The organism is Sulfitobacter sp. G21635-S1 (genome assembly GCF_027213915.1).
Taxonomy (GTDB): Bacteria; Pseudomonadota; Alphaproteobacteria; order Rhodobacterales; family Rhodobacteraceae; genus Sulfitobacter.
Window position 1 is genome coordinate 1 of the sequence record NZ_JAPWGV010000019.1, and the last position, 54,689, is coordinate 54,689.

Annotated in this window: 61 protein-coding genes and 1 tRNA gene (1 of these 62 running past the window's edge); 41 read left to right on the forward strand and 21 right to left on the reverse strand. The window is 60.8% G+C overall.

The window, feature by feature from the left end:
* Positions 1 to 73: 73 nt before the first annotated feature.
* Entirely contained in the window at positions 74 to 2,581 is a 2,508-nt protein-coding gene (locus O4H53_RS17305; RefSeq protein WP_269365785.1) for a toll/interleukin-1 receptor domain-containing protein, read from the reverse strand.
* An 81-nt stretch (positions 2,582 to 2,662) separates the two neighbouring features.
* On the reverse strand, positions 2,663 to 4,030 hold the full coding sequence (locus tag O4H53_RS17310) for a cytochrome P450 (RefSeq protein WP_269365787.1): 1,368 nt from the start codon (positions 4,028 to 4,030) through the stop codon (positions 2,663 to 2,665).
* 156 nt (positions 4,031 to 4,186) lie between these two features.
* On the opposite strand from O4H53_RS17310, the gene O4H53_RS17315 reads away from it, so the two are divergent.
* From O4H53_RS17315 to O4H53_RS17325, 3 genes are all read left to right on the forward strand, one after another.
* Complete coding sequence (locus O4H53_RS17315) at positions 4,187 to 4,744, forward strand: hypothetical protein (RefSeq protein ID WP_269365789.1); 558 nt, start codon at positions 4,187 to 4,189, stop codon at positions 4,742 to 4,744.
* 118 nt (positions 4,745 to 4,862) lie between these two features.
* Positions 4,863 to 6,038 carry an elongation factor Tu gene (gene tuf / locus O4H53_RS17320; RefSeq protein ID WP_269365791.1) on the forward strand — a complete coding sequence of 392 codons (1,176 nt, stop codon included), beginning with the start codon at positions 4,863 to 4,865 and terminating at the stop codon, positions 6,036 to 6,038.
* A gap of 209 nt (positions 6,039 to 6,247) precedes the next feature.
* On the forward strand, positions 6,248 to 6,910 hold the full coding sequence (locus tag O4H53_RS17325; protein ID WP_269365792.1) for a CatB-related O-acetyltransferase: 663 nt from the start codon (positions 6,248 to 6,250) through the stop codon (positions 6,908 to 6,910).
* A 93-nt stretch (positions 6,911 to 7,003) separates the two neighbouring features.
* On the opposite strand, the gene O4H53_RS17330 is transcribed toward O4H53_RS17325, so the two are convergent.
* Positions 7,004 to 7,501: a ferritin-like domain-containing protein gene (locus O4H53_RS17330; protein ID WP_269365793.1), complete on the reverse strand. Its 498-nt coding sequence runs from the start codon at positions 7,499 to 7,501 to the stop codon at positions 7,004 to 7,006.
* A 154-nt stretch (positions 7,502 to 7,655) separates the two neighbouring features.
* Here O4H53_RS17330 and O4H53_RS17335 point away from each other — a divergent pair.
* The 6 genes from O4H53_RS17335 to rplA all read left to right on the forward strand — a co-directional run bounded on the left by O4H53_RS17335 (position 7,656) and on the right by rplA (position 10,989).
* Positions 7,656 to 7,731, forward strand: a tRNA-Trp gene (locus O4H53_RS17335).
* A gap of 211 nt (positions 7,732 to 7,942) precedes the next feature.
* Entirely contained in the window at positions 7,943 to 8,692 is a 750-nt protein-coding gene (locus O4H53_RS17340) for a hypothetical protein (RefSeq protein ID WP_269365795.1), read from the forward strand.
* 101 nt (positions 8,693 to 8,793) lie between these two features.
* Positions 8,794 to 8,991 carry a preprotein translocase subunit SecE gene (gene secE / locus O4H53_RS17345; RefSeq protein ID WP_269365797.1) on the forward strand — a complete coding sequence of 66 codons (198 nt, stop codon included), beginning with the start codon at positions 8,794 to 8,796 and terminating at the stop codon, positions 8,989 to 8,991.
* Positions 8,992 to 9,207: 216 nt separating this feature from the next.
* Positions 9,208 to 9,741 carry a transcription termination/antitermination protein NusG gene (gene nusG / locus O4H53_RS17350; RefSeq protein ID WP_269365798.1) on the forward strand — a complete coding sequence of 178 codons (534 nt, stop codon included), beginning with the start codon at positions 9,208 to 9,210 and terminating at the stop codon, positions 9,739 to 9,741.
* Between the two features lie 116 nt (positions 9,742 to 9,857).
* Positions 9,858 to 10,283, forward strand: a complete 426-nt coding sequence (gene rplK / locus O4H53_RS17355; RefSeq protein ID WP_114273627.1) for a 50S ribosomal protein L11 — start codon at positions 9,858 to 9,860, stop codon at positions 10,281 to 10,283.
* Position 10,284: 1 nt separating this feature from the next.
* Positions 10,285 to 10,989 carry a 50S ribosomal protein L1 gene (gene rplA / locus O4H53_RS17360; protein ID WP_269365800.1) on the forward strand — a complete coding sequence of 235 codons (705 nt, stop codon included), beginning with the start codon at positions 10,285 to 10,287 and terminating at the stop codon, positions 10,987 to 10,989.
* A gap of 44 nt (positions 10,990 to 11,033) precedes the next feature.
* On the opposite strand, the gene O4H53_RS17365 is transcribed toward rplA, so the two are convergent.
* A complete protein-coding gene (locus O4H53_RS17365; protein ID WP_269365801.1) occupies positions 11,034 to 11,180 on the reverse strand; it encodes a hypothetical protein in 147 nt (48 codons plus the stop codon).
* A 44-nt stretch (positions 11,181 to 11,224) separates the two neighbouring features.
* On the opposite strand from O4H53_RS17365, the gene O4H53_RS17370 reads away from it, so the two are divergent.
* The 6 genes from O4H53_RS17370 (at position 11,225) to O4H53_RS17395 (ending at position 23,276) form a co-directional block, all read left to right on the forward strand.
* Positions 11,225 to 12,166: a glycosyltransferase family 2 protein gene (locus O4H53_RS17370; protein ID WP_269365803.1), complete on the forward strand. Its 942-nt coding sequence runs from the start codon at positions 11,225 to 11,227 to the stop codon at positions 12,164 to 12,166.
* A gap of 361 nt (positions 12,167 to 12,527) precedes the next feature.
* Positions 12,528 to 13,040, forward strand: a complete 513-nt coding sequence (gene rplJ, locus O4H53_RS17375) for a 50S ribosomal protein L10 (protein WP_114273624.1) — start codon at positions 12,528 to 12,530, stop codon at positions 13,038 to 13,040.
* Positions 13,041 to 13,114: 74 nt separating this feature from the next.
* Positions 13,115 to 13,489, forward strand: coding sequence for a 50S ribosomal protein L7/L12 (gene rplL / locus O4H53_RS17380; RefSeq protein ID WP_067294893.1), 375 nt, complete (start codon positions 13,115 to 13,117; stop codon positions 13,487 to 13,489).
* 283 nt (positions 13,490 to 13,772) lie between these two features.
* Complete coding sequence (gene rpoB / locus O4H53_RS17385) at positions 13,773 to 17,912, forward strand: DNA-directed RNA polymerase subunit beta (RefSeq protein ID WP_269365806.1); 4,140 nt, start codon at positions 13,773 to 13,775, stop codon at positions 17,910 to 17,912.
* Between the two features lie 106 nt (positions 17,913 to 18,018).
* Positions 18,019 to 22,263: a DNA-directed RNA polymerase subunit beta' gene (gene rpoC / locus O4H53_RS17390; RefSeq protein ID WP_269365808.1), complete on the forward strand. Its 4,245-nt coding sequence runs from the start codon at positions 18,019 to 18,021 to the stop codon at positions 22,261 to 22,263.
* A gap of 146 nt (positions 22,264 to 22,409) precedes the next feature.
* Positions 22,410 to 23,276 (forward strand): DMT family transporter, encoded by an 867-nt coding sequence (locus O4H53_RS17395; RefSeq protein ID WP_269365810.1) that lies wholly within the window; start codon positions 22,410 to 22,412, stop codon positions 23,274 to 23,276.
* On the opposite strand, the gene O4H53_RS17400 is transcribed toward O4H53_RS17395, so the two are convergent.
* On the reverse strand, positions 23,265 to 24,071 hold the full coding sequence (locus tag O4H53_RS17400) for a putative rhamnosyl transferase (protein ID WP_269365812.1): 807 nt from the start codon (positions 24,069 to 24,071) through the stop codon (positions 23,265 to 23,267). The two genes, O4H53_RS17395 and O4H53_RS17400, sit on opposite strands and share 12 nt — an antisense overlap.
* A 368-nt stretch (positions 24,072 to 24,439) precedes the next feature.
* Between O4H53_RS17400 and rpsL the strand changes: the two genes are divergently transcribed.
* The 4 genes from rpsL (at position 24,440) to tuf (O4H53_RS17420) (ending at position 28,853) form a co-directional block, all read left to right on the forward strand.
* Positions 24,440 to 24,811 carry a 30S ribosomal protein S12 gene (rpsL, locus tag O4H53_RS17405; RefSeq protein ID WP_025063456.1) on the forward strand — a complete coding sequence of 124 codons (372 nt, stop codon included), beginning with the start codon at positions 24,440 to 24,442 and terminating at the stop codon, positions 24,809 to 24,811.
* A 97-nt stretch (positions 24,812 to 24,908) separates the two neighbouring features.
* Positions 24,909 to 25,379, forward strand: a complete 471-nt coding sequence (rpsG, locus tag O4H53_RS17410; RefSeq protein WP_067294877.1) for a 30S ribosomal protein S7 — start codon at positions 24,909 to 24,911, stop codon at positions 25,377 to 25,379.
* Positions 25,380 to 25,456: 77 nt separating this feature from the next.
* Complete coding sequence (gene fusA, locus O4H53_RS17415) at positions 25,457 to 27,583, forward strand: elongation factor G (protein WP_269365817.1); 2,127 nt, start codon at positions 25,457 to 25,459, stop codon at positions 27,581 to 27,583.
* Positions 27,584 to 27,677: 94 nt separating this feature from the next.
* Positions 27,678 to 28,853 (forward strand): elongation factor Tu, encoded by a 1,176-nt coding sequence (gene tuf / locus O4H53_RS17420; RefSeq protein WP_269365791.1) that lies wholly within the window; start codon positions 27,678 to 27,680, stop codon positions 28,851 to 28,853.
* A gap of 186 nt (positions 28,854 to 29,039) precedes the next feature.
* Here the strand turns inward: tuf (O4H53_RS17420) and O4H53_RS17425 are convergent, their stop codons facing one another.
* The 13 genes from O4H53_RS17425 to O4H53_RS17485 all read right to left on the reverse strand — a co-directional run bounded on the left by O4H53_RS17425 (position 29,040) and on the right by O4H53_RS17485 (position 36,982).
* Positions 29,040 to 29,216, reverse strand: a complete 177-nt coding sequence (locus O4H53_RS17425; RefSeq protein ID WP_269365818.1) for a hypothetical protein — start codon at positions 29,214 to 29,216, stop codon at positions 29,040 to 29,042.
* Between the two features lie 193 nt (positions 29,217 to 29,409).
* The gene (locus O4H53_RS27200; protein WP_443069615.1) at positions 29,410 to 29,652 is read right to left on the reverse strand and encodes a Fic family protein; all 243 of its coding nucleotides are present in this window, start codon (positions 29,650 to 29,652) and stop codon (positions 29,410 to 29,412) included.
* Positions 29,653 to 30,071: 419 nt separating this feature from the next.
* Positions 30,072 to 30,485 carry a 50S ribosomal protein L16 gene (gene rplP, locus O4H53_RS17435; RefSeq protein WP_067296658.1) on the reverse strand — a complete coding sequence of 138 codons (414 nt, stop codon included), beginning with the start codon at positions 30,483 to 30,485 and terminating at the stop codon, positions 30,072 to 30,074.
* Between the two features lie 11 nt (positions 30,486 to 30,496).
* Positions 30,497 to 31,204 carry a 30S ribosomal protein S3 gene (gene rpsC / locus O4H53_RS17440; protein WP_067296660.1) on the reverse strand — a complete coding sequence of 236 codons (708 nt, stop codon included), beginning with the start codon at positions 31,202 to 31,204 and terminating at the stop codon, positions 30,497 to 30,499.
* Positions 31,204 to 31,584 (reverse strand): 50S ribosomal protein L22, encoded by a 381-nt coding sequence (gene rplV / locus O4H53_RS17445; protein WP_025054725.1) that lies wholly within the window; start codon positions 31,582 to 31,584, stop codon positions 31,204 to 31,206. The genes rpsC and rplV overlap by 1 nt, the downstream gene beginning before the upstream one ends.
* Before the next feature lie 3 nt (positions 31,585 to 31,587).
* Positions 31,588 to 31,866, reverse strand: coding sequence for a 30S ribosomal protein S19 (gene rpsS / locus O4H53_RS17450; protein WP_067296663.1), 279 nt, complete (start codon positions 31,864 to 31,866; stop codon positions 31,588 to 31,590).
* Between the two features lie 3 nt (positions 31,867 to 31,869).
* Entirely contained in the window at positions 31,870 to 32,712 is an 843-nt protein-coding gene (gene rplB / locus O4H53_RS17455; protein WP_067296666.1) for a 50S ribosomal protein L2, read from the reverse strand.
* Between the two features lie 272 nt (positions 32,713 to 32,984).
* Positions 32,985 to 33,836 carry a delta-class carbonic anhydrase gene (locus O4H53_RS17460; RefSeq protein WP_269365825.1) on the reverse strand — a complete coding sequence of 284 codons (852 nt, stop codon included), beginning with the start codon at positions 33,834 to 33,836 and terminating at the stop codon, positions 32,985 to 32,987.
* A gap of 258 nt (positions 33,837 to 34,094) precedes the next feature.
* The gene (locus O4H53_RS17465; protein WP_067296670.1) at positions 34,095 to 34,391 is read right to left on the reverse strand and encodes a 50S ribosomal protein L23; all 297 of its coding nucleotides are present in this window, start codon (positions 34,389 to 34,391) and stop codon (positions 34,095 to 34,097) included.
* Positions 34,388 to 35,005, reverse strand: a complete 618-nt coding sequence (gene rplD, locus O4H53_RS17470; RefSeq protein WP_067296672.1) for a 50S ribosomal protein L4 — start codon at positions 35,003 to 35,005, stop codon at positions 34,388 to 34,390. The genes O4H53_RS17465 and rplD overlap by 4 nt, the downstream gene beginning before the upstream one ends.
* Entirely contained in the window at positions 35,002 to 35,874 is an 873-nt protein-coding gene (gene rplC / locus O4H53_RS17475; protein WP_269365828.1) for a 50S ribosomal protein L3, read from the reverse strand. The genes rplD and rplC overlap by 4 nt, the downstream gene beginning before the upstream one ends.
* A gap of 13 nt (positions 35,875 to 35,887) precedes the next feature.
* Positions 35,888 to 36,205: a 30S ribosomal protein S10 gene (rpsJ, locus tag O4H53_RS17480; protein ID WP_005849850.1), complete on the reverse strand. Its 318-nt coding sequence runs from the start codon at positions 36,203 to 36,205 to the stop codon at positions 35,888 to 35,890.
* 210 nt (positions 36,206 to 36,415) lie between these two features.
* Positions 36,416 to 36,982, reverse strand: a complete 567-nt coding sequence (locus O4H53_RS17485; RefSeq protein WP_269365835.1) for a hypothetical protein — start codon at positions 36,980 to 36,982, stop codon at positions 36,416 to 36,418.
* Between the two features lie 190 nt (positions 36,983 to 37,172).
* On the opposite strand from O4H53_RS17485, the gene O4H53_RS17490 reads away from it, so the two are divergent.
* Positions 37,173 to 38,291: a hypothetical protein gene (locus O4H53_RS17490; protein WP_269365837.1), complete on the forward strand. Its 1,119-nt coding sequence runs from the start codon at positions 37,173 to 37,175 to the stop codon at positions 38,289 to 38,291.
* A 97-nt stretch (positions 38,292 to 38,388) separates the two neighbouring features.
* On the opposite strand, the gene O4H53_RS17495 is transcribed toward O4H53_RS17490, so the two are convergent.
* A complete protein-coding gene (locus O4H53_RS17495; RefSeq protein WP_269365838.1) occupies positions 38,389 to 39,009 on the reverse strand; it encodes a 2OG-Fe(II) oxygenase family protein in 621 nt (206 codons plus the stop codon).
* A 204-nt stretch (positions 39,010 to 39,213) separates the two neighbouring features.
* Here O4H53_RS17495 and rpmC point away from each other — a divergent pair, with 204 nt between their 5' ends.
* The 11 genes from rpmC to rpmD all read left to right on the forward strand — a co-directional run bounded on the left by rpmC (position 39,214) and on the right by rpmD (position 43,539).
* A complete protein-coding gene (gene rpmC, locus O4H53_RS17500) occupies positions 39,214 to 39,420 on the forward strand; it encodes a 50S ribosomal protein L29 (RefSeq protein ID WP_269365840.1) in 207 nt (68 codons plus the stop codon).
* A gap of 11 nt (positions 39,421 to 39,431) precedes the next feature.
* On the forward strand, positions 39,432 to 39,671 hold the full coding sequence (gene rpsQ / locus O4H53_RS17505; protein WP_269365841.1) for a 30S ribosomal protein S17: 240 nt from the start codon (positions 39,432 to 39,434) through the stop codon (positions 39,669 to 39,671).
* Positions 39,672 to 39,740: 69 nt separating this feature from the next.
* Positions 39,741 to 40,109, forward strand: a complete 369-nt coding sequence (gene rplN, locus O4H53_RS17510) for a 50S ribosomal protein L14 (RefSeq protein WP_067296687.1) — start codon at positions 39,741 to 39,743, stop codon at positions 40,107 to 40,109.
* Positions 40,109 to 40,420 (forward strand): 50S ribosomal protein L24, encoded by a 312-nt coding sequence (rplX, locus tag O4H53_RS17515; RefSeq protein ID WP_067296689.1) that lies wholly within the window; start codon positions 40,109 to 40,111, stop codon positions 40,418 to 40,420. Before rplN ends, rplX begins: the two co-directional genes overlap by 1 nt.
* On the forward strand, positions 40,413 to 40,976 hold the full coding sequence (gene rplE, locus O4H53_RS17520; protein WP_269365843.1) for a 50S ribosomal protein L5: 564 nt from the start codon (positions 40,413 to 40,415) through the stop codon (positions 40,974 to 40,976). The genes rplX and rplE overlap by 8 nt, the downstream gene beginning before the upstream one ends.
* 19 nt (positions 40,977 to 40,995) lie before the next feature.
* Entirely contained in the window at positions 40,996 to 41,301 is a 306-nt protein-coding gene (gene rpsN, locus O4H53_RS17525; RefSeq protein WP_114273610.1) for a 30S ribosomal protein S14, read from the forward strand.
* A 12-nt stretch (positions 41,302 to 41,313) separates the two neighbouring features.
* Positions 41,314 to 41,706, forward strand: a complete 393-nt coding sequence (rpsH, locus tag O4H53_RS17530) for a 30S ribosomal protein S8 (protein ID WP_067296696.1) — start codon at positions 41,314 to 41,316, stop codon at positions 41,704 to 41,706.
* Between the two features lie 10 nt (positions 41,707 to 41,716).
* Entirely contained in the window at positions 41,717 to 42,250 is a 534-nt protein-coding gene (rplF, locus tag O4H53_RS17535) for a 50S ribosomal protein L6 (protein ID WP_269365847.1), read from the forward strand.
* Positions 42,251 to 42,261: 11 nt separating this feature from the next.
* Positions 42,262 to 42,621 (forward strand): 50S ribosomal protein L18, encoded by a 360-nt coding sequence (rplR, locus tag O4H53_RS17540; RefSeq protein ID WP_114273608.1) that lies wholly within the window; start codon positions 42,262 to 42,264, stop codon positions 42,619 to 42,621.
* A gap of 144 nt (positions 42,622 to 42,765) precedes the next feature.
* Entirely contained in the window at positions 42,766 to 43,347 is a 582-nt protein-coding gene (gene rpsE / locus O4H53_RS17545; protein WP_114273607.1) for a 30S ribosomal protein S5, read from the forward strand.
* Between the two features lie 3 nt (positions 43,348 to 43,350).
* Positions 43,351 to 43,539, forward strand: coding sequence for a 50S ribosomal protein L30 (gene rpmD / locus O4H53_RS17550; RefSeq protein ID WP_114273606.1), 189 nt, complete (start codon positions 43,351 to 43,353; stop codon positions 43,537 to 43,539).
* A 93-nt stretch (positions 43,540 to 43,632) separates the two neighbouring features.
* On the opposite strand, the gene O4H53_RS17555 is transcribed toward rpmD, so the two are convergent.
* Positions 43,633 to 45,084: an aldehyde dehydrogenase family protein gene (locus O4H53_RS17555; RefSeq protein WP_269365850.1), complete on the reverse strand. Its 1,452-nt coding sequence runs from the start codon at positions 45,082 to 45,084 to the stop codon at positions 43,633 to 43,635.
* A 66-nt stretch (positions 45,085 to 45,150) separates the two neighbouring features.
* Positions 45,151 to 46,041, reverse strand: coding sequence for a LysR family transcriptional regulator (locus tag O4H53_RS17560; protein ID WP_269365852.1), 891 nt, complete (start codon positions 46,039 to 46,041; stop codon positions 45,151 to 45,153).
* A 102-nt stretch (positions 46,042 to 46,143) separates the two neighbouring features.
* On the opposite strand from O4H53_RS17560, the gene O4H53_RS17565 reads away from it, so the two are divergent.
* The 10 genes from O4H53_RS17565 to O4H53_RS17610 all read left to right on the forward strand — a co-directional run.
* The gene (locus O4H53_RS17565) at positions 46,144 to 46,767 is read left to right on the forward strand and encodes a class I SAM-dependent methyltransferase (RefSeq protein ID WP_269365853.1); all 624 of its coding nucleotides are present in this window, start codon (positions 46,144 to 46,146) and stop codon (positions 46,765 to 46,767) included.
* 161 nt (positions 46,768 to 46,928) lie between these two features.
* A complete protein-coding gene (gene rplO, locus O4H53_RS17570; protein WP_269365855.1) occupies positions 46,929 to 47,408 on the forward strand; it encodes a 50S ribosomal protein L15 in 480 nt (159 codons plus the stop codon).
* A gap of 122 nt (positions 47,409 to 47,530) precedes the next feature.
* Positions 47,531 to 48,904: a preprotein translocase subunit SecY gene (gene secY, locus O4H53_RS17575; protein WP_269365857.1), complete on the forward strand. Its 1,374-nt coding sequence runs from the start codon at positions 47,531 to 47,533 to the stop codon at positions 48,902 to 48,904.
* Positions 48,901 to 49,479 (forward strand): adenylate kinase, encoded by a 579-nt coding sequence (locus O4H53_RS17580; RefSeq protein WP_269365858.1) that lies wholly within the window; start codon positions 48,901 to 48,903, stop codon positions 49,477 to 49,479. The genes secY and O4H53_RS17580 overlap by 4 nt, the downstream gene beginning before the upstream one ends.
* Positions 49,480 to 49,655: 176 nt before the next feature.
* Positions 49,656 to 50,711: a Hint domain-containing protein gene (locus O4H53_RS17585; protein WP_269365860.1), complete on the forward strand. Its 1,056-nt coding sequence runs from the start codon at positions 49,656 to 49,658 to the stop codon at positions 50,709 to 50,711.
* Between the two features lie 282 nt (positions 50,712 to 50,993).
* Entirely contained in the window at positions 50,994 to 51,362 is a 369-nt protein-coding gene (gene rpsM / locus O4H53_RS17590; protein ID WP_067296723.1) for a 30S ribosomal protein S13, read from the forward strand.
* A gap of 15 nt (positions 51,363 to 51,377) precedes the next feature.
* Positions 51,378 to 51,767, forward strand: coding sequence for a 30S ribosomal protein S11 (rpsK, locus tag O4H53_RS17595; protein ID WP_067296725.1), 390 nt, complete (start codon positions 51,378 to 51,380; stop codon positions 51,765 to 51,767).
* Between the two features lie 113 nt (positions 51,768 to 51,880).
* Complete coding sequence (locus tag O4H53_RS17600; RefSeq protein ID WP_067296727.1) at positions 51,881 to 52,897, forward strand: DNA-directed RNA polymerase subunit alpha; 1,017 nt, start codon at positions 51,881 to 51,883, stop codon at positions 52,895 to 52,897.
* 194 nt (positions 52,898 to 53,091) lie between these two features.
* A complete protein-coding gene (gene rplQ / locus O4H53_RS17605; protein ID WP_269365864.1) occupies positions 53,092 to 53,508 on the forward strand; it encodes a 50S ribosomal protein L17 in 417 nt (138 codons plus the stop codon).
* 133 nt (positions 53,509 to 53,641) lie between these two features.
* Positions 53,642 to 54,689: the 5' portion of a trypsin-like peptidase domain-containing protein gene (locus tag O4H53_RS17610; RefSeq protein WP_269365865.1), read on the forward strand. Its footprint extends 329 nt past the window's final position; only the first 1,048 of its 1,377 coding nucleotides appear in the window; the start codon lies at positions 53,642 to 53,644; the stop codon falls past the right edge of the window.

Here is a 54,689-nt window from a genome sequence, read left to right on the forward strand (position 1 = left end):
TCCTGCGCTCTCTTGCCTGGAACTGAGCAATTTTGGACTGAAACGGGTGGGCGACAATGAATGTCAACACGACCTAGAACGCCGCCTCGACCTCTTTCATCAGCGGATGGGTCAGCCCGATCTTGCGAAACGTGTCAAAATCCTGCTGGACGACTTCTTCCCATGGATCGCCGTCGATCTCTGCGCCCCGCCCGGCAAGAAAGATTTCTTTCGCAGCGTCCGTTTCATCCTGAAACATCAGCGCATAGGCCAGATGGGCGGCAACGCGGCGGTTGTCGGGTGCTGCCTCAAGCGCCTCCCGTGCCAGGGTTTCCGCCTTGTCCAGCCGTGAAAACAGCACATCCCCGAAAGAGACAATCGCTGCCTGTCTGGCAAAGAGATCACCGGCCACCCGCAGGTCATCGGCCAGATCGCTGTCTTGCGGAAAGGCCGCCACAAGGTTGCGCGCATGATCCAGCATCTCGCGATAGCCTTCCAGGGCGGCGTCATAGTCTTTGCTTTCTTCCTGAAGGGCGGCAATTTCATACAGGCTGCCCGTAACGGCGCGCCGGGTGCCGGGATCGCCGGGCAGCAGCTCTGCCGCGCGCCTGCGCCAGTCCAGCGCCTTTTCGTGATTTTGCCGGGCGCTGTCCGGATCATCCGTCTGGTTGGCATGGGTTCCCAGGCTGAAGAACACCATGCCAAGGTCGCTGGCATATGCCGGATTGTCAGGTTGTTCTGACGCCAGCGTGGCAAAGATTTCGCCCGCCGCCTCAAACTGCGTTTTTGCGGCAACGGGCTCGTCCATGAGTTCGGCAAGCTGTGCCAGGCGCATTTCGACCTTGCCCAGTTCATATTGCCACTGCAGGTCGATGGGCGAGATCAGAACGAGGCGCTGAATCGTGCGACGCCCCTGCTCAAAATAGGCTTTTGCCGCCGCGTATTCTCCGGCCTTCTGGTCCGCCGTTCCCGCATCGAACAGGCTGACCGCCAGATCGTGCTGCCAGCCCTCATTCAGAGGGTTGCTTTGCGCCAGGGCCCGCGCCAGGTCGAGGCGCTTTTCGAGATAGGTCCGGCTTTGATCGGCATCGCCCTCAGCGCGTGCAATAGCCGCCAGAGCCTCCAGCAGGACTGCGGTTTCATGTTTGAACGCGGCATTCTCAGGGGCCAGCCCAACCAGGGTTTCGCGTATTTCGAGCGCCTGTTCCAGCAGGTCCCGGGCCGCAGCGGGCGTGTCGCGTGCCTGAGCAAGGCTGGCCAGCGAACTAAGGCTGTCGGCATATGCGCTCTGCCAGTCCGGATTTGCGGGTTCCCGCCTTAGCAATGCGGCGCGCAGGTCGTGGGCTTGCGTGAACAGGACCTCCGCCGCACTCAGGTCATTCTCGTTCAATGCGCGTTGGCCCAGCTTGTCCAGGATCGCCGCAGTACCCGCCCCATGGCGGCCCAGCGAGGGGTCCACATCGTCCAGCGTCAGGGACAGATCAAGTGCCGTTTCGTAGTGCTCCCGCGCTTCCGCAGGGTTTCCTTTGGCCATTGCAAGGTCACCCAGCCGCTCTGTCGTGACCGCGAGGGCATGCTGGCGACCCGTGTGATCGGGTGTTTCCGCAAGCAGTGCCATCTGTTTGTCCCGCGCCCCCAGATAGGCTTTGCGCGAAGATCTGAGGTCGCCGGAGTGGAAGAGCGTGTCGCCGACACGGGTCTGCGTCATGGCCGCAGTTGCCCGCAAGGCGCGGTCCCCGGGAAAGTTCTGCATCAGGTCGCCGTGCAGATCCTGGGCCTGCACCAGAATCCTGCGCCTGGTGTCTGCGGGGAGAGTGGCAGAGGAGAATTCCTGCGCCAGTTCCGATAGCAAGGTGCCAGAGGCTTCAGTGGCGCTGCGCAGGGCGGCTTCGGCCATGCGTTCGCCGTCGCGCGCCGCATTGCGCTGGGTCCAGCCCACAATGCCCAGGATGCCGACAACAATCAGGGCCGCGACCGCGCCAAGGGCTGTTCTGCGTTGGCGCCGGGCCGTGGCCCTGCGGCTTTCCAGGATAAAGCGACGCTGTTCGGCCGTCGGTTGCGGCGCGTCTCCTGGTTGCTCTGCCAGCCAATCCTCGGCGGCGTGCAGTGCCGGCCCGCGCAGGGCCTGCGTGCCGGGCCGCGCCGCCGCAGTCCAGCGATGGGCCAGGGTGGCAAGGCGTGTATGTTCCCTGATCCAGCCGATATCGGTGGCCATGGCCGATCTGATGTTGTCCACCGCAATGGCAAGATCATCGTGGTCGGTTGCATGGACGTAGTTCAATCGCGCCAGTGCTGTCGGCACCGTGCCATCAACGTGATCCACCACCACGGGGATGATGCGCTTGTTCAGGCTGTCGGCGAGGTCAAACTGCCATGCGCAATCTTCGGAGGCTGCGGACCGGGGGCTGAGGGCAAAGAGGAATATATCGCTGCTGCGGATCAATTCTTCCAGGTGCCTGCGCGATTCCGGCGCGTCCGGGCTGTCTTCGGTGCCATGAAAGACCGTGAGACCGGGCTCATCCGCAAGGGAAGCGCAGAGTGTTTCCACCTTTTCCCGGTCATCGGGGGAATAGGAAATGAAAAGTCTCGTCTCTTCCGACATTTTGCCTGTGCCCGGTTACCCGGGCGCATCTTGCGCCCTGGCCCGGGCGAAAGCCAGCAGTGATCCTGAAACGCGGGCCGCTCAGGTCTTTGCCGGTGCGTTCGCTGGTTTCGCCGTCATCCAGACGCCCCCCTCCGGGCGCAGGGTCAGGATCATCACCGGCTTCGGTTCCCTTCCCGCGACGGGGGTGAATTCGAACCGCGACAGCAGGGTCGCCAGAATGATCACCGCCTCTTGCAGGGCAAAGGAGGCACCGATGCAGATGCGCGGCCCGTCCCCGAAGGGCAGATAGGCATAGCGGTCGATTGCCTTGCGATCGGCAAAGCGTTCGGGGTCGAAACGGTCGGGGTCTTCCCACAGCAGCTCGTTGCGGCCCAGGGCATAGATCGGAATCATCACCGTATCGCCCGGGCGGATCTCCCGGCCGCAAAGCGTATCGCTTTTCTGTGCGGTGCGCGAAATGATCCCGGCAGCGGGGTAAAGGCGCAGGGTTTCGTCGATGATCATGCGGATGTAGGGCAGGTTTTCCACGTCGTCGCCAGTGCAGGCGCGGCCCTGCAGCACCGCCTGCACCTCCTGTCGGGCGCGTTCCTGCACCTGCGGATCGAAGCCCAGCAGGTACATGGCCCAGGACAGGGTGAGCGCCGTCGTTTCATGCCCGGCCACGATGAAGGTCAGCAGGTTGTCGCGCAGCTCGGAGGTGGACATCTGTCGCTTCGTCTTGGGGTCGACGCCCTCCAGCAACAGGTCCAGCAGATCCGGCACGCCCTGATGGCCCCGTTTCGCGCGGGCCTCGATGGCGCTGTCGGCCATGGATTTCATTTCCTTCAGCGCGGCACCGGACATGATGCGCCCCGGGCGCGGCACCCAGTCGGGGAAACCCAAGACGTCGAACAGGCTGATCTTGCCCGCTTCGGCGATGTAATCGTCGATCGCACCATGTACCTTGTCGCGGTCAAAGGTATCGCCGCCAGAAAAGGTCACATCGCCGATCACGTCGAATGTGGTTGTGACCATCTCGTCCAGCATGTTGACGGCGCGGGGTCCTGCCGCCTCGATCCGGGCCACCGTGCGTTCGGCGGCAGCGGTCATGATCGGCGAAAGGTTCATCACATTGCGATGGGAAAACACCGGCGCGGCCGCGCGCCGTTGCCAGCGCCAATGGGCACCTTCCGCAATGAACAGGCTTTCGCCGATGGCGGGTTTCAGCAGGTTCTTGGTGACCAGTGACTTGGGGTAATCCTCCAGCCGGTCCAGCAGCACTTCGCGGATTGCACCGGGGTCCATGACCATGTGCCAGCGCTTTCCCGTCTTGCCCGAGACCATGGGCTGTCGCGTGGCGATGTCCGGGATGATGCTGAGCACATTGCGCCGTGCTTCCGAGAGGCTCTTGAAGATGCCCCAGGGCTCTGTGACCAGCGGCACGCGGACGGGCAGGGTGGTGGACATGGGGGAACCTCCTTGGGCCGGTTGACTGATAGATAGGGGGTAGGGCGCCATTCGCCAACGTGGCAATTGATTGCACCGGCGGCAACCATCGGGTATCGCCTGTGAAAGCTTGGTGCTGGAAGAGGTAAACAGATGATCCGCGTACTTGCCGTATTGATGTCCGTGGCATTTCTGACCGCCTGCAATGGCGCGGCAGACCTGAACAAGGCGCCCGTGCCGCTGGGAGACTTCAGTCTCAAGCACAATATCGCGGTGGCCCCGAAGGCCGTGAAAGGCCCCCTGAGCCGCGAAGTCACCAAGGAACAGCTGACCAAGGCGCTGACCGATGCCACCGCGGAACGCTTTGGCCGGTACAACGGCAGCCGCGACTATCACTTCGGGATGAGCGTCGAGGGCTACGTCCTGGCCCAGCCGGGCATTCCGCTGGTGTTCGCGCCAAAGTCGATCCTGATCGTCAACCTCACCGTCTGGGATGACGCGAAGAACCGCAAGCTGAACGAAAAGCCGCATCAGATCACGGTATTCGAATCCTTCGATCAGGGACCGGTTGTGGGATCGGGCTATACCAAATCTGCGGAAGAGCAGCTCAAGAACCTCAGCCAGAATGCGGCGAAGTCGATCGAAAGCTACCTCGTGAAGCAGAACAAGGAACAGGGCTGGTTCAGTGCAGGCCCCGGTACGGGCGCTCCTGTCGCCGAACAACCCAACGGCTAGGGCAGGGCTGCAAGTCGGTGCGAAGTCGCGCTTGATTTTACTGGCAAGACCCAATACATCGCCCGCCAGATAGGACCGGGCCGATGCGGCCCCTCAATTCAAAAAGGGTGCTACCACCATGGCAAAGGCAAAGTTTGAACGTAACAAGCCGCACGTTAACATCGGCACGATTGGTCACGTTGACCACGGCAAGACAACGCTGACAGCGGCGATCACGAAGTATTTCGGCGACTTCCGTGCGTATGACCAGATCGACGGCGCACCCGAAGAGAAGGCCCGCGGGATCACCATTTCGACCGCGCATGTGGAATACGAGACCGATGCGCGTCACTACGCCCACGTCGACTGCCCCGGCCACGCCGACTACGTCAAGAACATGATCACCGGTGCGGCGCAGATGGACGGCGCGATCCTGGTTGTGAACGCGGCTGACGGCCCGATGCCCCAGACCCGCGAGCACATCCTGCTGGGCCGCCAGGTGGGCATCCCCACCATGGTTGTCTACATGAACAAGGTCGACCAGGTGGACGACGCGGAACTGCTGGAACTGGTGGAAATGGAAATCCGCGAGCTGCTGTCTTCCTATGAATACCCCGGCGACGACATCCCGGTCATCCCCGGCTCCGCGCTGGCGGCGATGGAAGGCCGCGATCCCGAGATCGGCGAGAATTCGATCCGCGCGCTGATGGCTGCGGTTGACGAATGGATCCCGACCCCCGAGCGTGCGGTTGACCAGCCCTTCCTGATGCCAGTCGAGGACGTGTTCTCGATCTCCGGCCGTGGTACGGTTGTGACCGGCCGTGTGGAACGTGGCGTGATCAATGTGGGCGACGAGATCGAGATCGTCGGCATCCGCGACACCAAGAAGACGACCTGCACAGGCGTTGAAATGTTCCGCAAGCTGCTGGACCGTGGTGAAGCGGGCGACAACATCGGCGCATTGCTGCGTGGTGTGGAGCGTGAAGGCGTCGAGCGTGGCCAGGTGCTGTGCAAGCCGGGTTCCGTGACCCCGCACACCAAGTTCGAAGCCGAAGCCTATATCCTGACCAAGGAAGAGGGTGGCCGTCACACGCCGTTCTTCGCGAACTACCGTCCGCAGTTCTACTTCCGGACCACCGACGTGACCGGCACGGTTCAGCTGAACGAAGGCACCGAGATGGTGATGCCGGGCGACAACGTGTCCTTTGGCGTTGAACTGATCGCGCCGATCGCGATGGAGCAGGGCCTGCGCTTTGCGATCCGCGAAGGCGGCCGCACCGTTGGTGCGGGCGTGGTGTCGAAGATCACCGACTGATCGGGCAGGCGCCCGCAAGGGCGCGCTCCTGAGCACACGAACAGGCAAGGCCGCTCCCACTGGGGGCGGCCTTTGTCGTTGGGGGGCGGGCATGAAAGAGGTGGTTCCGTCGCGGGTCACGATTTGTTAAAGTGCCGGTGAAACCGATGGAGGGTGACATGACAACAACCGCGATCTGACCCAATCTTTTCCAGATCAAAGGAGCTGTCATGCCCGATTCACGACCTTTCCCCGCCGCCGACGTCCTGCATCCGGTGCCATTGCCCGACGGCAGCACCCATGCCGGAACGGTTTTTCTTGCCGCCGCAGTGGACCATCCGCGTATTTCGGTCGGCGCCTATACCTATGCAAGCGCCCACCAGCCGCCCGAGGATTGGGCGGCGCATCTTGCACCCTATCTTTACGACTTCAGCCCGGAACGTTTGGTGATCGGGAAATTCTGCCAGATTGCGGATGGCGTCACCTTCATCACCGCGTCGGCAAATCACCGGTACGACGGTATTTCCAGCTTCCCTTTTGCCGTCTTTGGCGGTGGCCCTGCCGAGGGACGGCCTTCGATGCCGGGACCCGGGCCCGATACGGTGATCGGGAATGATGTCTGGATCGGGCAGGGTGCCCGGATCCTGCCGGGGGCGCATCTGGGGGATGGCGTGATTGTCGGTGCCGGTGCGGTGGTCGCGGGTCAGGTCCCGCCCTACAGCGTCGTTGCGGGCAACCCTGCCAGGGTCCTGCGCAGGCGGTTCGAGCCGCAGCAGATCGAGGTCTTGTTGCGCGTTGCCTGGTGGGACTGGCCGATTGACAGGATTCTGGCGCATGAGGCGCTGATTGTCGGGGGTGACGTCGCCGGGCTGGTGGCGGCGAGCGGCGGTTGAACCGACAGGCCCAAGGGGTGCGACACATCTGCCATGTATCAAGCGAAAGCCCCCGATGCGGGGGCTTTCGTCGTGTTATGATTTGATCGGCGCTTAGGCGGCGGCCTTGTTGACGCCGCCGTTGGTGGCAATATCCGTCATATGGCGATCGCCGTCATAGGTGTTGTCCAGAAGCTTTTGCAGAATGCCCGCCTCCTCGTCCAGGTTCAGACGGTTGGCAAAGGCGACAAGGGAGCCGTAGCCGGCCAGCGCGTAATGCACCATGCGCTGGTATTGCGTGATAATGACCACGTCTCGTGTCGCGTCATCGGCGAAATCCGCCTTGATCGCATGGGCGCGTGCTTCGGTCACCAGGCCTGCCATGCCCTTGCAGTGCTCGCCTTCGGGGTCGATGTCATGTCTGGCGCAGATCGATTTCAGGTGATCCATGCCTTCGCTGATCCCGTTGGCACCGGCGATCAGGGCTTCGCTCAATTCCTCGTCTGCGGCGGCGCGCCCAAGCTCTGTGGTGGCGTCGAGCGATTGTTTGCAGGCGCTGTAAAGGTCCTGCAGTTGATCGTGGTAAACGTCGTGAAGGTTCTTGAGTGTCATTGCGGTCTCCTTGATTTTGGGGCTCTTGCCCGTGTCAAAGGGTCAACGCCCCGCCCCCGAGGCAGAGTTCCATCGCGATCCGGTGAATTTCGCAGCAATGCGCGCGATGCCCCTTGATCGCGGCGGCATTTGCGACTAGTCGGAAGTCCGGCATAGGGGTTTAGCTCAGTTGGTAGAGCATCGGTCTCCAAAACCGAGGGTCGTGGGTTCGAGTCCCTCAGCCCCTGCCAATCTCCCAAATCAGAATCTATGACCTGTGCGGCGATCGGTTGTTAACTGCGCTCCCGCAATTCCCGTGGAAAATTTTCATGCGATTGCCACGGTGAAGCTGCCGTCGCTGCGGCGCCTGAAAGAACCCTTGCCTCGTTTTTGACATATTCTCGCCAATCAACAGGCTGATTGCGTCAGTATCGAAGCGCGGACTGGCTGAGAGATGCAAAGATGACGACAGCGAACGAAAACATCAAGGAACCATCGGATATCGCTCCACAGGGGCCGGCATCGCCTACGGTGGCAGAGCTTGACCCGAGCGCCCTTGCCGCGATCCGTGATCTGCTGGCATCAGAGGAACAGGCCCCGCAACCCGTTCCGGAACCGCAGGCCGCCCCGCGGATGGCCGAAGAGCCATTGGCAGCAACAGCGCCGAGCAAGCGTGAATTGCTGGAACAGCAGGCAATCGCGCCGCCGGAGCCGCAGGCCCCTGCCGCCCAGCCCAGGAAGAAATTGGGCCGGGGCAAAAGGGCCAAAGCTGCGCGCCCGCCGCGTTCCGAAGACGGCCGAATCGCGCGTATGAAGGCCGCCGTGCTGGGGTATCGCCCGACACCGCGCCATATCGTGATCGCCGGTGCTGTCCTGATGGTCTTCTTCCGGCCCTGGCTGGTGCTGGGGCTTGCTTTCCTGTCGCTGTTCATTCTCACCGGTATCTTCCTGATCCTCGGCTATGACGGTTTCTGGCGCCGGGCCATGGGGTTTGCACGCTGGTATGCCCGCAGGCATCCGACCCGCGCGGTGGAAATGCACCGCAAGCTCGACAGTTTCGCGATGAAGTGGGATGCAATTCTCGACCGGTTCCCGGAAGGGACCGTCGATGGCCTCTACCTGCCGGACTTCGGCGATCTGGCAGAAGCGGAAAGCCGTCATGACGCCGCCCTGGACCGCCGGTTTTCCGAAATGCGCGAGAGCGAGGTCTGACAGGGCCGCGCGGCAAAGCGATTGGGCCCGGCTGTTACGGCTTGAATCCGCCCGACGCAGCCTTTAGATGCTTCGGGCAGACAAGCGTTAGGATATATCAGATGGCCACCACCAATCCGCTACAGTTCATTCAGCAGGTGCGTGCCGAGGTGGCGAAGGTCGTATGGCCCACCCGGCGCGAGGTGCTGTTGACCACGGTGATGGTGTTCATCCTCGCGGCACTCACAGCCGTGTTTTTCGCGATCGTGGACATCCTGATCCGCGGCGGGCTGCAAAGCATTCTCGGGATGTTCGGCTGAGCGACGCTCTGTCGGAGCTGTGCCGTGAATTCGCAATCCTCCCTTGAAAGACCTGCGCGCGCAGGGTATTGCGCAGGCCTGACCTGACAAGGGCGTGCGGCGATTCGAGTTGCGCGCCGCTTTTTTATTCAGGCTTTTTTCAGGTGTGCCCCACGCGGCGCACGAGCGTTACTCAGAAGGCGGCAGATGCCGCGCAAGACAGGGACCAGAGTTCAGATGGCAAAACGGTGGTATTCGGTCAGTGTCCTGTCGAACTTCGAAAAGAAGATCGCCGAGCAGATTCGCACCTCTGTCGAAGAGCAGGGCCTTGAGGACCAGATCGACGAGGTGCTGGTGCCGACCGAAGAGGTGATCGAAGTTCGCCGGGGCAAGAAGGTGACGGCAGAGCGCCGCTTCATGCCCGGCTATGTGCTGGTGCACATGGAAATGTCCGACAAGGGCTATCACCTGATCAACTCGATCAACCGCGTTACCGGCTTTCTTGGCCCGCAGGGCCGTCCGATGCCGATGCGCGATGCCGAAGTGCAGGCGATCCTGGGCCGGGTACAGGAAGGCGAAGACGCGCCGCGTACCCTGATTCATTTCGAAGTGGGCGAGAAGGTCAAGGTGGCCGATGGCCCGTTCGAGGATTTCGACGGTATGATCGAAGAGGTCGACGACGAGAACCAGCGCCTGAAGGTCTCTGTGTCGATCTTTGGCCGGGAAACCCCGGTGGAACTGGAATTCACGCAGGTCAACAAGCAGGCCTGAGTGTCGGGGCATCCGCCCTATCATTGTGGGAGGCAAGGGGGCCGCGGCACCCGAACCGGACCACGCAACCAAAAACTCTTGAGACGCGTCTCAGGGGTGTTGAAAGGAGAAGGCCAATGGCCAAGAAACTCGTCGGTACGATGAAGTTGCAAGTCAAGGCGGGGCAAGCCAACCCGTCCCCGCCCGTGGGCCCTGCATTGGGTCAGCGCGGCATCAACATCATGGAATTCTGCAAGGCGTTCAACGCCAAGACAGCAGACATGGAGCCCGGTGCGCCGTGCCCGACCGTGATCAGCTATTATCAGGACAAGTCCTTTACCATGGACATCAAGACGCCCCCGGCGTCCTATTACCTGAAAAAGGCTGCCAAGATTAACTCTGGCGCGAAAACGCCCAGCCGTGAAACCGTCGGCACCGTCACGCCCAAGCAGCTGCGCGAGATCGCAGAAGCCAAGGCCGCCGATCTGAGCGCCAATGACGTTGAAGCGGCGATGAAGATCATCCTGGGCTCTGCCCGCTCCATGGGCATCGAGGTGAAGTAAGATGGCAAAGCTTGGAAAACGTACCGCCGCCGCCCGCGAAGCATTCGTCGGCAAGGAAGATGTGACTGTTGAAGAAGCGGTTGCACTGATCAAGAGCAACTCCAAGGTCAAGTTCGACGAGACCATGGAAATCGCCCTGAACCTCGGCGTTGACCCGCGTCATGCGGACCAGATGGTCCGTGGCGTTGTCGGCCTGCCCAACGGCACCGGCAAGACCATGCGCGTTGCCGTGTTCGCCCGTGGCCCCAAGGCAGAAGAAGCCCAGGCCGCCGGTGCGGATATTGTTGGCGCAGAAGACCTGATGGAAACCGTGCAATCCGGCAAGATCGAGTTTGATCGCTGCATCGCCACGCCCGACATGATGCCCATCGTGGGCCGTCTGGGCAAGGTGCTTGGCCCCCGCAACCTGATGCCGAACCCCAAGGTCGGAACCGTGACCATGGACATCAAGGAGGCCGTCGAGGCAGCCAAGGGAGGCCAGGTTCAGTTCAAGGCCGAAAAGGGCGGCGTCGTGCATGCCGGCGTCGGCAAGCTGAGCTTTGACGAGGCCAAGCTGGCTGAAAACATCCGCGCCTTTGTGGGTGCGGTGGCCAAGGCCAAGCCGACAGGCTCCAAGGGCACCTACATGAAGAAGATCAACCTGAGCTCGACAATGGGCCCCGGGATCTCCGTGGCGGTTGACGACGCGATGACCGGTCAGGCCTGATCGGCCTTGAACGGATAACTGATTGGAGAGGGGCGGTGGCAATGTCACCGCCCTTTTTCTTTTAAGGCTTGTCCTTTTCCGATCTGTCTGCTGCCGACAGATTGGCACTCAGATGTGACCCAAAGGTCGCGTTTGGGGGCATCCGCGATCTCTGCCCAATTTTTGCCATATTTCCTGCCGATTTCTTCCATCGAAGTAATCTGAAAATCGCGTCAAAAGCGATGAACGAGGCAGTATGCAGTCTGGTAAGTGGTCCGTGGTGGCCATCCTTCGCGAACCCCGCGAAGTCTTGGAACGGTTTGTCGCATGGCATTTGCATCAGGGCGCGGATCGTATTTTCCTATATTTCGATGATCCGGAAGATCCGGGTATCGCGGCGATGGGCCGCTTTGGCGACCGCGTTGTCGTGACCCGTTGCACAGAGGCTTTCTGGGAAGAATTGGGCGTGCTCGACGCGGTGAATTTCACCAAGCGGCAAAACGCGGCGATCCTGCATGCATACCGGCAGATCAAGGACGGCTGGGTCGCGGTTGTTGATGGGGATGAATTGATGTGGTCCAGGGACCGGCCCCTGTCGGAGGTATTGGCGTCCCTGCCGGAAAGCGACAGGTCCGTTGTTTTTCGTCCGGTCGAATACGTCAATTTCCCGCAGCAGCCGGACAGGCTTCTGTTTCGCCGTTTCATCGACGGCGATCTGCTGGACAAGGTGTTCGGCATCTTCGCGGTCTACATGAACCGGAACCGCGGCTTTGCCGGGCATGTCACCGGCAAGACCCTGACCCGCGCCGGGCTGGAGGTTTCCCGCGCGCATCCGCATTGGTTTGTCGATGCGCAGGGCAAGCGGATCACTGACGGGTCCAAGACGCTGGACGACGGCTGCGCGCTATTGCATTTCTACTTCCTGAATTACGCAGACTGGCGGCGCAAAGCGGATTTTCGGCTCAAGGCATTCAGGAACGGCCGGCGGGACCTGCTGTTGGCCAAGATGAACCGGCTGGTGAAACTGGGCCGCGAACGCAAGCTGCGGCATCTGTGGAGCCGGTTGCACCAGATCACGCCGGAACAGCATGACACGATGAAAGCGCATGATTTGCTGCTGGAACTGGACATGGACATGAAGGGCATCGTGCACCAGTATTTCGGCGAGGTCGAAGAACACTTGCGCATGGCGGGCTGATCCGGAATACTTCGGAAAAGGCCTGTATCCCTGCTGCGCCGGACCGCGCCAAGCGGTCTGACCGGGCTAAGTGTGCAACTTGCGCATTTGGGGGTTGGAAATCCCCCGTCAACTGTTTATCCCACCCCTCAGGTACAAAGCGCGATTCGTCGCGCTTTTGTGCTTTTCGTCCGAGACGGTGGGTGTTGAAGGCTTTTCAACATAATTCCTGCCTGAGACGGGAAACGGCAGATTTTCTTCGGACAGCCCGATGGGCGATCCGCAGCGACGCGTCCGGCCCCCGTAAGGACCCGAAAGTCGGGGCCATCAGTCCCGGCAAAACTGAGCCGGAGGGGCAACCCTCCCTTACTGGAGTGAAACTGTGGATAGAGCACAAAAAGAACAGTTGGTCGACGAGCTCGGCCAGATCTTTGAAAGCTCTGGCGTCGTTGTGGTAGCCCACTACGTCGGTCTGACAGTTGCTGAAATGCAGGACCTTCGCGCGCGTGCTCGTAACGCTGGCGGGGCCGTGCGTGTTGCCAAGAACAGGCTCGCCAAGATCGCCCTTGAGGGTAAGCCATGCGCAAGCATTGCCGACCTTCTGACGGGCATGACCGTTCTGACCTATTCTGAGGATCCCGTGGCTGCGGCCAAGGTTGCTCAGGACTTCGCCAAGGAGAACCAGAAGTTCGTTATCCTTGGCGGTGCAATGGGCGAGAACGCACTCGACGTGGCCGGTGTGGAATCCGTGTCCAAGATGCCTTCGCGGGAGGAGCTTATCTCCACCATCGCGGGCATGCTGGGCGCACCTGCATCGAACATCGCCGGGGCCATTGGCGCACCTGCAAGCAACATTGCATCCATCCTGTCCACGATCGAGGACAAGGCTGCGTAAGCAATTCGTCATATCGGCGTGCTGGTTGAAACAACACGTTGGAACACACATATCGTTAACGGAAAGAGCTAAACATGGCTGATCTGAAGAAACTGGCAGAAGAGATCGTTGGTCTGACCCTGCTGGAAGCACAAGAACTGAAAACAATCCTCAAGGACGAATATGGCATCGAGCCCGCAGCTGGCGGCGCAGTGATGATGGCCGGTCCTGCTGACGCCGGTGGCGCAGCAGCCGAGGAGAAAACTGAATTTGACGTCGTTCTGAAGAACGCGGGCGCATCCAAGATCAACGTGATCAAGGAAGTGCGCGGCATCACCGGTCTGGGCCTGAAAGAAGCCAAGGACCTGGTCGAAGCCGGCGGCAAGATCAAAGAAGGCGTCGACAAAGCCGAAGCCGAAGAAGTCAAAGCGAAGCTGGAAGCAGCTGGCGCGGAAGTCGAGCTGGCCTAAGCGGTCGCCGAGGGAGCCGATCTTTTCGAAAAGATCGGACCGGAATTTTCAAAATTCCGGCACATCCCGCAAGAATATTGGCTGGACGGGGCGATTGTCCTGTCCAGCCAAACCTGTCTTGAAGGGTGCTTTTGCGAAAGCATCCTTCTGGAGAGGTCCACAGGTCGGAAGGGGTGCGGTGGGACGCATCCCAGCATTGACCGGAAAACTCCGCTCTTAAAGCAGCGCCTCACGGCCCCGGTGAGGACGCGCTTGGTGAGAGAATCGAAAGGTGACACGACACATGGCACAATCCTTCCTTGGCCAGAAACGTCTGCGTAAATATTATGGCAAAATCCGCGAAGTGCTGGAAATGCCGAACCTGATCGAGGTTCAAAAATCGTCTTATGACCTTTTCCTGAATTCCGGCGATGCCGAGACCCCCACGGATGGCGATGGCATCCAGGGCGTGTTCCAGTCGGTTTTCCCGATCAAGGACTTCAACGAGACTTCCGTGCTGGAGTACGTCAAGTACGAGCTGGAAAAGCCCAAGTACGATGTTGAGGAATGTCAGCAGCGCGACATGACCTACAGCGCACCGCTCAAGGTGACGCTGCGTCTGATCGTGTTTGATATCGACGAAGACACAGGCGCCAAGTCGGTCAAGGACATCAAGGAACAGGACGTGTTCATGGGCGATATGCCCCTGATGACGCCGAATGGCACGTTCATCGTGAACGGCACGGAGCGTGTGATCGTTTCCCAGATGCACCGTTCTCCCGGCGTGTTCTTTGACCACGACAAGGGCAAGACGCATTCCTCGGGCAAACTGCTGTTCGCCTGCCGGATCATTCCCTATCGCGGCTCATGGCTGGATTTCGAATTCGACGCCAAGGATATCGTGTTCGCGCGCATCGACCGTCGCCGCAAGCTGCCTGTGACCACCCTGCTTTATGCTCTGGGGCTGGACCAGGAAGGCATCATGGATGCCTATTACAAGACCATCACCTACACCCTGCAGAAGAACAAGGGCTGGGTTGCCCCCTTCTACCCCGAGCGGGTACGTGGCACGCGCCCAACCTATGACGTTGTTGACGCGGCCTCTGGTGAAGTGCTCTTCGAGATGGGCAAGAAAGTCACCCCGCGCGCGGTGAAAAAGCTGATCGACGACGGGAGCGTCACGGAGCTGCTGCTGCCCTTCGATCACATCAACGGCAAGTTTGTCGCCAAGGACATCATCAACGAGGAGACCGGCGCGATCTATGTCGAAGCCGGTGACGAGTTGACGCTGGAATACGACAAGGACGGCACGCTGATCGGTGGCACCGCGAAGGAGCTGATCGACGCGGGCATCACCGAGATCCCGCTTCTGGACATCGACAACATCAACGTCGGCCCCTACATGCGCAATACCATGGCGCAGGACAAGAACATGAACCGCGACACCGCGCTCATGGACATCTACCGCGTCATGCGTCCGGGCGAGCCGCCCACCGTGGAAGCCGCCTCTGCCCTCTTCGACACGCTGTTCTTCGACTCCGAGCGCTATGATCTTTCCGCCGTGGGCCGGGTCAAGATGAACATGCGTCTCGACCTCGATGCCGAAGACACCGTGCGCACCCTGCGCCGCGAAGACATCGTTGCCTGCATCAAGGCGCTGGTGGACCTGCGCGATGGCCGTGGCGACATCGACGACATCGACCACCTGGGCAACCGTCGTGTGCGTTCCGTTGGCGAACTGATGGAAAACCAGTACCGCGTCGGCTTGCTGCGCATGGAGCGTGCGATCAAGGAACGTATGTCCTCGGTCGAAATCGACACGGTGATGCCGCAGGACCTGATCAACGCGAAACCGGCCGCAGCCGCAGTACGTGAATTCTTCGGCTCCTCGCAGCTGTCGCAGTTCATGGACCAGACCAACCCGCTGTCCGAAGTGACGCACAAGCGCCGCCTCTCGGCGCTTGGACCGGGCGGTCTGACCCGCGAGCGTGCCGGCTTTGAGGTGCGCGACGTTCACCCGACCCACTATGGCCGGATGTGCCCGATTGAAACGCCGGAAGGTCCGAACATCGGTCTGATCAACTCGCTTGCGACCTTTGCCCGCGTGAACAAATACGGCTTCATCGAAACGCCCTACCGCGTGGTCAAGGACAGCAAGGTGACCGATGAGGTCCACTACATGTCCGCGACCGAGGAAATGCGCCACACTGTGGCGCAGGCCAACGCATCGCTGGATGAAAACGGTCGTTTTACCAACGAGATGGTGAACACCCGTCGGTCAGGCGACTATACGCTGGCCCCCACGGAAAGCGTTGACCTGATCGACGTGAGCCCCAAGCAGCTGGTCTCGGTCGCCGCTTCGCTGATCCCGTTCCTTGAGAACGACGACGCGAACCGCGCCCTGATGGGATCGAACATGCAACGTCAGGCGGTTCCGCTTCTGCAGGCCGAGGCGCCGCTGGTCGGCACCGGCATCGAGGAAGTCGTGGCACGCGATTCCGGCGCGGCCTATATGGCCAAGCGGGCGGGTATCATCGACCAGGTCGATGCGTCGCGTATCGTGATCCGGGCAACCGAAGACCTTGAGCTGGGCGACGCGGGCGTGGACATCTATCGCATGCGCAAGTTCCAGCGGTCGAACCAGAACACCTGCATCAACCAGCGTCCGCTGGTGAAAGTGGGTGAGACGGTGACCAAGGGGCAGGTGATTGCCGATGGTCCGTCCACCGACATGGGCGAGCTGGCTCTGGGCAAGAACGTGGTTGTCGCCTTCATGCCGTGGAATGGCTACAACTACGAAGACTCGATCCTGATCTCCGAGCGTATCTCCCGCGATGACGTCTTTACCTCGATCCACATCGAGGAATTCGAAGTCGCCGCGCGTGACACGAAACTCGGGCCGGAAGAGATCACCCGTGACATTCCCAACGTCGGTGAAGAAGCGCTGCGCAACCTCGACGAGGCGGGCATCGTGTACATCGGCGCGGATGTGGAGCCGGGCGATATCCTGGTCGGCAAGATCACACCAAAGGGCGAAAGCCCGATGACGCCGGAAGAGAAACTGCTGCGCGCCATCTTTGGTGAAAAGGCATCGGACGTCCGCGATACATCGCTGCGGGTGAAACCGGGTGACTTCGGCACGGTCGTCGAAGTGCGCGTGTTCAACCGCCATGGTGTGGAAAAAGACGAACGCGCGCTGCAGATCGAGCGTGAGGAAGTCGAACGTCTGGCCCGTGACCGCGACGACGAACTCGCGATCCTCGACCGGAACATCTATGCGCGTCTGCGCGAGATGATCCTGGGCAAGGTCGCTGTCAAAGGCCCGAAAGGTGTCAAATCGAACAGCCAGATCACCGAAGAGCTGCTGGACGATCAGCTGTCCCGCGGTCAGTGGTGGCAGTTGGCGCTTGAGGACGAAGACGACGCGAAAATCGTCGAGGCCCTGAACGAGCAGTACGAGATCCAGAAACGGACCTTGGATGCACGTTTCGAGGACAAGGTCGAGAAAGTGCGTCGTGGCGATGATCTGCCCCCGGGCGTGATGAAGATGGTCAAGGTGTTCGTGGCGGTGAAGCGCAAGCTGCAACCGGGCGACAAGATGGCCGGTCGTCACGGGAACAAGGGTGTGATTTCGAAAGTGGTGCCGATGGAGGACATGCCGTTCCTCGCGGATGGGACCCCGGTCGATTTCTGCCTCAACCCGCTGGGCGTGCCGTCGCGTATGAACGTCGGTCAGATCCTTGAGACACACATGGGCTGGGCCGCGCGCGGTCTGGGTCTGAATGTCGACGAGGCGCTGCAGGAATATCGCCGGTCCGGCGACCTGACCCCGGTGCGCGAGGCGATGAGCCATGCCTACGGCGAAGACGTCTATGCCGAGGGAATCGAAGGCATGGATGAGGACACGCTGATCGAGGCCGCAGGCAACGTGACGCGCGGTGTGCCGATTGCCACGCCGGTCTTCGACGGTGCCAAGGAAGCGGATGTGAACGACTCGCTCAAGCGGGCCGGTTTCGACACCTCCGGTCAGTCGGTGCTGTTCGACGGTCGCACAGGCGAGCAATTTGCCCGTCCCGTGACCGTGGGCGTCAAGTACCTGCTCAAGCTGCACCACCTGGTGGACGACAAGATCCACGCGCGGTCGACCGGGCCTTACAGCCTGGTTACCCAGCAGCCGCTGGGCGGTAAGGCGCAGTTCGGTGGCCAGCGCTTTGGTGAGATGGAGGTCTGGGCTCTGGAAGCCTATGGCGCCGCCTACACCCTGCAGGAAATGCTGACCGTCAAGTCGGACGACGTCGCGGGCCGGACCAAGGTCTATGAAAGCATCGTCAAGGGCGAGGACAACTTCGAAGCGGGCATTCCGGAGAGCTTCAACGTTCTCGTCAAGGAAGTGCGCGGCCTCGGCCTGAATATGGAACTCCTGGATGCGGAGGAGGATGAGTGAGGCATCAAGCGGTGCGCAGTAAATGCGCACCCTACGCAGGGCGCGCGTTCATCGCGCACCTTTCGCCAAAACCTTCCCCGCACCCTCTTACAAATGAGGAAAAGATATGAACCAGGAACTGACAAACAACCCGTTCAACCCGCTGACGCCGCCCAAGGTGTTCGACGAGATCAAGGTCTCTCTGGCATCGCCCGAGCGGATCCTGTCGTGGTCCTTCGGCGAGATCAAGAAACCTGAGACGATCAACTACCGCACGTTCAAGCCCGAGCGTGACGGTCTGTTCTGCGCGCGCATCTTTGGCCCGATCAAGGATTACGAATGCCTCTGCGGCAAATACAAGCGCATGAAATATCGCGGTGTCGTCTGCGAGAAATGCGGCGTTGAAGTGACCCTGCAAAAGGTCCGCCGCGAGCGTATGGGCCACATCGAACTGGCCTCGCCGGTCGCGCACATCTGGTTCCTGAAATCGCTGCCCTCCCGCATCGGCCTGATGCTGGACATGACGCTGCGCGATCTGGAACGCGTGCTGTACTTCGAAAACTACGTCGTGATCGAACCCGGTCTGACGGACCTCACCTACGGTCAGATGATGACCGAGGAAGAGTACATGGACGCCCAGGACGCCTATGGCATGGACGCTTTCACCGCCAACATCGGTGCCGAAGCGATCCGCGAAATGCTGGCGGCGATCGACCTGGAAGCCGAGGCCGACCAGCTGCGTGAAGAGCTGAAAGAAGCCACGGGCGAGCTGAAGCCCAAGAAGATCATCAAGCGTCTGAAAGTCGTGGAAAGCTTCCTGGAATCCGGCAACCGTCCGGAGTGGATGGTGCTGACCGTGATCCCCGTGATCCCGCCGGAACTGCGCCCGCTGGTGCCGCTGGACGGTGGCCGCTTTGCGACCTCCGACCTGAACGACCTCTATCGTCGCGTGATCAACCGGAACAACCGTCTGAAACGTCTGATCGAACTGCGTGCGCCTGACATCATCGTGCGCAACGAAAAGCGGATGCTGCAGGAATCGGTTGATGCGCTGTTTGACAACGGCCGTCGCGGCCGCGTCATCACCGGCGCCAACAAGCGTCCGCTGAAGTCGCTCTCCGACATGCTGAAAGGCAAGCAGGGCCGCTTCCGTCAGAACCTTTTGGGCAAACGCGTCGACTTCTCCGGCCGTTCGGTCATCGTGACTGGCCCGGAACTCAAGCTGCACCAGTGCGGTCTGCCGAAAAAGATGGCGCTCGAACTGTTCAAGCCGTTCATCTACTCGCGGCTGGAGGCCAAGGGCCTGTCCAGCACCGTGAAGCAGGCGAAGAAGCTGGTGGAAAAGGAACGTCCCGAGGTCTGGGACATCCTGGATGAGGTCATCCGCGAACACCCTGTCATGCTGAACCGTGCGCCCACGCTGCACCGTCTTGGCATTCAGGCGTTCGAACCCGTCCTGATCGAAGGCAAGGCGATCCAGCTGCACCCGCTGGTCTGCTCGGCCTTCAACGCCGACTTCGACGGCGACCAGATGGCGGTTCACGTGCCGCTCTCGCTGGAAGCGCAGCTTGAGGCGCGCGTCCTGATGATGTCGACCAACAACGTTCTGTCGCCTGCCAACGGCGCGCCGATCATCGTTCCCTCGCAGGATATGATCCTTGGCCTTTATTACACCACGCTGGAACGCGCGGGCATGAAGGGCGAAGGCAAGATCTTTGGCACCGTGGACGAAGTGCAGCACGCATTGGATGCGGGCGAAGTACACCTGCACACCAAGATCAAGGCCCGGATCAAGCAGATCGACAACGAGGGCAACGAGGTCATGGTGCGCTATGACACGACCCCCGGTCGTGTGCGTCTGGGTGCGCTGCTGCCGCTGAACGCCAAGGCACCTTTCGACCTGGTCAATCGTCTGCTGCGCAAGAAGGAAGTGCAGCAGGTCATCGATACCGTCTACCGCTATTGCGGCCAAAAGGAATCGGTTATCTTCTGTGACCAGATCATGACCATGGGCTTCCGCGAAGCGTTCAAGGCGGGCATTTCGTTCGGCAAGGACGACATGCTGATCCCGGACAGCAAATGGGGCCTCGTCGACGAGACCCGCGAGCAGGTCAAGGATTTCGAACAGCAGTACATGGACGGTCTGATCACCCAGGGTGAGAAGTACAACAAGGTCGTGGATGCCTGGTCGAAGTGTAACGACAAGGTGACCGAGGCCATGATGGGCTCGATCTCTGCCGAGCGGCTGGACGAAAACGGTGCCGTGATGGAACCGAACTCGGTCTACATGATGGCCCACTCCGGTGCCCGTGGTTCCGTGACCCAGATGAAACAGCTGGGCGGGATGCGCGGCCTGATGGCCAAGCCGAACGGCGACATCATCGAGACGCCGATCATCTCGAACTTCAAGGAAGGTCTGACCGTTCTTGAATACTTCAACTCGACCCACGGTGCCCGGAAGGGTCTGTCGGATACGGCTCTGAAAACCGCGAACTCCGGTTATCTGACACGGCGTCTGGTGGACGTGGCCCAGGATTGCATCGTGCGCATGCACGACTGCGGGACCGAAGCCGCGATCACTGCCGAAGCGGCGGTCAACGATGGTGAAGTCGTGTCCTCCCTGGCCGAGCGTCTGCTGGGCCGTGTGTCGGCGGATGACATCCTCAGACCCGGCACCGACGAAGTGCTGGTGCCCGCGGGGACCATCATCGACGAACGGATGGCGGATCTGGTGGACGAAGCTGCGGTTCAGTCCGCACGCATCCGTTCGCCGCTGACCTGCGAAGCCGAAGAGGGCGTCTGCGCCATGTGCTATGGCCGTGACCTCGCACGCGGCACCCTGGTCAACCAGGGTGAAGCCGTGGGCATCATCGCGGCGCAGTCCATTGGTGAACCCGGTACACAGCTGACGATGCGGACCTTCCACATCGGCGGCGTTGCGCAGGGTGGCCAGCAGTCTTTCCTTGAGGCGTCTCAGGAAGGCAAGATCGTGTTCGAAAACGCCCAGACCATCGAAAACGCCAATGGCGAAGTGATCGTGATGGGCCGGAACATGAAGCTGCGGATTGTCGGTGAGGACGATGCCGAGCGGGCCAGCCACAAGATCGGCTATGGTACGACGCTGTTCGTCAAGGACGGGCAGAAAGTCGCCCGGGGTGACAAGCTGATTGAATGGGATCCCTATACCCTGCCGATCATCGCGGAGAAATCGGGCCTGACCAAGTTCGTCGACCTGGTGTCGGGTATCGCCGTCAAGGACGAGACCGATGACGCGACAGGCATGACCCAGAAGATCGTGATCGACTGGCGCGCGGCCCCCAAGGGCAACGAGCTGAAGCCGGAAGTGATCCTTGTGGGTGAAGATGGTGAACCGGTCCGCAACGATGCGGGCAACCCGGTGACCTATCCGATGTCCGTGGATGCGGTTCTGTCCGTTGAGGACGGCACCGACATCAAGGCGGGTGACGTCATCGCGCGTATCCCGCGCGAAGGTGCCAAGACCAAGGACATCACCGGTGGTCTGCCGCGCGTGGCCGAACTCTTTGAGGCGCGTCGCCCCAAGGATCACGCCATCATCGCGGAAATCGACGGCTATGTGCGCTACGGCAAGGACTACAAGAACAAACGCCGTATCGCGATCGAGTCTGCCGATGATCCGGACGTCAAGGTCGAGTACATGGTGCCCAAGGGCAAGCACATCCCGGTTGCGGAAGGTGACTATGTCCAGAAGGGCGATTACATCATGGACGGCAACCCGGCGCCGCATGACATCCTTGCTATCATGGGTGTGGAGGCTCTGGCCGACTACATGATCGACGAAGTGCAGGATGTTTACCGTCTGCAGGGTGTGAAGATCAACGACAAGCATATCGAGGTGATCGTGCGCCAGATGCTGCAGAAGTGGGAAGTCCAGGATTCGGGCGAGACCACGCTGCTCAAGGGCGAACATGTCGACAAGCAGGAGTTCGATCTGGCCAACGAGAAGGCGATCAAGAAGGGCGGTCGTCCGGCCAAGGGCGAACCGATCCTGCTGGGCATCACCAAGGCGTCGCTGCAGACCCGCAGCTTCATCTCTGCCGCGTCCTTCCAGGAAACCACGCGGGTTCTGACCGAGGCTTCGGTCCAGGGCAAGCGCGACAAACTGGTGGGTCTCAAGGAGAACGTCATCGTGGGCCGTCTGATCCCGGCTGGTACGGGCGGTGCGACCATGCAGATGCGCAAGGTTGCCCAGGACCGTGACAACGTGGTCATCGAAGCCCGCCGCGAAGAGGCAGAGCAGGCCGCACGCCTCGCCGCGCCGGAAGCAAGCGACGATGTGGTCGGCGGCGATGTCTTTGACACCGTGATCGTGGATGAAGAAAGCCGCGATTGATCTGATCACCCGTGATTGAAGAAAGCCCCCGGCACCCCAGGTGTCGGGGGTTTTCGTTTTTCCGGCCCCTGCGTCGGGTGGGATTGTGCATGCCCGGCGACGCGGCATAGGGTGCGCCAGTTACACTTGTCGAAGGGCGCCGAACAATGTCACCCACTCTGCTTGGCGCGTTGCTGATGACGGCCTCCATGGCGTCTTTCACCCTGAATGATGCGCTGTTGAAACTGACGGCGGGCGCGGTGCCGCTGGCGCAGCTGATCTTCATCCGTTCGCTGATCACCTGTTCGCTGATGCTGGCGACCAAGGGGCGGATCGGGACGATGCATTTCGACATCGCGCGCCGCGACTGGGTCCTGATCGGGGCCAGGGCCGCGACAGAGATCAGTATCTCTTACTTTTTCCTCACCGCCCTTTTCAAAATGCCGCTCGCCAATATCACCGCGATCATGCAGGTGGTGCCGCTGGCCGTGACCCTTGCCTCGGCGCTGTTCCTGCGCGAGGCGGTCGGGCGTCGGCGCATCACGGCGATCGTGATCGGGTTTGCGGGTGTCATGCTGATCATCAGGCCGGGGGCGGAAGGGTTCAACATCTGGGCGATCTATGCGCTGCTGGCGGTGCTGGGGGTCACCGCCCGTGACCTGATCACCCGGCAGCTGTCGCCGCAGGTTCCCTCGATGACCGTTGCGCTCAGCACGGCGGTTGCGGTGATGGTGTCCTTCGGTCTGGTGTCGCTGTTCGGCCCTTGGGTTTCAATCGCGCCGGATATCTGGGTGCTGATCATCAGCTCGGCGGTGGTGATCATGGCCGGCTACTTCCTGTCCATCTGGGTGATGCGGGTGGGCGACGTGTCTTTCACCGCGCCCTTCCGCTACACGCAGCTGGTCTGGGCATTGTTGCTGGGCTGGTTCGTCTTTGGCGAATGGCCCGGCTGGATGACATTGACGGGGGCGGCAATTGTCGTGGCGACCGGGGTCTTCACTTTCTACCGCGAGCGCAAGCTGTCAGCTGCCTGAAAAGACCCGCCTGACGTGATCCGCGTCGATGGCAAACCGTTTCCTGAACAGCTTTTCCTGTGCGCCGCTCAGCGGGGTCACCGGGATCGGCTTGACCTTTTTCTGCCGCGAATCGTTAAAGCCGTTGTGGCTGCGCACCCACATCGCGGGGTCCGAGAAACTGATCGCGGGCATGAACCGGGGGATTTTCTCATGCGCAAAGTTCATGATGGTCTGTGAACAATTGCCCTTGATGTACATGCCCAGCGAGGCGACGTAGAACTGGCGGAACATGTCCACCGCCGCAATCCCCTCCGCACCGAATTCTGCCACGAAGCCGCGATTCCAGTCATAGGCGACCGTGCGGTTGCTGCCGATCAACGCGCTGGAATCTGCCACCGCGCGGCGCAGCTTTTCGATGAAATCGACAGAGACCGCATCATCGTCGTCATACCGGAATTGCAGGCAGGGCTCCGCCGGATTGATCCGCGCTTCGTTCAGGATTTCCTTCATCACCTCGCGCTGGTTGCGCGGTGGTTCCTTGTGAATCAGGGCCTGCGGCAGGTCTTTGACAAGGGATTCGAGCCGTTTCTCATGGTGTTTCGGAAACTGGTCGCCAAGGACGATGATCAGGCTGAAATCAGGGTCGGTCTGTGCCCTCAGACAGGGCAGGGCGACGGTTTCGAGCAGTTGAAACCGCTCTTCCAGCCGCCTGTCTTCGTAAAGATAGGCGATCCTTTCCTCGATGTCCTCATGTTCGACCTGGAAACCCCCCAGCGCGGGATAGGAAAAACGGCAAAGTCCGATCGCCTGCATACGGGTGGTTTCCTCTTGAGGCCTGCGGGTGACCCCGAATATGCAGGTGCGGCAGGCGCCGTTGCAAGCGCCTTTGCTCCTGGTGCGCTGCGATCCTGACGGCCCGGGGGCTGTTGACACCCTGTGCCCAACGGCCTATACGCGCGCTATCCGGGACGTGGGGCAACCCCTGCTGGCCCGAAATCATAAGCTACGTGGTCAAGACCCGGTCTAATGCTGATCCGGTCCTCTGTAACCCCACCGCCTCGTTTTCCTCGGTACGGGAACGTTGCGGTGTTTTTGCTTTGCCGAAGGTAAAGCATCGAATTTGAAACCGCATGGGGTGCTCCTCGTGCATCTGATGTGAGACAGAACGGGGATAAACCGGAATGCCAACGATCCAACAGCTGATCCGCAAGCCGCGGCAGCCGAAGCGTAAATACTCGAAATCCATGCACCTGCAGGAATGCCCGCAGAAGCGTGGCGTCTGTACCCGCGTGTACACCACCACACCGAAGAAACCGAACTCGGCCATGCGTAAGGTTGCCAAGGTGCGCCTGACCAACGGCTTTGAGGTCATCAGCTATATTCCGGGTGAAAGCCACAACCTTCAGGAACACTCCGTTGTCCTGATCCGCGGCGGCCGTGTCAAAGACCTTCCCGGTGTGCGTTACCACATCCTGCGCGGCGTTCTGGATACGCAAGGCGTCAAGGATCGTAAGCAGCGCCGTTCCAAGTACGGTGCCAAGCGTCCGAAGTAATTTGTGCAGCGGTGCGCAGTCAATGCGCACCCTACTCATCCATCCGTAGGGTGCGCATTGATGCGCACCACCCGAGCCCACGAAGGAAGACAACGACATGTCACGCCGCCACGCCGCTGAAAAACGCGAAGTTCTGCCGGACGCCAAGTATGGCGATCTGGTTCTGACCAAATTCATGAACAACCTCATGATCGACGGCAAGAAATCCGTCGCCGAAACAATCGTCTACAACGCGATGACCCGCGTTGAGGACAAGATCAAACGCGCGCCCATCGAAGTGTTCCACGAAGCACTTGAAAACATCCAGCCCTCCGTCGAAGTGCGCTCGCGCCGCGTCGGTGGTGCGACCTACCAGGTGCCCGTGGAAGTGCGTCCCGAGCGTCGTCAGGCGCTGGCGATCCGCTGGTTGATCAAGGCCGCGCGTTCGCGCAACGAGAACACCATGGAAGAACGTCTTGCCGGGGAACTGCTGGATGCCGTTCAATCCCGTGGCACAGCCGTGAAAAAGCGTGAAGACACGCACAAGATGGCCGATGCCAACAAGGCATTCAGCCACTACCGCTGGTAATTCACTTCAAAGATCGGGGCTGCGATACGCGTGGCCCCTGACCCTTTTTAACGCAAGACCTCTGAGGACACCTCCCAATGGCACGCGACTATCCGCTTCAACGCTATCGCAACTTTGGCATCATGGCGCACATCGATGCCGGCAAGACCACATGTTCGGAACGCATCCTGTTCTACACCGGCAAGAGCCACAACATCGGTGAGGTCCACGACGGTGCGGCCACGATGGACTGGATGGAGCAGGAGCAGGAGCGCGGCATCACCATCACTTCCGCTGCGACGACAACGTTCTGGCAGCGCCAGGAAGAGCCGACAGCAGATGCCACATCCGACACCAAGTACCGGATGAACATCATCGACACGCCCGGCCACGTGGATTTTACCATCGAGGTTGAGCGTTCATTGGCCGTTCTCGACGGCGCGGTTGCCGTGCTTGACGCCAACGCCGGTGTCGAGCCGCAGACAGAGACTGTCTGGCGCCAGGCCGACCGCTACAAGGTGCCGCGCATCGTCTTCGTCAACAAGATGGACAAGATCGGCGCCGACTTCTTCAACTGCGTGAAGATGATCAAGGACCGTACCGGTGCGACACCGGCACCGATCCAGATCCCGATCGGCGCCGAAAACGAGCTTGAGGGCATGGTCGACCTGGTGACCATGAAAGAATGGGTCTGGGCCGGTGAAGACCTCGGCGCGTCCTGGGAACAGCGCGAGATCCGCGACAGCCTCAAGGCACAGGCCGACGAATGGCGCGCCCACCTCATCGAGACTGCGGTCGAGATGGATGATGACGCCATGGAAAACTACCTGATGGACGGCGCAGAGCCGGACGTGGACACGCTGCGCAAGCTGATCCGCAAGGGTACGCTGGCGATCAAATTCATTCCCGTCCTCTGTGGTTCCGCGTTCAAGAACAAGGGCGTGCAGCCTCTGCTGAACGCCGTGATCGACTATCTGCCCAGCCCGCTGGACGTTGTCGATTACATGGGCTTCAAACCCGGTGACGAAACGGAAACCCGCAACATCCCGCGCCGCGCGGATGACGACATGGCGTTCTCGGGCCTTGCGTTCAAAATCATGAACGACCCCTTCGTCGGCTCGCTGACCTTCACCCGCATCTATTCGGGCAAGCTCAACAAGGGTGACAACATCCTGAACTCCACCAAGGGCAAGAAAGAGCGCATCGGCCGTATGATGATGATGCACTCCAACAACCGCGAGGAAATCGAAGAAGCCTTTGCGGGCGACATCATCGCGCTGGCGGGTCTGAAAGACACCACCACAGGTGACACGCTTTGTGCCCAGAACGATCCGGTGGTGCTGGAAACCATGACCTTCCCGGATCCGGTGATCGAGATCGCGGTCGAGCCCAAGACAAAAGCCGACCAGGAAAAGATGTCCGCAGGTCTGGCCCGTCTGGCTGCCGAGGACCCGTCCTTCCGCGTGGAGACCGACCTCGAATCCGGTCAGACCATCATGAAGGGCATGGGCGAACTTCACCTCGACATCCTGGTGGATCGCCTGAAGCGTGAATTCAAGGTCGAAGCGAACATCGGTGCACCGCAGGTGGCTTACCGCGAAACGATTACGCGCGAAGCCGAGATCACCTACACTCACAAGAAGCAGTCCGGTGGTTCCGGTCAGTTCGCCGAGGTGAAGATGATCCTGATGCCGACGGAGCCGGGCGAAGGCTATTCCTTCGAAAGCCGCATCGTCGGTGGTGCCGTGCCCAAGGAATATATCCCGGGTGTGGAAAAGGGTATCAAGTCGGTTCTGGACTCCGGTCCGCTGGCGGGCTTCCCTGTCATCGACTTCAAGGTGGCGCTGATCGACGGTAAGTTCCACGATGTTGACTCTTCGGTGCTGGCGTTCGAAATCGCGGCCCGGATGGGTATGCGCGAAGGCATGAAGAAGGCCGGTGCGAAACTGCTGGAACCGATCATGAAAGTCGAAGTGGTGACGCCCGAGGAATACACCGGCGGCATCATTGGCGACCTCACGTCGCGTCGCGGTCAGGTGCAGGGTCAGGACACACGCGGCAACGCGATTGCGATCGACTGCTTCGTGCCGCTGGCCAACATGTTCGGCTACATCAACACGCTGCGGTCGATGTCGTCGGGCCGTGCGAACTTCACCATGCAGTTCGACCATTACGAGGCCGTGCCGCAGAACATCTCGGACGAAATCCAGTCCAAATTCGCTTGATCCAGCGGTGCGTGGGAAACCACGCACCCTACACAAACCCGTAGGGTGTGTGCCGTGCACGCACCGTTTTGAATAAAAATGAAGGAGCCACACCATGGCAAAGGCAAAGTTTGAACGTAACAAGCCGCACGTTAACATCGGCACGATTGGTCACGTTGACCACGGCAAGACAACGCTGACAGCGGCGATCACGAAGTATTTCGGCGACTTCCGTGCGTATGACCAGATCGACGGCGCACCCGAAGAGAAGGCCCGCGGGATCACCATTTCGACCGCGCATGTGGAATACGAGACCGATGCGCGTCACTACGCCCACGTCGACTGCCCCGGCCACGCCGACTACGTCAAGAACATGATCACCGGTGCGGCGCAGATGGACGGCGCGATCCTGGTTGTGAACGCGGCTGACGGCCCGATGCCCCAGACCCGCGAGCACATCCTGCTGGGCCGCCAGGTGGGCATCCCCACCATGGTTGTCTACATGAACAAGGTCGACCAGGTGGACGACGCGGAACTGCTGGAACTGGTGGAAATGGAAATCCGCGAGCTGCTGTCTTCCTATGAATACCCCGGCGACGACATCCCGGTCATCCCCGGCTCCGCGCTGGCGGCGATGGAAGGCCGCGATCCCGAGATCGGCGAGAATTCGATCCGCGCGCTGATGGCTGCGGTTGACGAATGGATCCCGACCCCCGAGCGTGCGGTTGACCAGCCCTTCCTGATGCCAGTCGAGGACGTGTTCTCGATCTCCGGCCGTGGTACGGTTGTGACCGGCCGTGTGGAACGTGGCGTGATCAATGTGGGCGACGAGATCGAGATCGTCGGCATCCGCGACACCAAGAAGACGACCTGCACAGGCGTTGAAATGTTCCGCAAGCTGCTGGACCGTGGTGAAGCGGGCGACAACATCGGCGCATTGCTGCGTGGTGTGGAGCGTGAAGGCGTCGAGCGTGGCCAGGTGCTGTGCAAGCCGGGTTCCGTGACCCCGCACACCAAGTTCGAAGCCGAAGCCTATATCCTGACCAAGGAAGAGGGTGGCCGTCACACGCCGTTCTTCGCGAACTACCGTCCGCAGTTCTACTTCCGGACCACCGACGTGACCGGCACGGTTCAGCTGAACGAAGGCACCGAGATGGTGATGCCGGGCGACAACGTGTCCTTTGGCGTTGAACTGATCGCGCCGATCGCGATGGAGCAGGGCCTGCGCTTTGCGATCCGCGAAGGCGGCCGCACCGTTGGTGCGGGCGTGGTGTCGAAGATCACCGACTGATCGGGCAGGCGCCCGCAAGGGCGCGCTCCTGCGCACACGAACAGGCAAGGCCGCTCCCACAGGGGGCGGCCTTTGTCGTTGGGGGGTGCGGGGGGCTGTAGCGCGCAGACCGTGCCTGGCGGGGCCTATTGCAGGCCTGTAGGGGGCCGGAGCGGGCAGGGCAGGGGCTCAGGCGCGGAAAGCGGGCTACCTGGCCTTCTTCGCCGCTTTTTCTTCCTTGGTCAGCTTGCTGCCCCATTGATTGTTGCTAAGCCCGAGGTCTTCGCGCATCGGCTTGGTCTTGCCCTTCTTCACCTCTCCGCCCTTGTCCAGGAAGGCCTTGATGAGGGCGGCATCGGTCGTCGGCTTGGGGACTTTCTTCATCGCGTTGGACCTTTTGTTATGGGATGCGACGAGCCTATCGCTGACATGATGCAAAATCCATAGCATGGGATATCGCGCAAACAGAAAGCCCCCGCTGATGTCTCAGCGGGGGCTTTCATATCTCTACATCTTGGTCAGCAGAGGTGCGCGCAGAGCGCACACCCTACGTAGGGTGCGCATTCATGCGCACCGCCTACCAATCTTCTCTGACGACAACCCGTGTCTTGATCAACAACTCCACCAGAATCCAGGCTGTGCGCTTGTTGCCGTCAATAAACCCGTGGTTGCCAACCACGCTTTCCAAAAGCGCAGAAGCCTTTGCCGCGATCGAGCGGTGGTATCCAGAGTATGGCCTCGAAATTGCGGACTGGATGAGGTGAAGGCTGGAAACAGCATCACGACCTCCATAGGTTAGCGCTTCATCGTGAGCGGCCATCGCGTCGGCGAGTGTTATCCTGTAATGGCGTTTACCGATCCGCAAGTCGCTGCAATGCAACGCCTCGCTTGCTGGAGACTTCTTTAATCGTCTTAACCGTCTTCGGGTTGCTTTTCGACGTACTCGTGTTCGTCCCGACTGCGACGAACTTACCGCTTTTTGCGTTACGGGCGATCCAGCCCCCGTTTACTACGGTTTTTTCGTGTTGTTCGCCATGCTCTCCACTCGCACACCAAAAAGCGCTTCATCGCTATATATCATATGCGAGGTATCGTTGCGCAAGAGCCTGTAAGAAGCGGCTGGCAAACAGAAAGCCCCCGCTGATGTCTCAGCGGGGGCTTTCATATCTCTGCGTCTTGGTCAACAGAGGTGCGCGCAGAGCGCACACCCTACGTAGGGTGCGCATTCATGCGCACCGCCTACCAATCTTCTCTGACGACAACCCGTGTCTTGATCGGCAGCTTCATCGCGGCCAGGCGCAGCGCTTCGCGGGCCACGTCGTCACCGACACCGTCGATTTCGAACATGATCCGGCCCGGCTTCACCTTGGCTGCCCAGAAGTCGACGGAACCTTTACCCTTACCCATACGCACTTCGACGGGCTTGGAGGTGACCGGGACATCCGGGAAGATACGGATCCAGACGCGGCCCTGACGCTTCATGTGGCGCGTCATGGCACGGCGTGCGGCTTCGATCTGGCGTGCTGTGACACGCTCAGGCTGCAGCGCCTTCAGGCCGTAGGTGCCAAAGTTCAGGTCAGACCCGCCCTTTGCCAGACCCTTGATCGAGCCTTTGAACTGCTTGCGGAATTTCGTCCGTTTTGGCTGTAGCATCTATCTGCTCCTTACCGGCGACCGCCGGCACCGCGAGGTGCTGGGCCGTCTTGAAGTTCCTGGTGCTTGCGATCGCGGGCACCCGGATCATGTTCCATGATCTCGCCTTTGAAGATCCAGGTCTTGATCCCGATGATGCCATAGGCCGTTTCGGCTTCCACGTGGGCATAGTCGATGTCTGCACGCAGTGTGTGCAGAGGCACGCGGCCCTCGCGGTACCATTCGGTCCGGGCGATCTCGGCACCGCCAAGGCGGCCTGCGAGGTTCACACGGATACCCAGGGCACCCATACGCATGGCGTTCTGAACCGCACGTTTCATGGCGCGGCGGAAGGAAACCCGGCGCTCCAGCTGCTGTGCGATGCTTTCACCGACCAATGCGGCATCCAGTTCGGGCTTGCGGACTTCAACAATGTTGAGGTGCAGTTCCGAGCTGGTCATCTTGGCGATCTTCTGACGCAGACCTTCGATGTCTGCACCCTTCTTGCCGATGATGACGCCGGGACGCGCGGTGTGGATCGTGACGCGGCACTTCTTGTGCGGACGTTCGATGATCACGCGGGCGATACCGGCCTGCTTGCACTCTTCCTTGATGAAGGCGCGGATGGCGAGGTCTTCCAGCAGAAGATCGCCGTAGTCCTTCGTATCGGCATACCAGCGGCTGTCCCAAGTGCGGTTGACCTGCAGGCGCATGCCGATCGGGTTTACTTTGTTACCCATTATGCTTGCTCCTCAACTTGACGCACGACGATGGTGACTTCGGCAAACGGCTTCATGATCTTGCCGAACCGGCCACGCGCACGCGGGCGACCGCGCTTCATGGTCAGGTTCTTGCCGACATAGGCTTCGGCCACGATCAGCTCGTCCACGTCAAGGTTGTGGTTGTTCTCGGCGTTGGCGATGGCGGACTGAAGGCATTTCTTCACGTCCTGCGCGATCCGCTTCTTGGAGAAGGTCAGGTCCGTGAGGGCACGTTCCACCTTCTTGCCGCGGATCAGGCCGGCAACGAGGTTCAGTTTCTGCGGCGACGTCTTCAGCATGCGCAGTTTTGCGCGGGCTTCGTTGTCTGCCACGCGGCGGGGATTTTTATCCTTGCTCATGGCTTATTTCCGCTTTGCTTTTTTGTCGGCGGCATGACCGTAGTAGGTCCGTGTCGGGGAATATTCACCGAACTTCTGACCAATCATGTCTTCGCTGACGTTGACGGGGATGTGCTTGTGACCGTTGTAGACGCCGAACGTCAGGCCAACAAACTGCGGGAGGATCGTGGAACGGCGCGACCAGATCTTGATCACTTCGTTCCGGCCGCTCTCACGCGACGCTTCGGCCTTCTTGAGGACATAAGAGTCGACAAAAGGGCCTTTCCATACTGAACGAGACATCTATTAACGCCCCTTCTTCTTGGCGTGCCGCGAGCGGATGATCAGCTTGCTGGACGCTTTGTTCTTGTTGCGGGTCTTGGCACCCTTTGTCGGCTTGCCCCATGGGGTCACCGGATGACGACCACCAGAGGTCCGGCCTTCACCACCACCATGCGGGTGGTCGATCGGGTTCATCACGACACCACGCACAGAGGGGCGGATGCCCTTGTGACGCATGCGGCCCGCTTTGCCGTAGTTCTGGTTGGAGTTGTCGGGGTTCGACACGGCACCGACGGTGGCCATGCATTCCTGACGCACCAGGCGCAGTTCGCCGCTGCTCAGACGAATCTGGGCATAGCCGCCATCGCGGCCCACGAATTGTGCGTAGGTGCCTGCGGCACGGGCGATCTGACCGCCTTTGCCGGGCTTCATTTCGATGTTGTGGACGATTGTGCCGATGGGCATGCCGGAGAATGGCATTGCGTTGCCCGGCTTGATGTCCTGCTTTGCGCCTGCGATGACCTTGTCGCCGACGGCCAGACGCTGAGGGGCCAGGATATAGGCCTGTTCGCCATCTTCGTACTGGATCAGGGCAATGAAGGCTGTCCGGTTCGGGTCATATTCGATCCGCGCGACAACAGCGGACATGTCCAGCTTGTTGCGTTTGAAATCAACGATACGGTAGAGGCGCTTTGCACCACCACCTGTACGACGCATTGTGATCCGTCCGGTGTTGTTCCGTCCGCCGGATTTGGTCAGACCCTGAGTAAGGGCTTTGACCGGGCGGCCTTTCCAAAGCTCCGAACGGTCGATCAGTACCAGCCCACGCTGGCCCGGCGTCGTCGGTTTGTACGACTTGAGTGCCATGTTGTCTGTCTTCCGTTTAGCTGTGTGCCAGCGCGAGGCTGGCTATGGTTTATAGGGCCCCGAAGGTCCCCGAGGGATTGGCGCACAACCTGTGCACCGGATGTACACAGGGCGTGCACCGCCCGGCATACAAACAACGACAGAGCCCCGGACGAATCCGGGGCTTTGCCGATGGGGTCGTGTAGGGGAGGACGCAGGGAGGGTCAAGTGATTAGACCCCAAATCTCGCGAACTGTCCCCGGCAGCCACATGTCAGTATCCTGAGCCGCCCCTCAATGGGTGATCGGAGACAGCAGGTCAGGGTTAACCACCAGATTGCGGACGCCATGGGCGTGGTCTTCCTCAAACGGGTTGTCCTTGAGCCAGGTTTCGACGGACTGGATGCTCACATGCGCAACCTTGGGCCGGACGTTCCATGTGACCTCAAAAGGTGATGCCTTTTCATTGTACCCCGGCCCGGTTGTCGATCCGGCATAGGTCACGGGTTCCCCCAGCGTTTCCAGCAGATTGGGCGCCTGGTAGTAGCCGTTCACTTTATCAACCTGCGCCAGCTTGGTGAAATCCAGCGCCTGTTCATCGTTCACCAGGACCATCACCTCGGCCTCGACCCGCAGCTGCGGGTTGCCGATGGCATCGTTCAGGCAGGCCCCCAATGTCGGGCCCGGTTCAACCTGAGCGGTGGAATAGACAAAGTGAACCTCGATGGTGTCACCTGGCTCAAGATCGCCATGCTCGTTGACACCGACCTTGTGATCCAGCGGCGCAAGTTCGGCTGCGGTCAATTCACCATCATACTTGAAGCCGGTTCCGTTGCCGTGGCCATCGCCATTTCCGGCGTAGGTCGTGAACTCGCCGCCGCGGTGCTCCGCGTTTTCGTGGAAGTGGATGTTGCAAAGGTTCATCTGCGTATAGGCAGGTGCCGCACCAAAGACGCGCGGGTTGCTGCCCGTGGTCACGCTGATGTCACGCGGGGATTGCGGCCCAAAGCCAACGCCGTCGGCGCTGGAGGCAAGTGCCGCGCGCTGTTCGGCAATGGTGGAGTCGGAGGCATCAACGGGTTCATCGGCGAAGGCAGTGTTGAACAGCGCAATCGACGCGAATGCTGCCACAAGATATTGTCTCATTTTAGAGTCCATAATAGTTCCTGTAACGGACCGGACCATGGATATGCGGACTGTACCTCGGCAGGTCCAAACTCCAATCCTGCGCTTGGCATACTCCTCATCAGCACAGGCTGTATAGGTTCTAAGGCTCAGAATTTGCTTACAAATATGTAAGGTAGATTGCCGCCGGCGGTGCAAATGCGCTAAACCTGCACCGCGAAACAGAAAAAGGCCCCCCGCTTGCGCGGAGGGCCTTTGCGTCTTTTCGCGTCTCGGGCCTTACAGCCCGGTGGAGACGTCGATCGTGTTGCCTTCTTCAAGCGTCACATAGGCCTTCTTGACGTCCCGGCGTGTGCCGATCTGGCCACGGAAACGCTTGACCTTGCCCTTGGTGATGGTCGTGTTCACGGCCTTCACCTTGACACCAAAGAGCGCCTCTACGGCCTCCTTGATCTGGGGCTTGTTGCTGCCCATCGCCACTTCAAAGACGACGGCGTTGTTTTCCGACGCCATTGTCGCTTTCTCGGTGATGATCGGCTTGCGGATCACGTCGTAATGTTCGTGCTTGGCGGTCATTTCAAACGGGCCTCCAGTGCTTCGATCCCCGCCTTGGTGATCACCAGGGTGTCACGCTTGAGGATGTCGTAAACGTTTGCGCCCATTGTCGGCAGGATATCCAGACCTTCGATGTTGCGCGCGGCTTGCAGGAAGTTCTCATTCACGGTTGCACCGTCAATGATCAGCGCCCGCTTCCAGCCGAGGTTTTTCACCTGTTTGGCCAGAGCTGCTGTTTTGCCATCGGACATCGCGTCATCAATGATGACCAATGCACCGGCTTTCGCCTTGGCGGACAGCGCGTGGCGCAGGCCCAGCTTGCGGAACTTCTTGGTCAGTTCGTGACCGTGGCTGCGCGGGGTCGGGCCCTTGTAGATACCACCCTTGCGGAAGATCGGTGCAGAACGCGCGCCGTGGCGTGCGCCGCCGGTGCCTTTCTGGCGATAGATCTTCTTGGTCGAGTAGCTCACTTCGGACCGTGTCTTGACCTTGTGCGTGCCTTGCTGGGCGTTGTTACGCTGCCAGCGCACGACGCGGTGCAGGATGTCGGCGCGCGGCTCAAGGCCGAACAGGGCCTCGTCCAGGTCTACCGATCCGGCCTTGCCGCCGTCGAGTTTGATGACATCGAGTTTCATGCGTCACCTTCTTTCTTGTCTTCGTCAGCGGCCGGCTCATCGGAACCTTCGGCTGCGATTTCGGCTTCAGCGGCTTTCAGCGCTTCGGCTTCGGCTGCTGCTTGCTCTTCGGCCAGACGCTTGGCTTCGGCTTCTGCCTCGGCTGCGGCTGCGGCGGCTGCTTCTTCAGCGGCTTTCGCGGCTTCGTCGGCGGCGGACTTCAGCGCGGCGGGCAGGATTGCGTCATCGGGGAACGGTTTCTTGACCGCGTCCTTGACGGTGACCCAGCCACCCTTGGAGCCGGGGACGGCGCCCTTGACCATGATCAGACCACGTGCGCTGTCGGTTTTGACAACTTCGAGGTTCTGGGTGGTGACACGGGCAGCACCCATGTGACCGGCCATCTTCTTGCCCTTGAACACCTTGCCGGGGTCCTGACACTGGCCTGTGGAACCGTGCGAACGGTGCGAGATCGACACACCGTGCGAGGCCCGCAGACCGCCGAAGTTGTGGCGCTTCATCGCACCGGCAAAACCTTTACCGATGGAGGTGCCTGCAACGTCAACATACTGACCGGCAAAGTAATGGTCCGCGATGATTTCCTCACCAACGGGGATCAGGTTTTCCGCGTCCACGCGGAACTCGGCAACCTTGCGCTTGGGTTCAACCTTGGCGGCGGCAAAGTGGCCGCGCATCGCCTGGGAGGTCCGCTTGACCTTGGCTGTGCCCGCACCGAGCTGAACGGCGGTATAGCCGTCTTTTTCGGTGGTACGCTGTGCGACAACCTGAAGCTTGTCGAGTTGAAGAACGGTAACGGGGATCTGACGCCCGTCTTCCATGAACAGTCGGGTCATGCCGACTTTTTTCGCAATAACGCCTGAGCGCAACATGTTCTTGCCCTCCTTACGATTGCAGCTTGATCTCGACGTCCACACCAGCGGCCAGGTCGAGCTTCATCAGCGCGTCCACGGTCTGGGGAGTCGGATCAACGATGTCCAGCAGGCGCTTGTGCGTGCGGATCTCGAATTGGTCACGGGATTTCTTGTCAACGTGGGGACCACGCAGAACGGTGAATTTCTCGATCTTGTTCGGCAGCGGAATGGGGCCGCGAACGGAGGCGCCGGTGCGTTTGGCGGTGTTGACGATTTCCTGAGTGGAGGCATCAAGCACCCGGTAATCAAACGCCTTCAGGCGAATGCGGATGTTCTGGCTTTGAGCCATGTGCAAATCCCTTGTCTTTGGGATGTCAACGGATTGGAGGACAGGCGCTCATCGCTCGCCCTCGTCGCGTCTTGATGTGTAACTGAAACGGGGCGCGTGTGGACGCACCCCGACTCAATGGCCGTGCTATAGGGGATGCGGGGGGAGGTGGCAAGGGGCGAGTTCTGACTGCTGGCCGATCTGCAGGGACCTGCCCGAACGGCTGTAGGCTCAGTCCTTGCGGCGCAACAGGGTTCTGATCTCGCGCTCTATGGTGCCTTCGCGCACGCGTCGAAACAACAGGTCCAGCCCGCCGGGGGCCAGCGTGCGGTGGAATTCCTGCATCTCGTAATCCCCCGCCGGGTCGATGAACAGCGAGAAGACGGAGAAAGTGTCGCCCTCAATCCGGGCCCAGACAAAGGGTTCGCCCTGCAAGGGGTCCAGCGGCGTGGCCTTGCCGAAAAGGTTCGTCTTCATCGCGGATTGATAGATGTTGTCGCGGGCGCTGGGGACGAATCCGATGGAATAGGATTTTTCCTTGATCCGGCCGTCCTCGCGGTGGGTGGCGGAGGTCCAGCTGAGTTTGAACCCCTCCTTGGTCGGCGCGATGGTGACGCTCATGTCCCGTTTCTGCGGGATGCCGTCCACCATCACCTCCGCTTCGCCTTCGTAGGAGCCGACAAAATCCTTGATGGTTGCGGCATGGGTGATCGCGGGGATCAGCGTCATGCAGAACGCGAGGATGAGCGCCAGCAGGAGGGCAGGCGGAAACCGGAGGGGGGAGAGGCGAACTGTCATTCTGGAACCTTACCGCGTTTGGCGTGGCAGTGTCAGGATTCTTTGCTGTGCAATGCGCGCGCTGTGCTGCGGCAGGCACCGGCACCGGTTATTGATATATATATCGTGGAACCTGTCGCGCCGCATGGGCGTTGATCACGAAATATTGACAATTTTACAGGGCCGCGCGGCCCGCAGGGGGAAACACATCATGGCTGACAGCAAGAAGACATCGTGGAACACGGAACTGTTGGCGGTCGGTGCGGTGGCGGTTCTTGGCTGGGGCACGGCGCTTTACTTTGTTACGGCGCAGTCGCAATCGGATCGGACGATCCAGCAGCTTGAAAGCGACATCAGCCAGCGCGCCGAGGCCAGCGGAACTGTCGAGGATCTGCAGGCCCGGATCGCCAGCCTGCAACCCGAAGTCGCGACGCTGGAGGGGGATCGCGATGCGGTCCAGGGCGAGATCGACACGCTGCAGCCACAGCTGGACGGGTTGCGCAACCAGCAATCCGAAGCCGAGAACACAATCGCGCAACAGCAGCAAAAGATCGAGGAACTGGAAGCGCTGCTGGCGCCGATGCGGGAAGAGATCGCCGGGTTCGAGCAACGCAAGAGCGGCCTTACCACGGAAATCGACGCGCAGTCGCAGGAGCTGAACGATGTGAACGCCCGCCTTGAAGAGGCGCGGTCCGAAGAAGCGACATTGCGCGAGACTCTGGCAAGCCTGACCGACGACAGCGCGCGCCTGTCAGAGGATGCTGCGGCCGCCGAAAAGAAGATGCAGGAACTGACGCAGCAGGAGACGGATCTGCGCGCGCAGGTGACCACGATGGAAACCAGCTTGACCGAGATGGAAGCACGCAGGCAGACGCTGCAATCCGACATCGAGCGGCTGACGGCAGAGCGCAGCGCATTGGCCACCGACGTGGAACAGGCGGAGGCGCAGCGGCAGGAGGTCCAGCAGATGGTGACCGAGCTGACCGCGAACCTTGAGGAACGGTCGAACGCGCTGCTTGAGGCGGAACGGCGGATGAGCGAATTGCAATCGGGGGATACAGCCCAGGGCAGCGAAGCGACAGCGCCCGGCGATGGCACTGCGGCAGAGGGGGCGGAGGACAACCCCCGGGATGGCGATAAAGCGGTTCAATCCGGCACGGATGAGGCGGCTGCGGAGGGCACCGCCGCCGAAGGATCGGAAAACGCCGATGCGCCGGCTGGTGATGCCCAGTCAGATGCCGGTTCGGACAGCGAAAGCACGGAGGATGCCGGTACTGCGGATCAACCGGCCGGTGACACGGAAGAAGCCCCCAAACCCACCGACAAGTGATCGCGCGCACATTATATAGTGCAGATATAGTAAAGCAGAGCCAGACCCCCGTCCGCGCAGCTACCGGCGGGGGCATTGCTGCGCTGACCTGCCAGCGTCAGCCCCAGCTGTAGTTGAAGCTGACGGAGATGCGGTCGTCCTCGGACATGTTCATCGGCACCTCGTGGCGCAGCCAGCTTTCCCACAGCAGGACATCACCCACCTTGGGCGCGACATAGGCAAATGTGCGCATTTCGGGCCGGGCCTCCTTCAGCCGTCCCGGCGCGGCCATCATCATCGGCAGGCGCGGGTCCTCGAACTTGATGGCGCTGGCCCCGTCGGGCATGGCGACATAGGTCGTGCCGGAAATCACCGAATGCGGATGCAGGTGGCCGGTGTGGATGCCACCTTCGGGCAGGATGTTGATCCACAGGTCCTCAAGCTTCAGCTTTTTGCCATCCAGGTCGAATTGCAGATCCCTGGCAAAATCCGCCACATGTTTGTCCAGCGCCTTGACCAGATCCTTGAAGATCGGAAAGCGGTAGGGCAGGTCGGTCAGCGAGGCATAGGAGGTATAGCCGGGGTATCCGTTGTCTTCCGACCATTGCTGCCCCGCCTCGTCATCCTCTGCGATGGAATAACAGGAGGCCTCCATCTCGTCCGGGTCGATGGCAGGGCCATGCGCAGACAGGGCGGCATGGTAAAGGCGGGTCACGAAGAGGGATCTGATATCGGTCATGGCGGCTGGATACCCCAGTGACGCGGGCAAGGCGAGTGGTAAGAAGGGGCGAAGTGACGGTCTTTGCCACGCAAAATGGCCCAATCCGACAACAGGGGTTGCGTTAAATCGGCTCCCGGCGTATTGGCACCCTTCATCATGAACTCCACCAGAATCATGGTCACCCTTTAGGGGCCTGCTGGTGATGTTGAAAGGAAAGCGTCAATGAACGCCAAGGAACTGCATGACAAGACGCCGGATCAGCTCCGGGACGAGCTTGTCAACCTGAAGAAAGAAGCCTTCAACCTGCGCTTCCAGCAAGCCACCGGCCAGCTGGAAAACCCCGCACGTCTGCGTACCGTCAAGCGTGACGTCGCCCGTGTGAAAACAGTGTTGAACCAAAAGGCCGCTCAAGCGGCTGCTGCGGAATAAGGAGAGCACCTATGCCCAAGCGTATCTTGTCCGGTGTCGTGACCTCCGACGCAAATGAACAGACAGTCACCGTTTCCGTGGAACGCCGTTTCACGCACCCGGTTCTGAAAAAGACCATCCGTAAGTCCAAGAAGTACCGGGCGCACGATGAGAACAACACATTCAAGGTGGGCGACAGTGTCCGCATCATCGAATGTGCACCAAAGTCGAAAACCAAACGTTGGGAAGTGCTGCAGACCGCTGAGGCCTGAAGCACCAACCGTTAATCGAAACCCTGGGGACAAGGCACGCATCGCCCCCCAAAGGTCGGGAGAAACCAAATGATCCAGATGCAGACCAACCTGGATGTTGCTGACAACAGCGGCGCACGCCGTGTTCAGTGCATCAAGGTCCTGGGTGGTTCCAAGCGTAAGTACGCGTCCGTCGGCGACATCATTGTCGTGTCGGTCAAGGAAGCCATCCCCCGCGGTCGTGTGAAAAAGGGCGACGTCCGCAAGGCCGTCGTTGTTCGCACCGCCAAGGAAGTACGTCGTGACGATGGCACCGCCATCCGCTTCGACCGTAACGCCGCCGTCATCCTGAACAACAACAACGAGCCGATCGGTACACGTATCTTTGGCCCGGTTGTGCGCGAGTTGCGCGGCAAGAACTTCATGAAGATCATCTCGCTTGCGCCGGAGGTGCTGTAATGGCTGCTAAACTTCGCAAAGGTGACAAGGTCATCGTTCTGGCAGGCAAGGACAAGGGCAAGACGGGTTCGATCACGTCTGTTGACCCGAAATCCGGCAAGGCCGTTGTGGACGGGATCAACATTTCCATCCGCGCCACACGCCAGTCCCAGGAAAGCCAGGGCGGCCGCATCCCCAAGGCGATGCCGATCGACCTGAGCAACCTCGCCATCGTCGATGCCAATGGCAAGGCGACACGCGTGGGCTTCAAAATCGAAGGCGACAAGAAAGTGCGCTTTGCAAAAACCACGGGGGACGTGATCGATGCTTGATACTGCAACCTACACACCCCGTCTTCTGAGCGTCTACCGCGACGAGATCCGCGCCAAGATGCGTGAAGAGTTCGGCTACAAGAACGACATGATGATTCCGCGCCTCGACAAGATCGTGCTGAACATCGGTTGTGGTGCCGAAGCCGTGCGTGACAGCAAGAAGGCCAAGAGCGCGCAGGAAGACCTGACCGCGATCGCGGGCCAGAAAGCCATGACCACCGTGGCCAAGAAATCCATCGCCGGTTTCCGTGTGCGTGAAGACATGCCGCTGGGTGCGAAAGTGACCCTGCGCGGTGAGCGCATGTATGAATTCCTGGATCGTCTGATCACGATCGCAATGCCCCGTATCCGCGACTTCCGCGGTATCTCGGGCAAGTCTTTCGACGGCCGCGGCAACTATGCCATGGGCCTGAAAGAGCACATCGTGTTCCCCGAAATCGATTTCGACAAGGTCGATGAGACCTGGGGTATGGACATCGTCATCGCCACAACGGCGAAAACCGACGCAGAAGCGAAAGCATTGTTGAAAGCCTTCAACATGCCTTTCAACTCCTGAGCGCGGGGAAGGATTAGATATGGCTAAGAAATCCATGATCGCACGCGAAAAGAAGCGTGAAGCACTGGTCAAGAAATACGCAGCAAAGCGTGCCGCGCTGAAAGAGATCATCAGCGATGAAAGCAAGCCGATGGAAGAGCGTTTCCGCGCCTCCCTGAAGCTGGCGAAACTGCCCCGCAACTCCAGCGCTGTGCGCCTGCACAACCGCTGCCAGCTGACGGGCCGTCCGCACGCCTATTACCGTAAACTCAAAATCTCGCGTATCGCGCTGCGTGATCTCGGCTCCTCGGGCCAGATCCCCGGCATGGTCAAGTCGAGCTGGTAAGGAGCGCATCAGATGAACGATCCTATCGCAGATATGCTGACACGCATCCGCAACAGCCAGATGCGCGGCAAGTCCACCGTCATGACACCGGCTTCCAAGCTGCGTGCCTGGGTGCTGGATGTGCTGGCCGACGAAGGCTACATTCGCGGCTATGAAAAGATGACGGGCGCCGACGGCCACCCCGCCATCGAAATCAGCCTGAAGTACTACGAGGGTGAACCTGTCATTCGCGAGCTGAAGCGGGTTTCCAAGCCCGGTCGCCGCGTCTACATGGGCGCCAATGACATCCCGCAGGTCCGTCAGGGTCTGGGTGTGTCGATTGTCTCCACCCCCAAAGGTGTGATGTCGGATGCTGCTGCACGGACTGCCAATGTTGGCGGCGAAGTGCTCTGCACCGTATTCTAAGGAGAATTCGATGTCTCGTATTGGTAAAAAACCGGTCGCACTGCCCAGCGGTGTTTCCGCGTCCGTTTCCGGCCAGACCGTCGAAGTGAAAGGCCCCAAGGGGACCCGCAGCTTCAAGGCGACCGACGATGTGACCATCACGGTCGAGGACAATGTGATCACCGTGACGCCGCGCGGCAAGTCCAAGCGCGCGCGCCAGCAGTGGGGCATGTCCCGCACCATGGTGGCGAACCTCGTCACCGGTGTGACCGACGGCTTCAAGAAAGAGCTGGAAATCCAGGGTGTTGGTTATCGTGCCGCGATGACCGGCAACACTCTGAAACTGAACCTCGGCCTGTCGCATGACGTGGACTATGTTGCGCCCGAAGGCGTGACCGTCTCTGCGCCCAAGCAGACCGAAATCGTTGTGGAAGGCATTGACGAACAGCTTGTTGGTCAGGTTGCTTCGAACATCCGCGCGTGGCGCAAGCCCGAGCCCTACAAGGGCAAGGGCATCCGCTACAAGGGCGAGTTCATCTTCCGCAAAGAAGGCAAGAAGAAGTAAGGAACGCAAAGATGGCAAACACGAAAAGACAGTTGTTTATCAAACGCCGCCTGCGCGTTCGGAACAAGCTTCGCCGCGTCAACGCCGGGCGCCTGCGCCTCAGCGTGCACCGGTCTTCCAAGAACATCAGCGTTCAGCTGATCGACGATGTGGCTGGCAAGACAATCGCTTCCGCCTCCTCCCTGGAAAAGGATCTGGGCGTGGTCGGCAAGAACAACATCGACGCGGCAACCAAGGTTGGTGCGGCGATTGCGGAGCGTGCCAAGAAGGCCGGCGTGGAAGAAGCATACTTTGACCGGGGCGGTTTCCTGTTCCACGGCAAGGTGAAGGCGCTTGCAGATGCGGCCCGCGAAGGCGGTCTGAAAATCTAAGTGGCGGTGCGCAGTGAATGCGCACCCTACGATCAAAAAAGCTGTAGGGTGCGCATTCACTGCGCACCTTCGATGATCCGGGGGCCACATGCCCACCTGGATTGACCAAACAGGGCACAGGCCCGCAGAACAAGGAGGCCGCAAATGGCCAGAGATGACAACCGTGGGGGCAACCGCCGCAACCAGCGCGAAGAGACCCCGGAATTTGCAGACCGCCTTGTGGCGATCAACCGCGTGTCCAAGACCGTCAAGGGTGGTAAGCGCTTTGGCTTTGCCGCACTTGTCGTTGTCGGCGACCAGAAAGGCCGCGTCGGCTTTGGCAAGGGTAAGGCCAAGGAAGTCCCCGAGGCGATCCGCAAGGCCACAGAGCAGGCCAAGCGCCAGATGATCCGCGTTCAACTGCGCGAAGGCCGCACTCTGCACCACGACATGGCCGGCCGTCACGGCGCGGGCAAGGTCGTGATGCGCAGCGCACCGGAAGGTACCGGGATCATCGCCGGTGGTCCGATGCGTGCCGTTTTCGAAATGCTGGGCGTCAAGGACGTTGTGTCCAAGTCCATCGGTTCGCAGAACCCCTACAACATGATCCGCGCCACCATGGACGGCCTGCGCAAAGAGCAGTCGCCCCGTTCCGTGGCGCAGCGTCGCGGCAAGAAGGTCGCGGACATTCTGCCCAAGCGTGAAGATGCCGTTGAAACATCTTCGCAAGTAGCCGAGGAGGCCTAAACCATGGCGAAAACCATTGTCGTAAAGCAAATCGGTTCGCCGATCCGCCGCCCCGCAAAACAGCGTGCCACGCTGATCGGTCTGGGTCTGAACAAGATGAACCGCACCCGCGAGCTGGAAGACACGCCTTCCGTGCGCGGCATGATCAATTCGATCCCCCATATGGTCGAGATCATCGAAGAAAAAGGGTAACCGGTTTTCCGAAAGAACCGGACCGGGGTTTTCGAAAACCCCGGCACCAGTATCAGACGCCCCGCAGGTTGCTGCGGGGCGTTTTGTATTTCACTACCCGTGAAAGGCCGCCACGGTCTTGAGCGAGGTGAACCCGTAGAGCGCCTCGAATCCCTTTTCGCGGCCATGGCCCGACAGCCCGGTTCCGCCAAAAGGCAGTTCCACCCCGCCGCCGGCACCATAGTTGTTCAGGAACACCTGACCCGCGTGCAAGGCGCGTGCCAGCCGCATCTGCCGTGCGCCATCCCGCGTCCAGACCGAAGCGACAAGCCCGTAGTCGGTGCCATTGGCGATGGCCAGCGCCTCGGCCTCATCCTCGAAGGGGATGATGACCTGCACGGGGCCAAAAATCTCGTCCTGCGCCAGCGGGTGATCCGCCGCGACCCCGGCAAAGAGGGTGGGGGCAACGTAAGCCCCGTTCTCTGGCAGATCGCCAAGGGTGGCCTGCGCCGCAATTTCCAGATCGCTGCCGCGTTCGAGGAAACCCCGCACGATGTCGCGCTGCCGGGTCGAGATCAGCGGCCCCACATCCAGATCGCTCAGGGCAGGACCGACCCGCAGCGCGGCATAGCGTTCGGCCATGGCGCTGACGACCCGGTCATAGACACCGCGCTGCACCAGGATGCGCGAAGAGGCGGAACAGGTCTGGCCCGCGTTCTGGATGCCCGCGTTGACAAGGAAGGGCAGGGCGGCGTCAATATCGGCATCGTCAAAGACCAGCTGCGGCGATTTGCCCCCCAGTTCCAGCGTGACCGGCACCACATTGTCACCTGCCGCCTTCTGGATCAGCTTGCCGACCCCGACAGAGCCGGTGAAGGAGACGTGTTGCACGCCGGGATGCCCGGCCAGCGCCGCGCCTGCCTCGGCCCCCAGCCCCGGCACCACGTTCAGCGCGCCATCGGGCAGGCCCGCCCGGCGCGCCAGCTCGCCAAAGGCCAGTGCGGTCAGGCAGGCTTCTTCCGCCGGTTTCAGCACGGCGGCATTGCCGGTGGCCAGGGCGGCACCGACCGACCGGCCGATGATCTGCATCGGGTAGTTCCAGGGGATGATATGCCCGGTGACCCCATGCGCCTCGCGCAGGGTATAGACGGTATAGCCATCGAGATAGGGGATGGTCGTGCCATGCAGCTTGTCCACGGCACCCGCATAGAACTCCATGTAGCGGGCCAGGGCGTTCACATCCGCAAGGGCCTGTTTCAGGGGTTTGCCCACGTCCAATGCCTCAAGCCGCGCCAGTTCGTCGGCGTTTTCCAGAACCAATGCGCCGATCCGCGACAGGATGCGCCCCCGTTCCAGCGCGGTTGCGCGGCCCCAGGCCCCGGCACGTGCCGCCGTTGCCGCTGCGACGGCCCGGTCAATATCCTCCGCCGTGCCGCGCGCGATCTCGCACAGCGCGCTGCCGTCCGACGGGTTGGTCAGCGGCAAGGTCGCGCCACCTGCGGGGGGCTGCCACTGGCCATTGATCAGGCACAAGGCAGGGTCGATATCGAGCGGGCGTAGCGGCATCGGGAATACTCCGAGAGAAAGAAGGCCGGGTCAGGATACAGCGCCGCCCCGCAGTGTCGAGAGCTGTCAGCGCGGCAGATGATCGGCGAGAAAGTCGAACACCAGCCGGATGCGCGGATTGCTGTGCAATTCCCGGTGCGCCACCAGCCAGGTGGGAAAGATGATTTCCGGAACCAGATCCGGCAGGACCGGCGCAACCCCTGTCGTCCGGGTGCCAAGGGTCTCGGACATCAGGCCCATGCCCAGCCCATGGCGCACCATTTCCCAGCCGACGACGCCGCTTTCGGACCAATGGACAAAATTGGCGGTGTTCAGTGGCAGTTTCAGCGCGGCGATCTGCGGCAGCATCTGCGCCGGTTCGCCATAGCCGATCATGCGCGCCCGGGCGAAATCCGCGATGCTCCGGGGCAGGCCGTATTCTTCGGCATAGCTTTGCGCGGCATAGCAATGGGCGCGGGTCTGGAACAGCAGCTTGGCGGTCAGGTCGTGTTGCGTGGGGCGCACATGGCGGATGGCAATATCGGCCTCGCGACGCCTGAGGTCGCTCAGCGCGTTGGAGGCGACGACCTCTACCGTGATGCCGGGGGCCGTGTGGCGCAGCAGGGCCAGCGTTTCCGGCAACAGAAGCGCGGCGGTCACGTCGCTGGCGCTGATCGACACATGCCCCTCGACCGAGGTCGACCGCCCGGAGGCGGCCAGGGATATCCGCTCGGCGGCAGCGCCCATGCGTTTGAAATGATCCAGCATGTCGCGCCCCGCGTCGGTCAGTTGCAGGGTCTTGCCGACACGGTCGAACAGCAGCACGCCCAGATCCTGTTCCAGCCCCGCGACCTGCCGGCTGAGGGTCGGTTGGGTCAGGCCAAGCGCGCGGGCGGCGGCGGAGAGCGACCCGTGTTCAGCCGTCGCCAGAAAGGCGCGGCCCCGGTTCCAGTCAAAGCTCATCTGGGTGTTATCCATGCAATATCGTATATCGAAACTGCATATTTCCACAATTACCTTTCATATGCGTATGCATTACCCAGTGACAACACAAAGAGTGGCAAGCTGAGGGAGACGAAGATGAAGCCAAGTGCGAAATTCTGGGATGGTGCCGCCAGGAAATACGCCCGCCAGCCCGTCAGGGATGAAGCGGCCTATGCCCAGACGCTGGACCGCATCCGGTCTTACCTTCGCCAGCAGGACAGGGTGCTGGAGGTCGGCTGCGGCACAGGGTCGACTGCGCTGATCCTGGCCCCACAGGTTGATCATTTGCATGCGACGGATCTGTCGCAGGCGATGATCGACATCGCGAAAGGCAAGGCGCAGGCGCAAGAGGTTGGCAATGTGACCTTCAGTACGATGGCGGTCGGGCGCGGTGTCGACGCGGGCGGCCCCTTTGACGTGGTGATGGGGTTGAACCTGTTGCACCTGGTGGAGGACCTGCAGGGCGCGCTGGCGGGACTGGCGGACCAGACCGCCAAGGGCGGGTTGCTGATCGCCAAGACCGTCTGTCTGGGCGAGAAGCCGGGCATCTGGCGCTTGGTCCTGCCGGTGATGCAGCTGATCGGCAAGGCCCCCTTTGTCCGCTTTCTCAGGATCGCCGATCTGGACCGCACCATCGAAGAAGCGGGGTTCGAGATAATCGAGACCGGGAATTACCCCGCCGCACCACCCAGTCATTTCGTCGTGGCCCGCAAGCTGTGACGTGTGGTCCGCGCGGAGGGATGTGCAACCCCGCTTGATCCTGCGCCGGTGCTCGTCTATACGCCCCCGGTGGACGCATGACGCGTCCGCTATAGATTCGTAAACGCCGCGTTTGGCCGCTCCCGTCGCTGGGGGCCAATTCCGGCAAAAGGAGAAGCGACATGAAACTGAATGAACTTTCCGACAATCCGGGCGCATCCAAGAAACGCATGCGCGTTGCCCGTGGCCCCGGCTCTGGCAAGGGCAAGATGGGTGGCCGTGGTATCAAGGGTCAAAAATCCCGTTCCGGTGTGTCGATCAATGGCTACGAAGGCGGCCAGATGCCGCTCTACCAACGTCTGCCCAAGCGTGGCTTCAACAAACCGAACCGCAAGAGCTTTGCCGTTGTGAACCTGGGCTTGATCCAGAAATTCATCGACGCCAAGAAACTGGACGCAGGCAAGGCGATCGACGCCGCTGCGCTGGTTGCATCCGGTCTGGTGCGTCGCGAACTGGACGGCATTCGCGTGCTGGCCAAGGGCGACATCACGTCCAAGGTCGACCTGCAGGTTGCAGGCGCGTCCAAATCTGCCGTTGAAGCGGTGGAAAAAGCGGGCGGCACCCTGACCGTCACAGCACCTGCGGCGGCAGCAGCCGAGTAATCGGACCTTAAGACTTGTGAGCGGGCCGCGACCCGCTTACATGTTCCTTCGAGTTTTCCCAGAACGCCGCCCGCCGGAAAACGGCCGGGGCGGCGTTTGCATAACAATAAAAGAGACCCCTCATGGTATCAGCCGTCGAAAACATGGCCGCCAACACCAGCTGGTCCGCATTGGGCAAGGCGACAGACCTGCGCAACCGGATCCTGTTCACGCTGGGTTTGCTGATCGTCTACCGGTTGGGCACCTTCATTCCGGTGCCGGGGATTGACGGTCAGGCGCTGCGCGATTTCATGGAAAGCGCGGGCCAGGGGATCGGCGGCATGGTGTCCATGTTCACCGGCGGGGCGCTGGGACGGATGGGCATCTTTGCCCTTGGGATCATGCCCTATATCTCGGCCTCGATCATCGTACAGCTGATGACCTCGATGGTGCCCGCGCTTGAGCAGCTCAAGAAAGAGGGCGAACAGGGGCGCAAGAAGATCAACCAATACACGCGTTACGGCACAGTGGCGCTGGCGACCCTGCAGGCCTATGGGCTGGCGGTCAGCCTGGAGGCGGGCGACATTGCCGCCGATCCGGGGCTTTATTTCCGTATCGCCTGCATGATCACGCTGGTCGGCGGCACCATGTTCCTGATGTGGCTGGGTGAACAGATCACCTCGCGCGGGATCGGCAACGGCATTTCGCTGATCATCTTTGTAGGCATCATCGCCGAGGTTCCTGCCGCGATTGCACAGTTCTTTGCCTCTGGCCGGTCCGGCGCGATCAGCCCGGCGGTGATCATCGGTGTGCTGGTCATGGTGGTGCTCACGATCATGTTCGTCGTGTTCATGGAACGTGCGCTGCGCAAGATCCACATCCAGTATCCCCGCCGCCAGGTCGGGATGAAAATGTATGACGGCGGGTCCAGCCACCTGCCGGTCAAGGTGAACCCGGCGGGCGTGATCCCGGCGATCTTTGCCTCTTCACTGCTGCTGCTGCCGGTCACGATCAGCACGTTTTCGGGCAATTCCACCGGTCCGATCATGTCGATCCTGCTGGCGAATTTCGGCCCCGGTCAGCCGCTGTACCTGCTGTTCTTCATCTCGATGATCGTCTTCTTTGCGTATTTCTATACGTTCAACGTCAGCTTCAAACCTGACGAAGTTGCCGAAAACCTGAAAAGCCAGAACGGTTTTGTCCCCGGCATCCGTCCGGGCAAAAAGACAGCGGAATATCTTGAATACGTGGTGAACCGCATCCTGGTTCTGGGTTCTGCCTATCTGGCGCTGGTCTGTGTCCTGCCAGAGGTGCTGCGTGGTCAATTCGCGATCCCCTTCTATTTCGGCGGCACATCGGTGCTGATCGTTGTCTCTGTGACCATGGATACGATCCAGCAGGTTCAGAGCCACCTGCTCGCGCATCAGTACGAAGGTCTACTCGAAAAATCTCAGTTGCGCGGTAAAGGTGCCGGCAAAGGAAAACCACGCAAGAAACGGAGCCCCGTACGCCGATGAACATTATTCTCCTTGGACCGCCGGGCGCCGGCAAAGGCACGCAAGCACGCCATCTGGTTGAAACCCGCAACATGGTTCAGCTTTCCACCGGTGACATGCTGCGCGAGGCCAAGGATTCAGGCACCGAGATGGGCAAGATGGTCGCCGATGTCATGGCGCGTGGCGATCTGGTCACCGATGAGATCGTGATCGGCCTGATCCGCGAAAAGCTGGAAGGCGACAACAAGGGCGGTTTCATCTTTGACGGATTCCCCCGGACGCTGGCGCAGGCAGATGCGCTGTCGCTCCTGATGGAAGAGGTGGGCCAAACCATCGAACATGCGGTGGAACTGCAGGTCGATGATGATGTTCTGGTAGACCGCATCGTCGGCCGCGCCGAAGAGGCCCGCAAGGCAGGCCAGCCGGTGCGCGCGGATGACAATGCCGAAAGCCTGAAGGTGCGCCTGATGGCCTATTACAAACAGACCTCGCCGCTGATCGGCTATTACCACGCCAAGGGACTGCTGCGCGGTGTGGATGGCCTGGGTGCCATCGAGGATGTTCAGCGCAGCATTTCCGCGACTCTGGATTCCTGACGGGACTGTCTCCCGCATCTGATCCATGGACCGGCGCGCGGGATTATTCCGTCTGCGCGCCATGCCACCATCTGTTTCGCCATCAATTTGCCATGAATTTGACTGATCGTTGAATCGGATCCACGAAGAATCGTGGGCCGAACAGGGGCGTCAGACCCCTTCAAGGTGCGGGCAGAATGTCAGGCGAGCAGTTCCTCCTTTCCGGCAACCAGATTGCGAAGTTCTCGACCGCGCATGTCACCTTTCCCGGTGGCACCTCGACCATCAGGCTGAATGGCATCAAGACGCTGGGCGACGAGACCTCCCGCTTCTTCCTGATCCGCACTCAGGGGGAGGGTGAAACCATTGGCAATGGCCAGTTCTTTGCGATCCACGCCGCCGTTCCGAACGCTTCCGGCACGCTCGTGCCGTCGGCCACACCGCTTATCTCTGCCAATTTCTCGACGCCGGATGCCTATAACAATACAGGTGCCGGGGACGACTACATCATCTTCGGCCTTTTCGGCGGCCCCAGGTTCGTCATCGACCTTGGCGGCTTTGCCGATGCCGGGACCGCCACATTCGTGCAGGGGCGCGATGTGCTGCCGGGCGGCAACGGGGAACTGGAGCTATCGGATATCGCATCCGCCAACCCGGACGAGATTGTCTGTTTCTGCCGTGGCACGCCGATCCGCACGCCGGACGGGGAAGTGGCGGTAGAGAACCTGCGTCCGGGCGACATGGTGACAACCCTGGACAATGGCGCCCAGGCGATTCGCTGGATCGCGAGCACGCGCGTCGCCCTGACCCCCGAAAACGCGGCACTTGCCCCCATCCGCTTGCGTGCCGGCGCGCTGGGGAAGGGCCTGCCGCTCTGCGAAATCATGGTGTCGCCCGCCCATCGCTTCCTGTTCTCCGGATCCCGGTGCGAATTGCTGCTGGCAACAGATCAGGCGCTGGTGGCCGCCCGCCATCTTGTCGATGGCTCAGCGATCCAGGAGGTGCGCGACCTGGCGGAGGTCGAATACTGGCATTTCATGTGTGACCGGCACGAAATCGTCTTTGCGGCGGGCAGCGAAACGGAAAGCTTCAATCCAGGCGACCGGGCAGTCGGCGCGGTGGACGAACCCACCCGGAGCGAGCTGTTCCGCCTGTTTCCCGAATTGCGCAGCAGTATCTTGCGTGGCATGTGGAAGACCGTTCGGCCCACTGTGCGGGCCTATGAGGCGCGTTTGCTTTGCGCCGTGATCTGACCTGGCGGGAAACCCCGATCGGGTTCGCGAAACCCCGCCGTGTCCGGCAAAACCGCTTGAATGTGGCGGAAGCGGGCCCATCGGGCAGTTCGTGCCTTGACCCTTGTCCGGATTGCCCGTAACCAGCCGTATCTTGACGACGAATCAATTTGCGGCAAGGGGGGTTCTCCGTTCCGCAAGATCACCTGATCAGCCAGGCCCGACGCGCCCAAATCGCATCGGGCTTATGTTGTGAAAAAAGGGTCCGGGATGACGGACCCGCAACGAAAAGGAATATGACACGTGGCACGTATTGCCGGCGTTAACATCCCGACTGCAAAGCGGGTTCCCATCGCCCTCACATATATCACCGGTATCGGCAACTCTTCGGCACGCGCGATCTGCGAAGCCGTTGGCATCGACCTGTCCCGCCGGGTCAACGAACTCAGCGATGCTGAAGTCCTGAAAGTGCGCGAGCACATCGACGAAAACTACACCGTCGAAGGTGACCTGCGTCGCGACACGCAGATGAACATCAAGCGCCTGATGGACCTTGGTTGCTACCGTGGCCTGCGCCACCGCCGCAACCTGCCGGTTCGCGGTCAGCGCACCCATACCAACGCACGCACACGCAAGGGCCCCGCAAAGGCCATTGCCGGCAAGAAGAAATAAGGGAGGGCTGAGAACATGGCACGCGATGCAAAACGCACCAAACGCAAGGTCTCCAAGAACATCGCCGCAGGTGTGGCGCATGTGAATTCGAGCTTCAACAACACCAAGATCCTGATTTCCGACGTTCAGGGCAATGCGATCAGCTGGTCCTCTGCCGGAACATGCGGTTTCAAAGGCTCGCGGAAATCCACACCCTATGCGGCCCAGATGGCTGCAGAGGATGCGGGCCGCAAGGCGCAGGAACATGGCGTGAAGACTCTGGAAGTCGAAGTTCAGGGGCCGGGTTCCGGCCGTGAGAGCGCCCTGCGCGCCCTGGCGGCTGCCGGTTTCAACATCACCTCGATCCGTGATGTGACACCGATGGCCCACAACGGCTGCCGTCCGCCCAAGCGCCGCCGCGTCTAAGCGCGACTTTATTGACGGGGCCGCGTGTTTTCACGCGGCCCCATACCGCTTTTTTGAAACCTCGAGCGTATCCGCCGACCGGACATGCGGCAGATACTAGGATGGAGGGACACATGATCCATAAGAACTGGGCCGAACTGATCAAGCCACAGCAGCTTGACGTAAAGCCGGGCAACGACCCCGCGCGTCAGGCCACCGTGGTTGCCGAACCGCTGGAGCGCGGTTTCGGTCTGACCATGGGCAACGCGCTGCGCCGCGTTCTGATGTCCTCGCTTCAGGGTGCCGCGATCTCCTCCGTGCAGATCGACAACGTGCTGCATGAATTCTCTTCGGTTGCCGGTGTCCGCGAAGATGTCACCGACATCGTCCTGAACCTCAAGGGTGTCTCGATCCGCATGGAAGTCGAAGGGCCCAAGCGCCTGTCGATCTCCGCCAAGGGTCCGGGGGTTGTCACCGCAGGCGACATCAGCGAATCCGCCGGTATCGAGATCCTGAACCGCGATCACGTCATCTGTCACCTCGACGATGGTGCGGACGTCTACATGGAACTGACCGTCAACACCGGCAAGGGTTATGTCAGCGCTGACAAGAACAAGCCGGAAGATGCGCCCATCGGCCTGATCCCGATCGACGCGATCTATTCGCCGGTCAAGAAGGTCTCCTATGACGTGCAGCCCACCCGCGAGGGCCAGGTGCTGGACTATGACAAGCTGACCATGAAGGTGGAAACCGACGGGTCGATCACGCCGGATGACGCCGTGGCATTCGCCGCACGCATCCTGCAGGACCAGCTGGGCATTTTCGTCAACTTCGACGAGCCGGAATCGGCCTCCCGTCAGGACGACGACGACGGTCTGGAATTCAACCCGTTGCTGCTCAAGAAAGTCGACGAGCTGGAGCTTTCGGTGCGTTCGGCAAACTGCCTGAAGAACGACAACATCGTCTACATCGGCGATCTGATCCAGAAGACCGAAGCAGAAATGCTGCGCACCCCGAACTTTGGCCGCAAATCCCTGAACGAGATCAAGGAAGTGCTGTCGGGCATGGGTCTGCACCTTGGCATGGACGTCGAGGACTGGCCGCCAGACAACATCGAAGACCTGGCCAAGAAGTTCGAAGACAACTTTTAAGAACCCGTAGGGTGCGCATTTATTGCGCACCTTGCACCCCGGGCATCCTGCCCTTTCATTGCCCGCCCGAGGGCGGACAACGACCGGGTTACGCGCCTCCCTTCGGGTGACGCTGACCCCAAGGAGAGTTGGCGCTACGCACGCCAGCCAGACAAAGCAAAATCGCCCGTAGAGGGCACATTAGGAGAAGAAATATGCGTCACGCACGTGGATACCGCCGCCTCAACCGCACACATGAGCACCGCAAGGCGCTCTGGGCAAACATGGCAGGCTCGCTCATTGAGCATGAACAGATCAAGACAACGCTGCCCAAGGCCAAGGAACTGCGCCCGATCATCGAAAAGATGATCACGCTGGCCAAGCGCGGCGATTTGCACGCCCGCCGTCAGGCGGCCGCGAAGCTCAAGCAGGACGCCTATGTGGCGAAACTGTTCGACGTTCTCGGCCCGCGCTACAAGGACCGCCAGGGCGGTTACGTGCGCGTACTCAAGGCGGGTTTCCGCTATGGCGACATGGCGCCGATGGCGATCATCGAATTCGTCGACCGCGACCGCGATGCCAAGGGTGCAGGCGACAAGGCCCGCCTGTCAGCGGAAGAAGCCGCGGAATAAGAATTTGCGCATTTTGCGCGTTGAAAGCCCTGCCTTCTGGCGGGGCTTTTTTTGCTGCCGTGGTGCAGGGATATTTATTGCCAAAAAGAGCAGGGGAGTTGCGCATTCCGCCCTCGCCGCGCATATCTGGGGCATGAGATATCTGTTGATGATCCTTGCCCTCGTGGCGGCGCCCGCGCTGGCCCAGCAGGTGCCGCAATCCGCCGCCCAGATGCAGCTCAGCTTCGTGCCCCTGGTCAAACAGGCGACACCTGCGGTGGTCAATATCTATGCCAAGATCATGGCCGCCCCACGCCGCACACCGCTGCAAAGCGACCCGTTTTTCGAGCGTTTCTTCAGCGATCCGTTTTCCGAACGGCCCCGGGTACAGAACTCGCTTGGTTCGGGTGTGATCCTCTCTGCCGACGGGATTGTCGTGTCGAATTATCATGTGGTCGGCATGGCAACGGAAATTCGCGTCGTGCTCAACGACCGTCGGGAGTATTCGGCGGAGGTCCTGCTGGGAGATCCGGAGGCCGATCTGGCCATATTGAAGATCAATGCGGAGGCGCCGCTGCCCTATCTTGAACTGCGCGACAGCGAGACGGTGGAAGTGGGCGAATTGGCATTGGCCATCGGCAATCCCTTCGGTGTGGGCCAGACCGTGAGCAGCGGCATCGTTTCGGGGCTTGCGCGCTCCGGTGCGGGGGGCGGCAATTCGGGGCTGGGGTATTTCATCCAGACCGATGCGCCGATCAACCCGGGCAACTCCGGCGGGGCGCTGATTGACATGGCCGGGCAGCTGATCGGCATCAACACGTCGATCCTGACCCGGTCGGGCGGGTCCAATGGCATCGGTTTTGCCATCCCTGCCGACCTGGTCAAGGCCTTTGTCACGCAGGCCCGCGCGGGTGAGGTGGCCTTTGCCCGGCCCTGGGCCGGGATCAGCGGCCAGCCGGTGGACAGCGACATGGCGGGACCCCTGGGGCTGGACCGGGCCGGGGGGATCATCATCTCGGGCCTGCATGCGGCCAGCCCCTTTCTGGAGGCCGGTTTGCAGGTGGGGGATGTGATCACCCATGTGGGCGGCGCGCCGGTGCATACGCCCAATGAGATGATCTACCGGATGAGCGTTGCGGGCCTTGGCAGCCAGGCTCCGGTGCGCTTCCTGCGGGGCGGGGAGGAGAAAGAGGCCGATGTCT

Excerpts from the sequence above, each read along its gene's own strand:
- O4H53_RS17325 (WP_269365792.1), top strand. The coding sequence starts at position 6,248 with ATGCCCGATTCACGACCTTTCCCCGCCGCCGACGTCCTGCATCCGGTG.
- O4H53_RS17305 (WP_269365785.1), bottom strand. The coding sequence starts at position 2,581 with ATGTCGGAAGAGACGAGACTTTTCATTTCCTATTCCCCCGATGACCGG.
- rplP (WP_067296658.1), bottom strand. The coding sequence starts at position 30,485 with ATGCTACAGCCAAAACGGACGAAATTCCGCAAGCAGTTCAAAGGCTCG.
- rplF (WP_269365847.1), top strand. The coding sequence starts at position 41,717 with ATGTCTCGTATTGGTAAAAAACCGGTCGCACTGCCCAGCGGTGTTTCC.
- O4H53_RS17310 (WP_269365787.1), bottom strand. The coding sequence starts at position 4,030 with ATGTCCACCACCCTGCCCGTCCGCGTGCCGCTGGTCACAGAGCCCTGG.
- rplA (WP_269365800.1), top strand. The coding sequence starts at position 10,285 with ATGGCAAAGCTTGGAAAACGTACCGCCGCCGCCCGCGAAGCATTCGTC.
- secY (WP_269365857.1), top strand. The coding sequence starts at position 47,531 with ATGGTATCAGCCGTCGAAAACATGGCCGCCAACACCAGCTGGTCCGCA.
- tuf (WP_269365791.1), top strand. The coding sequence starts at position 27,678 with ATGGCAAAGGCAAAGTTTGAACGTAACAAGCCGCACGTTAACATCGGC.
- rpoC (WP_269365808.1), top strand. The coding sequence starts at position 18,019 with ATGAACCAGGAACTGACAAACAACCCGTTCAACCCGCTGACGCCGCCC.
- secE (WP_269365797.1), top strand. The coding sequence starts at position 8,794 with ATGGCCACCACCAATCCGCTACAGTTCATTCAGCAGGTGCGTGCCGAG.
- O4H53_RS17490 (WP_269365837.1), top strand. The coding sequence starts at position 37,173 with ATGGCTGACAGCAAGAAGACATCGTGGAACACGGAACTGTTGGCGGTC.
- rpsN (WP_114273610.1), top strand. The coding sequence starts at position 40,996 with ATGGCTAAGAAATCCATGATCGCACGCGAAAAGAAGCGTGAAGCACTG.
- O4H53_RS17400 (WP_269365812.1), bottom strand. The coding sequence starts at position 24,071 with ATGCAGGCGATCGGACTTTGCCGTTTTTCCTATCCCGCGCTGGGGGGT.
- O4H53_RS27200 (WP_443069615.1), bottom strand. The coding sequence starts at position 29,652 with ATGGCCGCTCACGATGAAGCGCTAACCTATGGAGGTCGTGATGCTGTT.
- O4H53_RS17600 (WP_067296727.1), top strand. The coding sequence starts at position 51,881 with ATGATCCATAAGAACTGGGCCGAACTGATCAAGCCACAGCAGCTTGAC.
- rplV (WP_025054725.1), bottom strand. The coding sequence starts at position 31,584 with ATGAGCAAGGATAAAAATCCCCGCCGCGTGGCAGACAACGAAGCCCGC.
- O4H53_RS17485 (WP_269365835.1), bottom strand. The coding sequence starts at position 36,982 with ATGACAGTTCGCCTCTCCCCCCTCCGGTTTCCGCCTGCCCTCCTGCTG.
- nusG (WP_269365798.1), top strand. The coding sequence starts at position 9,208 with ATGGCAAAACGGTGGTATTCGGTCAGTGTCCTGTCGAACTTCGAAAAG.
- rpsG (WP_067294877.1), top strand. The coding sequence starts at position 24,909 with ATGTCACGCCGCCACGCCGCTGAAAAACGCGAAGTTCTGCCGGACGCC.
- rplR (WP_114273608.1), top strand. The coding sequence starts at position 42,262 with ATGGCAAACACGAAAAGACAGTTGTTTATCAAACGCCGCCTGCGCGTT.
- O4H53_RS17425 (WP_269365818.1), bottom strand. The coding sequence starts at position 29,216 with ATGAAGAAAGTCCCCAAGCCGACGACCGATGCCGCCCTCATCAAGGCC.
- rpsE (WP_114273607.1), top strand. The coding sequence starts at position 42,766 with ATGGCCAGAGATGACAACCGTGGGGGCAACCGCCGCAACCAGCGCGAA.
- rplK (WP_114273627.1), top strand. The coding sequence starts at position 9,858 with ATGGCCAAGAAACTCGTCGGTACGATGAAGTTGCAAGTCAAGGCGGGG.
- rpsK (WP_067296725.1), top strand. The coding sequence starts at position 51,378 with ATGGCACGCGATGCAAAACGCACCAAACGCAAGGTCTCCAAGAACATC.
- O4H53_RS17370 (WP_269365803.1), top strand. The coding sequence starts at position 11,225 with ATGCAGTCTGGTAAGTGGTCCGTGGTGGCCATCCTTCGCGAACCCCGC.
- rplD (WP_067296672.1), bottom strand. The coding sequence starts at position 35,005 with ATGAAACTCGATGTCATCAAACTCGACGGCGGCAAGGCCGGATCGGTA.
- rplB (WP_067296666.1), bottom strand. The coding sequence starts at position 32,712 with ATGGCACTCAAGTCGTACAAACCGACGACGCCGGGCCAGCGTGGGCTG.
- O4H53_RS17465 (WP_067296670.1), bottom strand. The coding sequence starts at position 34,391 with ATGACCGCCAAGCACGAACATTACGACGTGATCCGCAAGCCGATCATC.
- O4H53_RS17460 (WP_269365825.1), bottom strand. The coding sequence starts at position 33,836 with ATGAGACAATATCTTGTGGCAGCATTCGCGTCGATTGCGCTGTTCAAC.
- O4H53_RS17580 (WP_269365858.1), top strand. The coding sequence starts at position 48,901 with ATGAACATTATTCTCCTTGGACCGCCGGGCGCCGGCAAAGGCACGCAA.
- rplO (WP_269365855.1), top strand. The coding sequence starts at position 46,929 with ATGAAACTGAATGAACTTTCCGACAATCCGGGCGCATCCAAGAAACGC.
- rplN (WP_067296687.1), top strand. The coding sequence starts at position 39,741 with ATGATCCAGATGCAGACCAACCTGGATGTTGCTGACAACAGCGGCGCA.
- O4H53_RS17395 (WP_269365810.1), top strand. The coding sequence starts at position 22,410 with ATGTCACCCACTCTGCTTGGCGCGTTGCTGATGACGGCCTCCATGGCG.
- O4H53_RS17555 (WP_269365850.1), bottom strand. The coding sequence starts at position 45,084 with ATGCCGCTACGCCCGCTCGATATCGACCCTGCCTTGTGCCTGATCAAT.
- O4H53_RS17365 (WP_269365801.1), bottom strand. The coding sequence starts at position 11,180 with ATGGAAGAAATCGGCAGGAAATATGGCAAAAATTGGGCAGAGATCGCG.
- O4H53_RS17565 (WP_269365853.1), top strand. The coding sequence starts at position 46,144 with ATGAAGCCAAGTGCGAAATTCTGGGATGGTGCCGCCAGGAAATACGCC.
- rplC (WP_269365828.1), bottom strand. The coding sequence starts at position 35,874 with ATGTTGCGCTCAGGCGTTATTGCGAAAAAAGTCGGCATGACCCGACTG.
- O4H53_RS17330 (WP_269365793.1), bottom strand. The coding sequence starts at position 7,501 with ATGACACTCAAGAACCTTCACGACGTTTACCACGATCAACTGCAGGAC.
- rpmD (WP_114273606.1), top strand. The coding sequence starts at position 43,351 with ATGGCGAAAACCATTGTCGTAAAGCAAATCGGTTCGCCGATCCGCCGC.
- rpsH (WP_067296696.1), top strand. The coding sequence starts at position 41,314 with ATGAACGATCCTATCGCAGATATGCTGACACGCATCCGCAACAGCCAG.
- rplL (WP_067294893.1), top strand. The coding sequence starts at position 13,115 with ATGGCTGATCTGAAGAAACTGGCAGAAGAGATCGTTGGTCTGACCCTG.
- rpsC (WP_067296660.1), bottom strand. The coding sequence starts at position 31,204 with ATGGGTAACAAAGTAAACCCGATCGGCATGCGCCTGCAGGTCAACCGC.
- fusA (WP_269365817.1), top strand. The coding sequence starts at position 25,457 with ATGGCACGCGACTATCCGCTTCAACGCTATCGCAACTTTGGCATCATG.
- rplQ (WP_269365864.1), top strand. The coding sequence starts at position 53,092 with ATGCGTCACGCACGTGGATACCGCCGCCTCAACCGCACACATGAGCAC.
- O4H53_RS17315 (WP_269365789.1), top strand. The coding sequence starts at position 4,187 with ATGTCCGTGGCATTTCTGACCGCCTGCAATGGCGCGGCAGACCTGAAC.
- rpsL (WP_025063456.1), top strand. The coding sequence starts at position 24,440 with ATGCCAACGATCCAACAGCTGATCCGCAAGCCGCGGCAGCCGAAGCGT.
- tuf (WP_269365791.1), top strand. The coding sequence starts at position 4,863 with ATGGCAAAGGCAAAGTTTGAACGTAACAAGCCGCACGTTAACATCGGC.
- O4H53_RS17560 (WP_269365852.1), bottom strand. The coding sequence starts at position 46,041 with ATGGATAACACCCAGATGAGCTTTGACTGGAACCGGGGCCGCGCCTTT.
- rpsS (WP_067296663.1), bottom strand. The coding sequence starts at position 31,866 with ATGTCTCGTTCAGTATGGAAAGGCCCTTTTGTCGACTCTTATGTCCTC.
- rpmC (WP_269365840.1), top strand. The coding sequence starts at position 39,214 with ATGAACGCCAAGGAACTGCATGACAAGACGCCGGATCAGCTCCGGGAC.
- rpsJ (WP_005849850.1), bottom strand. The coding sequence starts at position 36,205 with ATGGCTCAAAGCCAGAACATCCGCATTCGCCTGAAGGCGTTTGATTAC.
- O4H53_RS17340 (WP_269365795.1), top strand. The coding sequence starts at position 7,943 with ATGACGACAGCGAACGAAAACATCAAGGAACCATCGGATATCGCTCCA.
- rplX (WP_067296689.1), top strand. The coding sequence starts at position 40,109 with ATGGCTGCTAAACTTCGCAAAGGTGACAAGGTCATCGTTCTGGCAGGC.
- rpoB (WP_269365806.1), top strand. The coding sequence starts at position 13,773 with ATGGCACAATCCTTCCTTGGCCAGAAACGTCTGCGTAAATATTATGGC.
- rplE (WP_269365843.1), top strand. The coding sequence starts at position 40,413 with ATGCTTGATACTGCAACCTACACACCCCGTCTTCTGAGCGTCTACCGC.
- O4H53_RS17495 (WP_269365838.1), bottom strand. The coding sequence starts at position 39,009 with ATGACCGATATCAGATCCCTCTTCGTGACCCGCCTTTACCATGCCGCC.
- O4H53_RS17585 (WP_269365860.1), top strand. The coding sequence starts at position 49,656 with ATGTCAGGCGAGCAGTTCCTCCTTTCCGGCAACCAGATTGCGAAGTTC.
- rpsQ (WP_269365841.1), top strand. The coding sequence starts at position 39,432 with ATGCCCAAGCGTATCTTGTCCGGTGTCGTGACCTCCGACGCAAATGAA.